Source organism: Pseudopedobacter beijingensis (assembly GCF_042678145.1).
GTDB lineage: Bacteria > Bacteroidota > Bacteroidia > Sphingobacteriales > Sphingobacteriaceae > Pseudopedobacter > Pseudopedobacter beijingensis.
In genome coordinates, this window is record NZ_JBHUDG010000017.1 from 1 (window position 1) to 57,671 (window position 57,671).

The 57,671-nt window shown below is 37.0% G+C and carries 42 protein-coding genes and 1 other RNA gene (1 of these 43 running past the window's edge); 26 read left to right on the plus strand and 17 right to left on the minus strand.

Annotation, left to right across the window (positions count from 1 at the left end):
- The first annotated feature begins 124 nt into the window (after window positions 1–124).
- The gene (locus ACFSAH_RS11135; RefSeq protein WP_379662814.1) at window positions 125–1,849 is read left to right on the plus strand and encodes an ATP-binding protein; all 1,725 of its coding nucleotides are present in this window, start codon (window positions 125–127) and stop codon (window positions 1,847–1,849) included.
- A 106-nt stretch (window positions 1,850–1,955) separates the two neighbouring features.
- On the opposite strand, the gene ACFSAH_RS11140 is transcribed toward ACFSAH_RS11135, so the two are convergent.
- The 6 genes from ACFSAH_RS11140 to ACFSAH_RS11165 form a co-directional block, all read right to left on the minus strand.
- Window positions 1,956–2,702 (minus strand): succinate dehydrogenase/fumarate reductase iron-sulfur subunit, encoded by a 747-nt coding sequence (locus ACFSAH_RS11140; protein ID WP_379662815.1) that lies wholly within the window; start codon window positions 2,700–2,702, stop codon window positions 1,956–1,958.
- A gap of 11 nt (window positions 2,703–2,713) precedes the next feature.
- The gene (locus tag ACFSAH_RS11145; RefSeq protein ID WP_379662903.1) at window positions 2,714–4,630 is read right to left on the minus strand and encodes a fumarate reductase/succinate dehydrogenase flavoprotein subunit; all 1,917 of its coding nucleotides are present in this window, start codon (window positions 4,628–4,630) and stop codon (window positions 2,714–2,716) included.
- 10 nt (window positions 4,631–4,640) lie between these two features.
- Complete coding sequence (locus ACFSAH_RS11150) at window positions 4,641–5,297, minus strand: succinate dehydrogenase cytochrome b subunit (RefSeq protein ID WP_379662816.1); 657 nt, start codon at window positions 5,295–5,297, stop codon at window positions 4,641–4,643.
- A gap of 13 nt (window positions 5,298–5,310) precedes the next feature.
- Window positions 5,311–6,741, minus strand: coding sequence for an anion permease (locus tag ACFSAH_RS11155; RefSeq protein ID WP_379662817.1), 1,431 nt, complete (start codon window positions 6,739–6,741; stop codon window positions 5,311–5,313).
- 32 nt (window positions 6,742–6,773) lie between these two features.
- Window positions 6,774–7,910 (minus strand): porin, encoded by a 1,137-nt coding sequence (locus ACFSAH_RS11160; RefSeq protein WP_379662818.1) that lies wholly within the window; start codon window positions 7,908–7,910, stop codon window positions 6,774–6,776.
- 80 nt (window positions 7,911–7,990) lie between these two features.
- Complete coding sequence (locus ACFSAH_RS11165; protein ID WP_379662819.1) at window positions 7,991–8,698, minus strand: sterol desaturase family protein; 708 nt, start codon at window positions 8,696–8,698, stop codon at window positions 7,991–7,993.
- Between the two features lie 180 nt (window positions 8,699–8,878).
- Here ACFSAH_RS11165 and ACFSAH_RS11170 point away from each other — a divergent pair, with 180 nt between their 5' ends.
- Window positions 8,879–10,930, plus strand: coding sequence for a dipeptidyl-peptidase 3 family protein (locus ACFSAH_RS11170; RefSeq protein ID WP_379662820.1), 2,052 nt, complete (start codon window positions 8,879–8,881; stop codon window positions 10,928–10,930).
- Between the two features lie 75 nt (window positions 10,931–11,005).
- Here the strand turns inward: ACFSAH_RS11170 and ACFSAH_RS11175 are convergent, their stop codons facing one another.
- Both ACFSAH_RS11175 and ACFSAH_RS11180 read right to left on the minus strand, forming a co-directional pair.
- On the minus strand, window positions 11,006–12,103 hold the full coding sequence (locus ACFSAH_RS11175) for a S1C family serine protease (RefSeq protein WP_379662821.1): 1,098 nt from the start codon (window positions 12,101–12,103) through the stop codon (window positions 11,006–11,008).
- Between the two features lie 7 nt (window positions 12,104–12,110).
- Window positions 12,111–12,680, minus strand: a complete 570-nt coding sequence (locus tag ACFSAH_RS11180) for an RNA polymerase sigma factor (protein WP_379662822.1) — start codon at window positions 12,678–12,680, stop codon at window positions 12,111–12,113.
- Between the two features lie 403 nt (window positions 12,681–13,083).
- Between ACFSAH_RS11180 and ACFSAH_RS11185 the strand changes: the two genes are divergently transcribed.
- A complete protein-coding gene (locus ACFSAH_RS11185; protein ID WP_379662823.1) occupies window positions 13,084–13,269 on the plus strand; it encodes a hypothetical protein in 186 nt (61 codons plus the stop codon).
- Window positions 13,270–13,636: 367 nt separating this feature from the next.
- Here the strand turns inward: ACFSAH_RS11185 and gyrB are convergent, their stop codons facing one another.
- Complete coding sequence (gene gyrB, locus ACFSAH_RS11190) at window positions 13,637–15,595, minus strand: DNA topoisomerase (ATP-hydrolyzing) subunit B (protein ID WP_379662824.1); 1,959 nt, start codon at window positions 15,593–15,595, stop codon at window positions 13,637–13,639.
- Window positions 15,596–16,035: 440 nt separating this feature from the next.
- On the opposite strand from gyrB, the gene ACFSAH_RS11195 reads away from it, so the two are divergent.
- Window positions 16,036–16,959 carry a DUF58 domain-containing protein gene (locus ACFSAH_RS11195; protein ID WP_379662825.1) on the plus strand — a complete coding sequence of 308 codons (924 nt, stop codon included), beginning with the start codon at window positions 16,036–16,038 and terminating at the stop codon, window positions 16,957–16,959.
- Between the two features lie 69 nt (window positions 16,960–17,028).
- Here the strand turns inward: ACFSAH_RS11195 and ACFSAH_RS11200 are convergent, their stop codons facing one another.
- The 7 genes from ACFSAH_RS11200 to ACFSAH_RS11230 all read right to left on the minus strand — a co-directional run bounded on the left by ACFSAH_RS11200 (window position 17,029) and on the right by ACFSAH_RS11230 (window position 22,624).
- Entirely contained in the window at window positions 17,029–17,868 is an 840-nt protein-coding gene (locus ACFSAH_RS11200; protein WP_379662826.1) for a mechanosensitive ion channel family protein, read from the minus strand.
- Window positions 17,861–19,051, minus strand: coding sequence for an aspartate aminotransferase family protein (locus ACFSAH_RS11205; RefSeq protein ID WP_379662827.1), 1,191 nt, complete (start codon window positions 19,049–19,051; stop codon window positions 17,861–17,863). The genes ACFSAH_RS11200 and ACFSAH_RS11205 overlap by 8 nt, the downstream gene beginning before the upstream one ends.
- Window positions 19,052–19,098: 47 nt before the next feature.
- Window positions 19,099–19,533 carry a hypothetical protein gene (locus tag ACFSAH_RS11210; RefSeq protein ID WP_379662828.1) on the minus strand — a complete coding sequence of 145 codons (435 nt, stop codon included), beginning with the start codon at window positions 19,531–19,533 and terminating at the stop codon, window positions 19,099–19,101.
- A gap of 13 nt (window positions 19,534–19,546) precedes the next feature.
- On the minus strand, window positions 19,547–20,146 hold the full coding sequence (locus tag ACFSAH_RS11215; protein ID WP_379662829.1) for a hypothetical protein: 600 nt from the start codon (window positions 20,144–20,146) through the stop codon (window positions 19,547–19,549).
- 31 nt (window positions 20,147–20,177) lie between these two features.
- A complete protein-coding gene (locus tag ACFSAH_RS11220) occupies window positions 20,178–20,726 on the minus strand; it encodes an RNA polymerase sigma factor (RefSeq protein ID WP_379662830.1) in 549 nt (182 codons plus the stop codon).
- A 70-nt stretch (window positions 20,727–20,796) separates the two neighbouring features.
- On the minus strand, window positions 20,797–21,750 hold the full coding sequence (locus ACFSAH_RS11225; RefSeq protein WP_379662831.1) for a transketolase family protein: 954 nt from the start codon (window positions 21,748–21,750) through the stop codon (window positions 20,797–20,799).
- A 28-nt stretch (window positions 21,751–21,778) separates the two neighbouring features.
- A complete protein-coding gene (locus ACFSAH_RS11230) occupies window positions 21,779–22,624 on the minus strand; it encodes a transketolase (RefSeq protein ID WP_379662832.1) in 846 nt (281 codons plus the stop codon).
- Window positions 22,625–22,830: 206 nt separating this feature from the next.
- Between ACFSAH_RS11230 and ACFSAH_RS11235 the strand changes: the two genes are divergently transcribed.
- The 8 genes from ACFSAH_RS11235 to ACFSAH_RS11270 all read left to right on the plus strand — a co-directional run bounded on the left by ACFSAH_RS11235 (window position 22,831) and on the right by ACFSAH_RS11270 (window position 32,737).
- The gene (locus tag ACFSAH_RS11235; RefSeq protein ID WP_379662833.1) at window positions 22,831–25,212 is read left to right on the plus strand and encodes a collagen-like domain-containing protein; all 2,382 of its coding nucleotides are present in this window, start codon (window positions 22,831–22,833) and stop codon (window positions 25,210–25,212) included.
- Window positions 25,213–26,397, plus strand: coding sequence for a gliding motility-associated C-terminal domain-containing protein (locus tag ACFSAH_RS11240; RefSeq protein ID WP_379662834.1), 1,185 nt, complete (start codon window positions 25,213–25,215; stop codon window positions 26,395–26,397).
- Complete coding sequence (locus ACFSAH_RS11245) at window positions 26,397–27,359, plus strand: PorP/SprF family type IX secretion system membrane protein (RefSeq protein ID WP_379662835.1); 963 nt, start codon at window positions 26,397–26,399, stop codon at window positions 27,357–27,359. The genes ACFSAH_RS11240 and ACFSAH_RS11245 overlap by 1 nt, the downstream gene beginning before the upstream one ends.
- 1 nt (window position 27,360) lies before the next feature.
- The gene (locus ACFSAH_RS11250) at window positions 27,361–29,358 is read left to right on the plus strand and encodes an OmpA family protein (RefSeq protein WP_379662836.1); all 1,998 of its coding nucleotides are present in this window, start codon (window positions 27,361–27,363) and stop codon (window positions 29,356–29,358) included.
- 90 nt (window positions 29,359–29,448) lie between these two features.
- Complete coding sequence (locus tag ACFSAH_RS11255) at window positions 29,449–30,672, plus strand: DEAD/DEAH box helicase (protein WP_379662837.1); 1,224 nt, start codon at window positions 29,449–29,451, stop codon at window positions 30,670–30,672.
- Window positions 30,673–30,755: 83 nt separating this feature from the next.
- Window positions 30,756–30,854, plus strand: an RNA gene (gene ffs, locus ACFSAH_RS11260) — signal recognition particle sRNA small type.
- A gap of 191 nt (window positions 30,855–31,045) precedes the next feature.
- On the plus strand, window positions 31,046–31,705 hold the full coding sequence (gene fsa / locus ACFSAH_RS11265; protein ID WP_379662838.1) for a fructose-6-phosphate aldolase: 660 nt from the start codon (window positions 31,046–31,048) through the stop codon (window positions 31,703–31,705).
- A 72-nt stretch (window positions 31,706–31,777) separates the two neighbouring features.
- Entirely contained in the window at window positions 31,778–32,737 is a 960-nt protein-coding gene (locus ACFSAH_RS11270; protein ID WP_379662839.1) for a YpdA family putative bacillithiol disulfide reductase, read from the plus strand.
- A gap of 856 nt (window positions 32,738–33,593) precedes the next feature.
- On the opposite strand, the gene ACFSAH_RS11275 is transcribed toward ACFSAH_RS11270, so the two are convergent.
- The gene (locus ACFSAH_RS11275; RefSeq protein ID WP_379662840.1) at window positions 33,594–34,088 is read right to left on the minus strand and encodes a D-glycero-alpha-D-manno-heptose-1,7-bisphosphate 7-phosphatase; all 495 of its coding nucleotides are present in this window, start codon (window positions 34,086–34,088) and stop codon (window positions 33,594–33,596) included.
- Window positions 34,089–34,359: 271 nt separating this feature from the next.
- Here ACFSAH_RS11275 and gltB point away from each other — a divergent pair, with 271 nt between their 5' ends.
- The 14 genes from gltB to ACFSAH_RS11345 form a co-directional block, all read left to right on the plus strand.
- Window positions 34,360–38,889, plus strand: a complete 4,530-nt coding sequence (gene gltB / locus ACFSAH_RS11280; protein ID WP_379662841.1) for a glutamate synthase large subunit — start codon at window positions 34,360–34,362, stop codon at window positions 38,887–38,889.
- A gap of 5 nt (window positions 38,890–38,894) precedes the next feature.
- Window positions 38,895–40,373 carry a glutamate synthase subunit beta gene (locus tag ACFSAH_RS11285; RefSeq protein WP_379662842.1) on the plus strand — a complete coding sequence of 493 codons (1,479 nt, stop codon included), beginning with the start codon at window positions 38,895–38,897 and terminating at the stop codon, window positions 40,371–40,373.
- 557 nt (window positions 40,374–40,930) lie between these two features.
- A complete protein-coding gene (locus ACFSAH_RS11290; RefSeq protein WP_379662843.1) occupies window positions 40,931–41,500 on the plus strand; it encodes an RNA polymerase sigma factor in 570 nt (189 codons plus the stop codon).
- A gap of 45 nt (window positions 41,501–41,545) precedes the next feature.
- The gene (locus ACFSAH_RS11295; RefSeq protein WP_379662844.1) at window positions 41,546–42,415 is read left to right on the plus strand and encodes an endonuclease/exonuclease/phosphatase family protein; all 870 of its coding nucleotides are present in this window, start codon (window positions 41,546–41,548) and stop codon (window positions 42,413–42,415) included.
- Between the two features lie 429 nt (window positions 42,416–42,844).
- Entirely contained in the window at window positions 42,845–43,723 is an 879-nt protein-coding gene (locus ACFSAH_RS11300; RefSeq protein WP_379662845.1) for an endonuclease/exonuclease/phosphatase family protein, read from the plus strand.
- A gap of 32 nt (window positions 43,724–43,755) precedes the next feature.
- Complete coding sequence (locus ACFSAH_RS11305; RefSeq protein ID WP_379662846.1) at window positions 43,756–43,917, plus strand: SGNH/GDSL hydrolase family protein; 162 nt, start codon at window positions 43,756–43,758, stop codon at window positions 43,915–43,917.
- A gap of 33 nt (window positions 43,918–43,950) precedes the next feature.
- Entirely contained in the window at window positions 43,951–46,089 is a 2,139-nt protein-coding gene (locus ACFSAH_RS11310; protein WP_379662847.1) for a right-handed parallel beta-helix repeat-containing protein, read from the plus strand.
- Window positions 46,090–46,092: 3 nt separating this feature from the next.
- Complete coding sequence (locus tag ACFSAH_RS11315; protein WP_379662848.1) at window positions 46,093–47,016, plus strand: glycerophosphodiester phosphodiesterase family protein; 924 nt, start codon at window positions 46,093–46,095, stop codon at window positions 47,014–47,016.
- 9 nt (window positions 47,017–47,025) lie between these two features.
- Window positions 47,026–48,375 carry a Gfo/Idh/MocA family protein gene (locus ACFSAH_RS11320; protein ID WP_379662849.1) on the plus strand — a complete coding sequence of 450 codons (1,350 nt, stop codon included), beginning with the start codon at window positions 47,026–47,028 and terminating at the stop codon, window positions 48,373–48,375.
- 297 nt (window positions 48,376–48,672) lie between these two features.
- Window positions 48,673–49,818 carry a FecR family protein gene (locus ACFSAH_RS11325; protein ID WP_379662850.1) on the plus strand — a complete coding sequence of 382 codons (1,146 nt, stop codon included), beginning with the start codon at window positions 48,673–48,675 and terminating at the stop codon, window positions 49,816–49,818.
- Window positions 49,819–49,991: 173 nt separating this feature from the next.
- Window positions 49,992–53,429: a SusC/RagA family TonB-linked outer membrane protein gene (locus ACFSAH_RS11330; RefSeq protein ID WP_379662851.1), complete on the plus strand. Its 3,438-nt coding sequence runs from the start codon at window positions 49,992–49,994 to the stop codon at window positions 53,427–53,429.
- A gap of 11 nt (window positions 53,430–53,440) precedes the next feature.
- Complete coding sequence (locus tag ACFSAH_RS11335; protein WP_379662852.1) at window positions 53,441–54,877, plus strand: SusD/RagB family nutrient-binding outer membrane lipoprotein; 1,437 nt, start codon at window positions 53,441–53,443, stop codon at window positions 54,875–54,877.
- Between the two features lie 38 nt (window positions 54,878–54,915).
- Window positions 54,916–56,094, plus strand: coding sequence for a DUF5689 domain-containing protein (locus tag ACFSAH_RS11340; protein ID WP_379662853.1), 1,179 nt, complete (start codon window positions 54,916–54,918; stop codon window positions 56,092–56,094).
- A 119-nt stretch (window positions 56,095–56,213) separates the two neighbouring features.
- Window positions 56,214–57,671 carry the 5' portion of a phospholipase D-like domain-containing protein gene (locus ACFSAH_RS11345; protein ID WP_379662854.1) on the plus strand. The gene runs 303 nt beyond the window's last position, so only the first 1,458 of its 1,761 coding nucleotides appear in the window; the start codon lies at window positions 56,214–56,216; its stop codon lies off the right edge, out of view.

Here is a 57,671-nt window from a genome sequence, read left to right on the forward strand (position 1 = left end):
AGGTATGAGACCTCTGCTCAAAACTGGATGTCAATGCATTGGATGGCTTTTTGTGCCTTGTTCCTCAGAAAAATTAAGAAAATCAATAAAGTTTAAACAAGTTCAATTTAAATTTCTGGATAAAGTGAAAATAAAAACAAAATTAACATTTGGTGTAGGACTGTTGTTTTTGATGATATTGCTATTGGCAATCGTTAGTGGGTGGTATGTTAATCAGCTCAAAAAAGATACGAATAATATATTGGTAGCCAATTATAATACATTGCAATATTCTCGAAATATGTTGTTGGCATTGGAAGATGTTGGAAAGAATGGAGGAGCAATAAATATGTTCCAGATAAATCTGAATAAACAGAAAGAAAATGTAACAGAACAGGGAGAAAAGCAAGCAACAGAACAAGTGATCAGGCATTTCTTTTTACTCAGAAAACAACCAGAAAATCTAAATCTGATTTCTGCCATCAGAAAAGATATCACAGAACTGATGCACTTGAATATGCAGGCTATAGAAAGAAAAAGTGATATTGCAGATAATACGGCACAAAGGGCTATTGTGGTTATCTCGGTTTCAGGTACACTTTGCTTCCTTATAGCTTTTATCTTGCTTGTAAATCTGCCGTCCAATATTGCTAATCCTATATCTGAATTAACAGAAAGCATTAAACAAATTGCCAATCAGAACTATAAAAAAAGAGTCAATTTCGAAGGGCATAATGAGTTTGGCGAATTGGCAAAATCTTTTAATAGTATGGCTAAAAAGCTGGAAGAATATTCAGAAAGTAAGCTAGATAGGATATTGAAGGAAAAAAAACGGATAGAAGCACTTATAGACAATATGCATGACCCTGTTATCGGTATAGATGAGAACAGACAAGTACTTTTTGTTAACGAAGAAGCACTAAATATAACAGCGCTGAAAAAAGAAGAGTTTGTAGGAAAGCAGATAGAAGAAGTTGCAGCCGTAAATGACTTGGTTCGTGATATTATTAATCCGTATAGTAAGAACAAGTCGACAGAACCCTTGAAAATATTTGCAGATAATAAAGAAAGCTATTTCGAAAAAGAAGTTGTGGATATTAATATAGTGCCAACCGGAGAAGTAGAAACTCAACTTATCGGACAAGTTATCATCCTGAAAAATATTACCCCTTTTAAAGAAATGGATTTGGCCAAAACAAATTTCATGGGAACCGTTTCTCATGAATTTAAAACACCAATAGCATCTATACAAATGGGGATTCAGTTATTAGAAAATACACAGATAGGACAATTGAATAATGAACAAAAAAATCTGTTATCAGGCATAAAAGAAGATACTAGTAGGTTACTGAAAATAACCGGAGAACTTCTTAATGTCACACAGGTAGAAAGTGGTTCCATACAAATAAATATGATTCCATCGGAAATAAAACCAATAGTAGATTATGCGGTAAATGCCAATAAAGCTATGGCAGACCAAAAGCAGATAGCATTAAATGTCTGTATAGATGAGCAATTATCTATGGTTATGGCTGATAGCGAAAAAACGGCGTGGGTATTAACAAATCTTGTTTCCAATGCAATTCGTTATTCACATGAAAATTCAATTATTGTTATAAAATCCGAACCTGTCGAAAATATGGTCCGGTTTTCGGTGAAAGATACAGGCAATGGAATAGAGCCGCAGTACCAAAGCAAGATTTTTGAACGTTATTTTCGTATTCCCGGTTCTAAAAAAGAAGGTACAGGTTTAGGGTTGAGTATTAGTAAAGATTTTATAGAAGCGCAAGGAGGAAAGCTATCTGTGCAGAGTGAATATGGAGAGGGCAGTGTTTTTTCTTTTTTATTACAAAGTTCTATAAATATTTGAAGTGAGCACAAATGAACTTACTTTTAAGTAATCAGTATTAAACAACAGCGAAATCTTAATTATCAGGTGAGTATTGTAAAGTGTTCCGCTGTTGTTTTATAAAAATCTATTTCTCTATTATTTTTCCTCGCATAAATTCAAAATTCATACGGGCAATATTCAATACAGATATTCCTTGCGGACATTCTACCTCACATGCTTCCGTATTGGTGCAATGCCCAAAATCCTCTTTATCCATAGCATTAACCATGTTTTTAATTCTATTAAGCCTTTCTTCTTTTCCCTGAGGAAGTTGTACCAGATGACTTATTTTAGCCGATGTAAACAAGGCCGCACTACCGTTTTTACAAGTTGCTACGCAGGCTCCGCACCCAATACAGGCGGCAGAATCAAAAGCCGATTCGGTAACCTCATGGGTAACGGGTAAAGCATGTGCATCGGGTGCCTGTCCGGTATTGACAGAAACATAACCACCAGAAGATATAATACGATCAAAGGCAGAGCGATCTACACTTAAGTCTTTACGTATAGGAAAAGCTTTGGATCTGAAAGGTTCTATAAACAAAGTATCACCATCATTAAAAGTTCTCATGTGTAGCTGGCAGGTTGTGGTATTCGCTAAAGGACCATGGGCAATACCATTAATCATTAAACCACATTGTCCGCAAATACCTTCTCGGCAATCATGATCAAAAGTAACCGGGTCATCTCCTTTAACAATGAGCTGTTCATTCAGAGTATCCAGCATTTCTAAAAAAGACATGTGCGGATTAACATCATCTAGTTTATATTCCTGCAATCGACCAGTTTCATGCTGGTTCTTTTGTCTCCATATTTTTAGTGTAAGTTTCATAGTAGGTGCTTTTATTTATAGCTTCTTACAATAGGTTTTACAAACTCAAAATTCAATTCTTCTTTATGTAAAACCGGATTTTCTGGCGATCCATTCCATTGCCATGCAGATATAAACTGGTATTCGGCATCGTTACGCATGGCCTCACCATCTTCTGTTTGGTATTCTTCACGAAAATGGGCCCCACAAGATTCATTTCTGGTTAAAGCGTCATGACACATCAATTCACCTATCTCGAGATAATCGGCAACCCGACCTGCTTTTTCAAGTTCTGTATTGATAGAATTGATATCAGATGGTATTTTTACATTCTTGTAGAAGTCTTCACGAAGAGCTTTAATTTCTGAAATGGCTTTTTCTAAACCCTCTTTGCTACGGCTTAAACCGCAATAATCATACAATATCTTACCTACAGTTTTGTGATAATGGTCTACAGTTTTTGTGCCATTGACGTCAATCAATTGTTTCAGTTTGGCTTTAACATTATTTTCTGCGGATTCAAAAGCTGGTTGGTTACTATCTATTTTACCTGTGTGTATTTCGTTAGAAAGATAATTAGCAATAGTATAAGGCGCAATAAAATAACCATCTACAGAAGCTTGCAGGAGAGAGTTAGCTCCTAATCTATTCGCTCCATGATCAGCAAAATTAGCTTCACCTAAAGCAAATAACCCCGAAATTGTTGTCATCAATTCATAGTCTACCCAAAGTCCTCCCATAGAAAAGTGGGCAGAAGGAGAGATCATCATGGGGACTTCGTACGCATTGTATCCGGTAATCTTAAGATACATATCAAACAGGTTTCCGTATTTTTCTTTAATCTTCTCTTTTCCCTGTTCTCTAATTGCTTTAGAGAAATCAAGATATACCGCATTTTTCAGCGGTCCAACTCCGTGGCCGGCATCAATGCGTTCTTTGGCTGCCCGGGATGAAATATCACGCGGAGCCAAGTTTCCAAAAGCAGGATATCTTCTTTCTAAATAATAATCTCTTTCTTCTTCGGGTATTTGATTAGCTTCCCGTTTTTCATCTTTATTTTTAGGAACCCAAATTCGACCATCATTACGTAACGATTCGGACATTAAGGTTAGTTTAGACTGATAATCTCCAGATTGTGGGAGAGAGGTGGGGTGTATTTGTATCCAGCTCGGGCTGGCCATAAAAGCCCCCTTTTTATGGGCTCTCCAAATGGCAGAACCATTACATCCCATAGCCAGGGTAGAGAGAAAATAAATTTTACCATAACCTCCGGTGGCTAAGACTACAGCATGGGCAGCATGACGCTCAATTTCACCTGTATCTAAGTTACGCGCTATAATTCCGCGGGCTTTCCCATCAACAACTACCAAATCCAGCATTTCATGTCGGGCATACAGTTTTACTGTTTTTTTCTCTACCTGACGCATTAACGCTTGGTAAGATCCTAAGAGTAATTGTTGTCCGGTTTGACCTCTGGAATAAAAGGTTCTGCTTACCTGTACCCCTCCAAAAGAACGATTGTTTAAATAACCGCCATATTCTCTTCCAAAAGGAACACCTTGTGCAACAGCCTGATCTATTAAATTTAAAGAACATTCTGCCATACGGTAAACATTGGCTTCGCGAGAACGGAAGTCGCCCCCTTTAAGCGTATCTACAAACATACGGTAAACACTGTCCCCATCATTTTTATAGTTTTTTGCTGCATTTACACCACCCTGTGCGGCTACAGAATGTGCTCTTCTTGGACTGTCCTGAAAACAGAATGATTTAATGTTGTATCCCATTTCGCCAAGAGATGCTGCAACAGATGCTCCGGCTAAACCAGTACCTACCACAATAATATCCAGTTTTTTACGGTTTGCAGGATTCACCAGTTTGGCTTTCTTTTTATAGTTTTCCCATTTATGTTCTAGCGGACCATCAGGGATGTTTGCATGTAGTTTCATCATCAGTAAATTATTTCATGGTGAAAAAAATGTATATAGGCATTAAAGCAAAACCTGTACATACAATTATTGAAAAAGCATATCCGATGTATTTTACCCATCTGACATATTTAGGATGATAAAGTCCAAAGGAGCGGAATGCACTGGAAATACCATGTAGCAGATGGTAGCACAGCGCTATCATAGCTATAACATAAATAACTACATACCAGCCTTCCTGAAAAGTGGTGACTACAATCTGGTAAAGATCTTTTTGCCCCTGTTCATCTAAAGGCATCTCTCCAAATTTATAAACGTACCAGAAATTCTTGAAGTGAATCACTAAAAATATCAGGATAATAGTACCCAATATACCCATGTTACGGCTATACCATTTACTCGCTCTTTTTCTTTTATCGTATTGGTAAGGGGTAGATGCCTTTTTATTTTTAGAAGTGATGATAATAGAATCTACCACATGTATAATAATACTCAGATACAAGATATAAGATACTAATTTTATGAGGGCATTGCCCGATAATAAGTGCGAATACCAGTTAAACTGGATACGGGCCTCTTCTGCCGGAAGAAACAATTGGAGATTCCCCAATAGGTGGATAGTTAAAAAGAAACACAGGAATAACCCGGTTAAACCCATGATCATCTTACGTGATAATGTTGTCAGCATATATAGTAGATTTTTAATAATAACCTATAACTTTCATCCATAAACCACCAATTCCCATGTAAATAATGAGAAGGACAATACCTATTTCCAATCCACGTAACCACCATGCTTTAAGATCAACATACCCGCTACCAAAAAAAACCGGAGCAGGACCGTGTCCATAATGGGTTAATACACCATAAATAGATCCCATAAAGCCCAGCATCATCGCCAATAACATGGGGGGAATGCCTAAAGAAACACCAACACCTAGTAAGGCGGCATACATGGCAGCAACATGTGCGGTAGCGCTGGCAAATATGTAATGGCTGAAAAAGTAAACAAGAACGATAACAGGAAATGCAATCGACCAATCCAGATCTCCAATTTTTACACGTATCAATTCGCTAAACCAACCTATAAAACCCAATTCGTTAAGCGAACTGGCCATCATAACCAATACGGCAAACCATACAATGGTATCCCACGCACCTTTTTCTGATTTTACGTCTTCCCAGGTAAGTACAGACGTTAAAAGTAAAAGTGATAGACCAATAAAGGCGGTTGTTGTAGCATCTATAGATAATGTATCTCCTAAAATCCACAAACCTAAAAGTACCACAAAAGCGAGCATCATCAGCCATTCGTTTTTTGTCATAGGTCCCATTTCTTTGAGCTTTTCTGAGGCTACTTTTGGTGCGTCACCTGTCTTTTTTAATTCAGGTGGATAAAGTTTATATAATACCAAAGGAACAATAATGAAAGCAGCCAATCCAGGTATTAGACCTGCTGCTGCCCATGACATCCACGTAATGTTGATACCTAAATTTGCTGCAAATTTCTGACACATAGGATTGCTCGCAGTTCCGGTTAAAAACATAGAGGAAGTAATCAAGTTCATATAATAACTATTGAGCGTAAGGAATGAACCTAATTTTCTATGGGTACTGGCATCGTCAGGAACAGAGCCAAAGTTCATAGACATAGATTTCATGATCGGATAAATAATACCGCCACCTCTGGCTGTATTACTTGGTATAGCAGGGGCTAAACATAAATCTGCTAAGCCCAATCCGTAAGCTAAGCCTAAAGAGCTCTTCCCAAATATTTTGATGAAAAGAAAAGCTATCCGGTTTCCTAATCCTGTTTTAATAAAACCCCGGGCAATAAAAAAGGAAATACCAATTAACCAGATAACTTTATCACCAAAGCCACTTAAAGCTTTAACAATAGACGCACTGGGGTTACCGGGAGCTAATACTTGTGTGATTGCGGTAAAGGCCACTGCCAGCATACACATGGTTCCCATGGGGGCAGCTTTGAGAATAATACCAAAAATGGTAGCCGCAAAAATAGCAAACAAATGCCAGGCATTTTCTTTAACACCTTCCGGTGCTGGAATCAGCCATAAAACAATGGCTATAAGCAGCGTTATTCCTGCATTCTTAATGTTTATTTCTTTCATAAGGTATAGAGGTTATTGGTGAAGTTTTTTATTTAAAATCTGGTTTGAACCTGTACAATCATCAAATTTCCGTTATAAGTGTTGGTATTGATGATTTGGGTTTTATAACGATCTATTTGCATTCCCAATTGAATACGGGCGCCATAATCCTTAAGAAACTCTAACCCAACCATTGGGGTGTAGGTTTGTCTTGCATTGGAAGCCTGATGAAAGTTAGGGTCAAGATATTCGTATCTGCATGATGCTTCTATAGAACTTAGGTTTTTATGCTTGATTTCATACCTGAAGTTGGGTAAAACATATATTCCGCGAATACGATAATCATCCAGATTCCCCGGATTATTTTGCGCCATGTAAAGTGTATGGTTAATGGCTTGTTTTCCTTCGACCTGAATGTCGAAAGACCATTTATGAGACAATGGTATTTTTCCTGTTGCATCTATTCCCCAGGCGTAAGCAGTGCCGGGTTCAACTTCTGCAAGACCTCCATTTAAGCCGAGGTTAACATTATATTTTTTGGATAGTACAGCCACTGTTCTTGCCATATAGTGTTTGCCGCTATTATTATCAGAAATCTGGTTTTTTCCATTTCCATTCACCACAGAAACTGCATATTGTACCGGAAGTTTTCCAATATTTGCCCGCCCACCCGCAGAAATACCTATTTGGAAACTTGTCCATCCGATTTTACCAAACTCACTGTATTGATTAGACCAGTCTAATGACTTGATAATGTCTACAGGATGTGTTTCTTCGATTCCAAACCAGGGTCTGAATTGACCAACGGTAAAAGCCAATTTAGGACTAAAGGTGTATTTTAAATAGGCATTTTCAAGCACTTTGGTTTTAGGGTCAGATTTAAAATCAGCCAGATTAATCAAAGCAACAACTTCTGTCCGTTCGCTGATAGCGGCCTGCATTTGCGCCCGCATGTATTTGATGGAAAAGGAATTGCTGGTTATTTTTCCCTGATCGTGATGTAATCCGGTCACATCTACACCATCATTTAAGCTGGTGGTAAAACGACTTTGAAATAGCCCTTTGAATCTGAAAGTGGGATATTTATCAAAGCTTTGTCCCCAGGTACTATCTGGGACCTGTGCATTGGAGTTAAAAAATATGCTCAGACAAAAAAATGTCAAAAAGCAGGTTAGTAAGGTTTTCTTCATAGATGGTTTGTTGAACTTTTGTTAAGTATAACGTAAACTACAAAGAAAAGTTTCTGGAAGGATAAAAAGTACTTAGAAAATCAACCTTTATTTTGGTATGTTCCGAATATTTTATCCCATATATTGGTATAGAAACCAAAATTACAATCAGGTTCCCGATGGTGTGTATGGTGAAAATTAGATGTACCCAAAAAACGGATTATTGGAGTGTTTTTAAGAAAATTCATTGAAAAAGGTTCGAAACCAAGATGTCCTATGACACCGAACAAGACATTTAAAGAAAGATAAATGATAATAGCATAAATGTTAAATGGACAAACCAGTATTAATATTAACCACAGCATCCCGAATCCTATTGTTTCTAATGGGTGTAGTACAAAAAGATCAATTGGTTTAGGATCTATAGCTTCGTGATGTAACAAATGGATTTGCTTATATAGAAAAGTACGGTGAATGAGTAAATGGAAAATATACATCAGAAAATCCATAGCCAAAAATAGAATTAAAAGATCTGTGATAATGGATAAAGAAAGGTCAAACTGTAAGATAATAAAGTTTTGCTTCCATAGAATATATCCTATAAGTGTAATAATGGTGTTGATAAAAACAGTAACCAAGCAAAACAAAATATCTTTTCTGGTTGGGTGTTTTACTGTATGATGGTAAGCTTTAATCACGATATGACCAAAAACCAGAGCAAGTAAACAAACTATCAGGTTTTCTAGTAAAAAAATAAAAAACAGTTCAGGGTAACTAAAAAAATCAAGTTTTCTTAAAAGGATATCCATTATTTGACCACATCAGATTTGCTAACAACAAATACTATTCAGTTTGGTGTACAAGTAAAAAATAAACAGCGCAATCCGTAACAAATTACTTCATAATTTTTATACTGTTTACAGAATACCTAAATTTAATTTTATAAGTCTACTGAATTTATTTCTAACAAAAACCAAAATTAGTAAATAATGAAATATAAGAATATTCTTGTCGCCTCTGCTTTGGCATTTGGAGTAACAGCTTGCAACCAACAAAAAAGTACTAACGAATCTGGTTCTGACGAAAATTTTAATGTAGAGGCAGAATCATTTGCCGATTTACAGGTTCTGCGCTATCAGGTGCCGGGATTTGATAACCTGACCTTACAGCAAAAGAAACTGGCATACTATCTCTCAGAAGCAGCATTGTGTGGAAGAGATATTACATACGACCAGCGTGGGAAATATAATTTAACCATTCGTAAAACCATCGAAAATATTTACGACTCTTATAGAGGAGATAAAACAACGAAAGAATGGGAGCAGTTTAGAGATTACTGTGGGAGATTTTGGTTTAGTAATGGAAATCATCATCATTATGGAAACGATAAATTTATACCAGAATGTTCTTTCGAGTACTTTTCAGAGTTGGTTAAAAACTCTGCAGAAGAAGGGTTTCCATTGCTGGGTGGCGAAACTCAGGATGCCTTTTTAACCAGAATTAAACCTTATATTTTTGATGCTAACTTTCAACCTAAACTGGTTGATCTACGAGAAGGGATAGATAATGTAATGGCTTCTTCCAATAATTTTTATGAAGGAGTTACACAAAAAGAAGTAGAAACATTTTATGCTCAATTTGATACCAAAGGTAATGCTCCATCATGGGGATTAAACTCCAAGTTGATTAAAGAAAACGGAAAGGTTTATGAGAAAACCTGGAAAATAGGAGGGATGTATGGTCCCGCATTAGAAAAAGTTGTTTATTGGTTGAAAAAAGCAACCGAGGTCGCTGAAAATAACCAGCAAAGAATAGCTCTTGAAAAACTGATTAAATATTACCAAACCGGTGATTTGAAAGATTTTGACGATTACAGCATTGCCTGGGTAGAAGATACATCTTCGCATATAGACGTTATCAATGGTTTTATAGAAGTTTATAACGATGCTATAGGTAAGAAGGGAACTTTTGAGAGTGTGGTTTCTATGAAAGATGAAGAAGCTACAAAACGTATTAAGTTAATTTCTGATCAGGCTCAGTGGTTTGAAGATAACTCTCCTTTGATTCCAGAACATAAGAAAAAAGATGTAAAAGGTATTACAGCAAGAGTAATAACGGTAATTCAGGAATCTGGAGACTCAAGTCCGTCAACACCTATTGGTATTAACCTGCCCAATGCAGATTGGATTAGAAAGGAGCATGGTTCCAAGTCTGTTTCTTTGAGCAATATTGTACATTCTTATAATTTAATGGCTGCCGGAAGCGGTATGTTAGATGAGTTTGCTTACGGCAATGATGTGAAGAAAAGGATTAAAGAATATGGTAATCTGTCTTCAGATCTGCATACAGATATGCATGAATGTATAGGACATGCTTCGGGGCAAATTAATCCGGGAGTAGAAACACCAGACAAAACACTTAAAACTTACGCTTCTACTTTGGAAGAAGCAAGAGCAGATTTGGTAGCTCTGTATTATATCTACGATCAGAAATTGGTAGATATAGGCGCTATGCCAAATCTTGAAGTGGGAAAAGCAGAGTATGATAGCTACATCATGAATGGCCTTATTTCGCAACTTACCAGAATTAAACCAGGACATAATCTGGAGGAAGCGCATATGCGCAACAGACAGCTGATTGCTATGTGGGCTTATGAGAAAGGAAAGAAAGATAATGTGATAGAGCTGTTTAAAGAGAACGGAAAAACCTATACTAAAATTAATGATTATACTAAGTTGAGAAGTTTATTTGGCGATCTTTTAAGAGAAATACAACGAATTAAATCTGAAGGAGATTATACCGGTGGTAAAAACCTGGTAGAAAACTATGGGGTTAAAGTTGATCAGCAGCTATTGACGGAAGTTTTAGAAAGGTTTAGTAAGCTGGATGTTAAACCTTATAAAGGTTTTATACAACCAAAATTAGTTCCGGTAATGAAAAATGATGAAATTGTTGATGTGAAAGTAGAATATCCTAAATCGTTTTTTGAACAGATGATGTATTACTCAAAAAACTATTCTTTTTTACCAGCAATCAATTAAAGTATAAATTGATGTAAAAAAGAACGCCGGAATATTTAATACTCCGGCGTTCTTTTTTGTATTGGTTTTATATCGTTAATTATAGACCTTAACCATAAAAATGTAATCTTGCATTTTCTTAATTTGCTGTGTTTTGTTTAAAGAAGCCACATTGTTCTTTTTATTCAGTACTATTTTGTTTTTTAGAGAATCCTGAGAGATACTTTCTACCGCTTTCAAAACATAATCAGATTTAATGGCAAATGCAGCTCCGTCTGTTTGGTTCTGTTTTCCGCTGATTACACCAATTACATTGCCTTTTGCATCAAATAATGGGCCTCCGGAGTTACCTGGGTTTACAGGAATAGAAACTTGATATTGAAGAGAATCACCACCAAAACCGGTTTGTGCACTTAAATAACCTTTGCCTAAAACAACCTCATCTCTTGGGTATCCAATAGTGTATACATCTTCACCTAAATCTGCAGATTTTTTAAATGTATAGGGTAAATTTCCTAAACTGGTAAAAGACGGATCGTTAATGTATAACACAGCAATATCGTAAGACGGATCTACATAAATTGTTTGCGTTTTAAAAGATTCGCCCTTATTATTCTGGATATAAACAGAGTCAGCACCTTGTACCACATGGTAGTTGGTAACAATGTAACCAGAAGAAGTTAAGGCAAAGCCAGTACCCCCAAATTGACTGGGAGCTACGCTCTTACTATTTGCGGCCTTAGAATTAACATTTCTAACCAACGCATTGTGTGATTTCCTGATGCTTTCCATATCCCTTTTTAAGGCACTATAAGAAGGATCGTTCTTATCTGTTTTAAATTGGCCAGTGGAAAATAAAGTCACTAATGTTGTAATAACTGCAACGGATGCGGCAATAGAAAGGCTTTTTTTGTATTTTTCCCAGAGTTCTACAATCTTAGGTTTGTGCTCAAGTACTTCCTCTCTGATGGTAGGAATATCCAGTTCTTCGTGAATACTGTTCAATGTAGATTTCAACGATTTTATTTCACCGTATCCCTTAACAGATTTCAAGAACTCTATATGCTCAACAACTTTTTGGTCTAAAGCTGGATTCTGCTGTCTTTCAAGCTTAAATTTAATGCGCTCATCCTCATTCATCTCTTTGTAGAGATAAGCTTCTATGCGTTTTATTAAATCAAGTTCACTGAACATGGCTTTGTTATTTTAAATTGAAAAACATTTTTTTGAGTCTTTGCAGGCATTTATACTTTTGTGTTTTTGCATTATCAGCATTGGTATAACCAAACTTTTCACAGATGTCTTGCATAGACATATTTCGGATATAAAAATCCTCAATAATTGTTTTGCAGGGTTCACCCAAAGTTTCCAATGCCTCATGCATTTTGTTAAACTGCTTATCTTTTTCCTCATGTTGTTCTAAATCATTTTCAACCGGGATAAAGTCTTCATAATCTTTAATATTTTCCGTCTGCCTTCCTCTATGGTTTAGCTTTTTTAGCCATAAACGCCTGCAAACAGAGTATATAAAAGTTTTGAGTTTGCTGCTTAACTCAAAGTCACCATTCTTAATTTTGGTATGCAGAATGATAATAGATTCCTGATAAACATCCTTAGCCTCTTCTTCCGTTCCATTATTATTCAATACCAACTTCAAAGCCATAGGATAATACTCTTTATACAGATAATTCAAAACAGTAGTAGAGTTGTTTAATATCCCTAAAATGATATCATTATCTGTTGGCTTGGAATGTGTCTGCTTACTACTCACTACTTAATACGCTAATTATTAAAATGTAACCCAATATCTATAAATAAAATTACTCTAAGCCAAGAGCCTTGGAATATGCAAAGTTGAAAAATTATTTGATAATAATAAGCCTATGTGCATTATCCTCACCATGTAGATGATATTTATTGAAAATTAAAGATGGTATTAAGTTGAAACTTAGATTCAAAATTGAATTTTACGCGTTTTATCCTTCTGTTTATCGGTTTTTATTTTTAGATAGGAGATCTTTTTTAAAATATTTATATAAAATATTGTATTGGTAATTAGGTTGTTATGATGTTTTTTGAGATAAAAAAATAAAAAATTAAAATTATGGGGTTACCTTTTTATCTTTGCGGTATTAATGATTAAAATCATAAAAATTAAAAAAGAAAATTAAGACATGAAAAATTTATTTAAATTCGGATTCTTCGCTTTAGCTATCTCTTTATCAGCAGTTGCTTGTAACTCAAACAAACCAGCTGAAGGAAACACTGATACAGTATCTGTTGAAGCAGTAGACACTACTATCGTTGTTGATACTAACGCTACTGACACTACAGTTGTTGATACAGTAGTTGCTCACTAAGAAAATCCAATATAAGGAAAAAAAGCAGGACACCTTTTAGGTGTCCTGCTTTTTTTATGCCTGTTTATAATGGAAAACTTTAATGGCTTGATTAAGCTACTATATATCCAGCTATTTATAAAAGAGAGAGTGATTACCTTGGCAAGTTTAGTATAGGCTTTAAAAGGGCTTAAATCTCTTTACTAAGACTCCTGAAAGAAAAACTCTTCGAACTCCGATTAGGATAACGAAAGTGTTTTTTTAAATAGCTTTATTTAAAGATATGTTTGTAGTGCATATTAAGGGAGGATGTGTTTACACATAAAAAATCCCCTAACATCTTTTGAGTTAGGGGATTTTTTGTGTAGTATAATTATAGATCTGAGTCTTACAAATCTATTTTTGCATATTTGGCATTTTTCTCAATAAACTCCCTTCTTGGAGCAACCTCGTCGCCCATTAACATAGAAAATACCCTGTCAGCTTCAGCTGCACTTTCAATAGTGGCTTTTTTCAATGTTCTTCTTTCCGGGTCTAATGTTGTTTCCCAAAGTTGCTCAGCGTTCATCTCTCCCAAACCTTTATAACGTTGTACGTGTACGCTATCTTCTTTTCCAGCACCTTTTAGTCTTTGGATAGCAGCATCACGTTGTGTGTCGTTCCAGCAGTATTCAAAATCTTTTCCTTTTTTAACCTGATAAAGAGGAGGAGCAGCAATAAATACATTTCCAGACTCAATTAACGGTTTCATATATCTAAAGAAGAAAGTCAGGATTAGCGTGGTAATGTGTGATCCATCCACGTCAGCATCCGTCATGATAATGATCTTATGATATCTTAGCTTGTTTAAGTTCAATGCTTTATCATCTTCTTCTGTACCTATACTAACGCCTAATGCTGTAAATATATTTTTGATCTCGTCGTTTTCGTAGATCTTATGCTCCATAGCTTTTTCCACGTTAAGGATTTTTCCTTTTAATGGTAAAATAGCCTGAAAGTCTCTGTTCCTTCCTTGTTTAGCAGTACCACCCGCAGAATCTCCCTCGACAAGGAATAATTCGCATACCATTGGGTCTTTGTTTGCACAGTCAGCAAGTTTACCTGGAAGTCCAGAGCCGCCCATTACGCTTTTACGCTGAACCATTTCTCTGGCTTTTCTTGCTGCTGCTCTGGCTGTAGCGGCAAGGACTACCTTATTTACGATTAATCTGGCTTCCTTAGGGTTTTCTTCCAGAAAATTACCTAAAGCCTCACCTACTGCAATATCTACAGCTCCGGTAACCTCTGTGTTTCCGAGCTTGGTTTTTGTTTGTCCTTCAAATTGAGGCTCTTGTACCTTTACAGAAATAACAGATGTTAAACCCTCTCTAAAGTCATCTCCGGTAATTTCAACTTTTACATTCTTTAATAAACCGGATTTTTCAGCATAAGATTTCAAAGTTCTGGTAAGACCTCTTCTAAAACCAGCTACGTGGCTACCACCTTCAATGGTGTTGATGTTGTTCACGTAAGAATGGATGTTCTCGTTGTAAGAGTTGTTATATGTAAAAGCAAGCTCTACCGGGATACCATTTTTTTCACCTTCTATATAAATAGCTTCCGGAATCAAAGGAGTTCTGGTAGAATCTAAAAAGGTAACAAACTCTTTTAAGCCACCCTCACTGTGATATTCTTCGCTTAAGAAAGAACCATCCTCTTTAACTTCTCTTTCATCAGTCAAAGTCAGGCGGATACCTTTATTAAGAAAGGCCAGTTCACGTAATCTGCCGGCCAGTGTATCAAACTTATACTCCGTTGTTTGCGTAAATATGGTAGGGTCAGGTAGAAAAGTTTGTATAGTACCTGTTTTATCACTCTCGCCAATTACTTTAACATCAAACAAAGGTTTTCCTCTTTCGTATTCCTGAGTGAAAATTTTACCTTCTCTATGTACCACGGTTTTTACGTGTACAGAGAGAGCGTTAACACAACTTACCCCTACACCGTGTAAACCTCCGGATACTTTGTAAGTATCTTTATCAAATTTACCACCCGCGTGGAGTACGGTCATTACAATTTCAAGAGCAGATTTGTTCTCTTTTTTGTTAATTCCCGTAGGGATACCACGACCGTTATCCTCTACCGTGATAGAATTATTGTTATGTATAGTTACGTGGATATCCGTACAATATCCTGCTAAAGCTTCATCAATTGAGTTGTCAACAACTTCATATACTAAGTGATGTAATCCTTTCACGCCTATATCTCCGATATACATCGCAGGACGTTTTCTTACCGCTTCTAATCCTTCTAATACCTGAATATTATCTGCTGAATAATTTGACTTGTTTTCTAGTTCTTCACTCATATTTATAAAGTAATAACTTCAAAAATAAGCTTTTAAGCCGATTTTTCCATCATGATGTGGATAAATATCCAGTGTTTTGTTGCTGTGTGTTCAATGTGTTGATTATTAGTGTGTTGATTGTTTGTTTTGGAGGGGAATATCGTTGAAAAATGAAGATTTGAAAAAATCTGATTTTTTATGGGATGTTTTTTCTATTTTAAAACCGTAAAGAGTGTTAAATTCTCTGAGAATTAATGTCTATCTGTATTCTTGGCGTCCTTTGTGATTGTGGCGGTTAGATCATTTGGAAATTCTTTAAAGAAGTGATTTTTGACAAATAAGAAATAGATGCTGAAAGATGGAGAAAAAGAGCTTGAGAGTAAGTGGATGCAAGGAAGTTTTTGAGGCTTACTAAATAATAACAAAATAACGGTCTCTGATCGTCTGTCTGTTTTTGAGAAATGAAAGGAAAAAATATTTTTTTAGATGGTTTAGAAGAAGGACTTAGTTTGGAGGTTCTGGCCCGACAGGTGGTAGAAGGATTTATTACAGGACTGCATAAAAGTCCCTTTCATGGTTTTTCGGTAGAATTTGCCGAGCATAAGCTATATAATCAGGGCGAATCTGTAAAACATGTTGACTGGAAGTTGTTTGCCCGAACAGATAAAATGTTCGTGAAAAAATTTGAGGAAGAAACCAATCTAAGGTGTCATTTGGTATTGGATAGTTCTTCATCTATGTTTTATCCGGAAGAGGGAATCAATAAATTCCAATACTCTTCATTGGCTATAGCTTCTATTATTAATTTATTACGAAAACAGAGAGATGCTTTTGGTCTGACTTTGTTTTCTGATGTTATTGAGTCTCATATTCCTGCTAAATCTACCCGTGTACATGAAAAAATTATTTATCATGAACTGGAACGATATCTGAATAAACCAGTGAGAGGGAAACTAACAAATATCACAGAGTGTTTACATACTATCGCAGAACGATTACCTAAACGCTCAATGGTTGTTGTGTTTTCTGACTTTTTTTCTACCAATCAAAAACAAGGAAATTTGGAAGAAGTGTTTTCAGCACTTCAACATCTGAGGTTTAACAAACACGAAGTTATCATCTTTAATGTGTTGGATAAGACACATGAGCTGGACTTCTCTTTTGAAAATAGACCTTATCACTTTATAGATAGCGAAACAGGGAAAGAACTTAAACTAAATCCATTCCATTATATAGATCAGTATAAATCTAAAATGGACAACTTTAAGAAAGAAATAGACACCCGTTGCGGGCAATTAAAAATAGATTTGGTAGATGCTTATTTAGAAGAAGGTTTTAATGCTACCTTAAATGCCTGGTTAATTAAGCGTAATAAAATGGGGTAGAAAGACCCTAACAAGTTTTATGCAGAATCTTGTTAGGGTTAGCCATAATTATTTAAAAATAAAACATTTCTAAGCTTCGTCTTTTTTATACAGATGTATGTTTGTATGTGTAGATGGTTTAGCAATACCTGCTTTATCAAATGCAAGTTTCATTTCCTCTTTTTTCTCACTTTCTACATTAGTAAAGTCAGCATTTTTAACCAATGCCCTTACATTAAACTGGATCCCGGCATTAGAAACAGAACTGATGATGATAAAAGGGTCTTTTTTGTCAATTACACGTTTATCAGAAAATATTACTTCTTCTATCGTTTTTCTCGCCAGATCGATGTCATCACCGTAATTGATATTAAAAGTCCATTGCACTTTTCGGGCAGGTTCAATAGAGTTGTTAACAATAACATCGTTATATAAAGCTCCGTTCGGAATAATTACCGTTTTAAGATCAAAAGTTTTAATTACGGTATGAAATATCTGGATTTCGCTCACAGTACCTGCATTTCCTTTAGATTCTATACTGTCTCCAACTTTAAAGGGTTTTAACAATAAAATAAGCACCCCACCTGCAAAATTTGCCAGACTTCCCTGTAAGGCCATACCAACAGCAAGACCTGCAGCTCCCAATAAGGCGAAAAATGAAGTCATTTCTACACCAAGAGTTGTTAAAACGGTCATAATAAGCAAGACCGTTAAAGCATTGTGAACAATGCTTTTTAAGAAAAATTGTAAGGAAATGTCTACTTTGTTTTTGGTAATAATAGCAGAAAAAGCTTTGTTAATAAGCTTTATGATTTGTTTACCAATAAACCATATCAGGGTTGCCTTAATAATAGCGATGCCAATTTCTGTTCCTTTGGTAACTAGAAACTGTTCAATAGTTTGTAAATAAGTTAAAGTTTCATTATTCATATATAGCGTCTAAAGCTTCTCTTATAGTTTCGCAGGCAAACTCAATTTCTGCCGTTGTTATCGTAAGTGGCGGAGCTATTCTCATCGCCGTTTCGCAATGTAAGAACCAGTCAATAATTAAGCCATTTTTAGTGCAGTAATCGCTTACTTTTTCTACTTTCTCAAAAGAGTCCAACTGTATGCTTAACATGAGTCCTAAGCCCCTTGTTTCTTTTATTCTGGGGTGTTTTAATAGGGTCCTGAATAATTCTTCCTTTTGTGGTACATCTGCATAAAGTTTTTCCTCCAATATGACTTTAAGGCTGGCCAGACCAGCGGCACAGCTAACAGGGTGACCACCAAAAGTAGTGATATGTCCAAGAATAGGGTTTTCGGCTAAAGTTCCCATAATCTCTTTAGAGGAGATGAAGGCTCCGATAGGCATTCCGCCGCCCATTCCTTTGGCCGTTAATAAAATGTCGGGTTGAATATCGTAATGTTCAAAACAAAATAGTTTGCCAGTTCTCCCAAATCCCGTTTGTATTTCGTCCAGTATTAAGAGTGTGCCTGTTTCGTTGCATTTGTCTCTTAATTTTTTAAAATAGGAGGGGTTAGCGACACGTACACCTGCCTCGCCCTGGATAGATTCTAATATTACAGCAGCAGTTTTTTCGTTAATTAACTCCAGATTTTGTTCGTTATTAAGTTCTATAAAACTAATTCCTGGAAGGAGAGGGCGGTAGGCTTGTTTGTAAAGCTCATTACCCATCACACTTAAAGCACCGTGTGTACTGCCATGGTAAGAGTTTTTAAATGCAATAATTTCATTACGACCAGTATATCGTTTAGCTAGTTTTAAAGCCCCTTCAGTAGCCTCTGCTCCTGAATTGGTGAAATAAACAGATGATAAATTATGAGGCAGCACTTTTGCCAATGTAGCGGCAAAATTTACTTGCGGAGATTGTACATATTCTCCATAGACAGTAACATGTAAATATTGGTCTAATTGCTGTTTAATGGCTTGAATTACAGCCGGGTGCCTATGACCAATATTACTGACGGCAAAACCAGACACAAGATCAAGATATTTTTTGCCTTCTGTGTCATAAAGGTAATTGCCCTCTGATTTTTCTATTTGTAATAAACGAGGCGTATGAGAGGTTTGCGCCGTGTTTAAGAGAAATAATTGTTTTTGACTTAGCATGTACAAATATACGTGTTAAATACTGCCAAGTTTGTAAAGAAATTAATCTAGTTTCTTTTTAATTGCTGCATCAGCTCCTGTCTAAATTCACGCTCTGCTGAGTACATATCATTGAGTTGCTCAGGAGAGAGAATAGCTTGAAACTTTTTTTTGTAATTCTGTTTAATGTCCAGAATTTTAGATTCAAAAGAAAAATCGGTATCAACCTGTTTTTCAGGATTGGCCTTATTCTGTTCACGTAATTTTTTTCTTTGGCTATAAATAGCTCTTAACTCACTCTGATATTCTTTGTATAAGGGAGTGAATTTTTCTTGAGTGTTGGATGGTAGAGCCAGTTTTTTTAATACGAATTGTAATTTAAGCTCATCTATCCTTATCCATTTTTGAGTATTATTATTGTTGTCAGTTCCTCTTTCCTGTGCAAAATTAGAAACAGGAGAGAAAGTAAATAATACAAATAATATGAATAGTAGTTTTTTCATGTCGCAAATGTTATTATAAATGGCTGATGTTTTGTTCTATCGTAGAAATATCATCAGTATGCTCAATAATGAATTGCATATCGTTAGAGTCCGAATAAGTGTTTAGGTAATCAATAATTTCCTGATCATTCAGTTTCGAGATATTCTCATTCACATTTTGGGTTCCATTAAAAGAAACACTGTTTTTATAAAATAAGCCCAAAGCTACAGAAGAAACCAATAATATGGCTGCGGCATATTTAATAAATGAAAGTTTAATGACTCTTGTTTTCTGAAGAGGTATTTCATTAATCTGTTTTTCAGAAATTTGAGCTGTAATTTTATCATGTAACGAATCAAAATATCCGTCAGGAACATTATACTCGGTTGTAGTAGTTTTAGATAGCTGATTATCTAAACGAACCTGAGCAAGAATATCCTTTTCCATATTCTCAAAATAAGCAGATGGAATATTAAAAGCACTATCTTCTTTATAAGATTCAAGCTTAATCTGACTAGATATTTTTTGGTGTAAACCATCAAAATAGTTATCTGGGACAAGAAAATTGTTTTTCTTCAAGTCTTTTAAGAAAGTGTTTTCCATATCTCCTGCGCTATTTACTTCTTCTTTCATGCTTATACAGATAGTTTTTTTTACAAAAGGTTTAATCTGATGTTAACAAAAAGTTCTCTATTTTTTTTACAGCCAGGTGGTAAGATGTTTTTAAAGCTCCTACACTGGTACCTAATATGTCTGAAATTTCCTGAAATTTAAGATCATCATAATATTTCATGTTAAATACCAGACGTTGTTTTTCTGGAAGGGTAAGGATAGCCTGTTGTAGTTTCTTTTGAATCTCCTCGCCGGTAAAGTAGTTGTCGTCATTCAGGCTATCACCCAGCTTTTCCGCCATCTCCTCATAGCTTACATTTAATTTGTCTTTCTTCTTGTTCAGGAAAGTAATACATTCGTTAGTTGCAATCCGGTATAACCAGGTGTATAATTGCGAATCTTGTCTGAAATTATCCAGGTTTTTCCAAACTTTAATAAAAACGTCCTGTACAAGGTCATCAGCATCATCATGGTTTATAACCATCCTCCTGATATGCCAATACACTTTCTGCTGGTATTTTTTTAGCAATAGCGAAAAAGCCTCCTGACGTTTGTTTTCGTCCTGAAACATATTTAACAACTCGCGATCGTCTATTTGCATAATAATATTCAGATTAAATAAAAAAGCCGAAGTTTTAAAGGCTCCGGCTTTTTTATAAAAGTAATAATTTTTATTTACGTTTCATTACTTTCTTAACGGCTTCTACAATATTAGAACTGTCTAATCCGTATTTTTTCATTAATTCAGCAGGTGTACCACTCTCTCCAAAGCTATCGTTAACAGCAACGTATTCGATAGGAGTAGGAAGTTCCTGTGCTAAGATTTGCGCAATGCTATCACCCAAACCACCTAATCTATTGTGTTCTTCACAAGAAACCACACATCCTGTTTTTCTTACAGATTTAAGGATAGCCTCTTTGTCAATAGGTTTGATAGTATGGATGTTGATGATTTCTGCATCAATACCTTCTTCTGCTAATTTTTCTCCAGCCAAGATAGCTTCCCATACCAGGTGGCCAGTAGCAAAAATACTTACATCAGCACCTTCGTTTACCATCCATGCTTTTCCGATTTCGAATTTCTGATCAGCAGGAGTAAAAACAGGGATTACCGGACGGCCAAATCTCAAATAAACAGGGCCTTCATGTTCTGCAATAGCAATAGTTGCAGCTTTTGTTTGGTTATAGTCGCAAGGGTTGATAACAGTCATACCCGGCAACATTTTCATCATACCAAGATCTTCAAGTATTTGGTGAGTAGCACCATCTTCACCTAAAGTTAAACCAGCATGCGAAGCACATATTTTTACGTTTTTGTCAGAGTAAGCAACTGACTGTCTGATTTGGTCGTAAACCCTTCCTGTAGAAAAGTTTGCAAAAGTTCCCGTGAAAGGGATTTTACCGCCAATGGTCATACCAGCAGCAATACCAATCATGTTTGCTTCAGCAATACCTACTTGTACAAATCTGTCTGGGAATTCTTTTTGGAAGTCGCCCATTTTTAGTGAGCCAATAAGGTCGGCACAAAGCCCTACAACATTTTTATTTTTTCTACCAGCTTCTAATAAACCAGCACCGAAACCAGAACGTGTGTCTTTTTTTTCAGTATATGTGTATTTTTTCATTTGTGATTGTCGTAAAAGAGAGTTTTGATTAGTAATCGCCCAAAGTTTCTTCTAGTTGAGCCAAACCAGCTGCCAATTGCTCATCATTTGGAGCAATACCATGCCATTTATGAGAACCTTCCATAAAGTCAACACCTTTACCCATTTCTGTTTTCATCATAATAGCAATAGGTTTTCCATTTCCGGTTCTTGATTTTGCAAGCTCTAATGTTTCAACAATCTCAGTCATGTTGTTTCCATCTGCATGCATTACTTCCCATCCAAAAGCTTCAAACTTAGCGCCTAAATCACCTAAACTTAATACCTGAGAGGTAGGTCCATCTATCTGTTGTCCATTGTAATCAACAGTAGCAATTAAATTGTCTACCTTATTATGAGGAGCAAACATAATTGCTTCCCAGTTTTGACCTTCTTGTAGTTCTCCATCTCCGTGTAGTGAGAAAACCACAGTATTATCATTGTTCAATTTTTTGCTTAATGCAGCACCAATAGCAACAGACATGCCCTGACCTAAAGATCCTGATGCAATTCTAACTCCAGGAAGGTGTTCATGTGTTGTAGGGTGACCTTGAAGTCTTGAGTTTAGTTTTCTGAATGTTTTCAGTTCCTCAACATCAAAATACCCAGCTCTTGCCAAAACACTGTAAAAAACAGGTGATATATGACCGTTAGACAAGAAGAATAAATCTTCTCCAATTCCATCCATTTTAAAATCAGGATTGTTTTTCATTACTCTGAAGTACAGAGCAACCAAGAAATCGGCACAGCCTAAAGAACCTCCTGGGTGGCCTGATTGGCAGTCGTACACCATTCTAATAATGTCTCTTCTCACCTGAGAAGCAATCTGTTCTAATTCTTTAATTTCTTTAGCCATTTTTTCGTTAAAACATAAAATCGCGGCAATGTAACTAAATTATTGCTAATTCGTAAAAAAAAACAAACGTCAGGAATGAACTTTTTGTTTAAATAGCATGAAGTTTAGATTAATAAGAACAAATTAAAATTCAATGATTGTGTTTTTGTTAATTTTTTATTTTTTGATGCTTATTGTATGGTTTGTATGTTGTATATATTTTAATTATGGGTAAAAAATTACTTAAAGAATCTTTTCTGAAAAACATATCTCTCTTAATTATTCTGTTTATTTCAACCTTGAATGTGTTGGCGCAAGAAGGCTCGGTCGGTATAGGTACGCGTCAACCCAATGCTAACGCCATATTGGACATCGTTTCTAAAGAAAAAGGTGTACTTGTTTCCAGATTAACAAATACTGAAAGAGCAGTATTAACCTTGAAGTTATCACAGGCAGATACCGGATTGTTGATTTACAATATTTCAGAAAATCAGTTTAATTATTGGGATGGGGTTTCGTGGTCTGTTTTAGGAATGGAAACAGGAACAAGTACATTTTGGTATACTGGTAAAACCCCCCCTTCATCATCTTATCCTATCGATGCCAAAAATCAGGACTTGTATTTAAATACAGTTACCGGAGATGTTTACAGGTATAATGGAACGCTTTGGGGAACACCAATAGGTAATTTAACCACAGGGATTGTAGGTCCGAAAGGAGAACAGGGTGTGCAAGGGCTTCAGGGAATCCCAGGGCCGGTAGGTCCTAAGGGTGATAAGGGAGAAGCAGGAGATGTAGGGCTTCAGGGTGAAGTAGGTCCGGTTGGTCCAAAAGGAGATAAAGGTGCTGATGGCGATAAAGGAATCCAAGGAGATATTGGTCCAAAAGGAGAAAGAGGAGATCAGGGAGCTTTATGGTTTACAGGAGAAGGGGCACCGGGAAATACGCTGTCAGGGTTAAGAACCGATGATTTATATTTAAATACTAAAACAGGTGAAGTTTATCGTTACCTGGTGAATGGATGGTCAGGTGTAATTGCCAATTTAACAACTGGTGTGGAAGGACCTAAAGGTGAAAAAGGAGATGCTGGTGCGGTTTGGTTTAATGGAGATGGAAATCCCAATACATCTCTGATAGGAGGAGTAAGAGTAGACGATCTTTTCCTGAATAATAAAACAGGACAGGTTTATAAATATACAGTTACCGGGTGGCAGGGACCAATAGCCAATTTAACAACAGGTATAGAAGGACCTATTGGGCCTGTGGGACCAAAAGGGGAAAAAGGTGACCAGGGAGTAAGTGGAGTAGCAGGACCTGTGGGGGCTAAAGGGGACAAGGGAGATCAGGGAGTTTCTGGCCCGCAAGGCCCCAGAGGAGATAAGGGGGATAGAGGAGAGCAAGGTATACAGGGGGTTCAGGGAGCTCAGGGATTGCAAGGCCAAAAGGGAGAAAAAGGAGATTCGGGGTTAAAGGGAGATAGAGGCGAAAAAGGAGATAAGGGAGAAAAAGGAGAAACAGGTCCACAGGGGGAGATAGGATTGACAGGAGCTAAGGGAGACAAAGGCGATAAGGGCGATCCGGGAGTGAAAGGAGACCAGGGTGTTCAGGGGAAAACAGGCGAGAAGGGCGATACTGGAGAAAGGGGGCTCCAGGGAGAAAAAGGCGAACAGGGATTGCTTGGCCCTGGAGGTCCAGCAGGGCCTCAGGGAATCCAGGGGGTACCAGGAGAGCAAGGAATTCAGGGGAAAGCTGGCGAAAAAGGTGAAAGAGGCGAAAAAGGCGATACGGGTCCCATTGGACCACAGGGTATAAAAGGTGATACAGGTTCGCAGGGACCAATTGGACCGGCCGGGGCTACAGGGTCTCAAGGTCCTGCCGGACCTCAGGGAGAAAAAGGAGAAGTTGGTCCAAAAGGAGAAAAAGGTGATATAGGGCCAGATGGTGTGAAAGGACTTAAAGGTGATCCGGGAAATTCCTGGTATGAAGGGTCTTCGGTGCCGGATGAATTATTAGGTAATACTGGTGATTTATATTTAGATAAATTGAGCGGCGATGTTTATAAAAAAACAGGCCAGTTCTTATGGGAAAAAACAGCTAACATTAAAGGGCCTGTTGATACTTCGACATCCTGGCAAATAAACGGTAATGCAGGAACAAAACCTGAAATATCAGGAACAGCAGGATCATTTTTGGGGACTAAAGATGCAAAAGACTTGATTTTTGCAACAAATAATGTAGAAGTTATTCGTATAACATCTTCAGGGAATGTGGGAGTAAGCCAAACTTCACCTCAGGCAAAACTACATGTTAATGGAGACGTATACCTAGGGTCTGCAGGAAGTATATTAAAAGGGATTGCTAAAGGTACCTTCACCTTTACAGGAGAGTCAATTGCGGCAGCGGCTGCATTTAAAAAAACAATTACGTTAGGCAGGGCCAATTTAGAATCGGTAATTACGGTTTCTCCAAATCAGGAATTACCAGATGGTGTTTCTGTTTCTTATGTCAGAGGGATTGGAACCAATCAGATAGAGGTGAAATTGTATAATGCAGGTCCAAATGCAGTAGTTTTACCTGATATTGTTTTTACCGCTGTAATTGTTAATTAAATGAAAAAACTTGCAGCTATACTATCAGTGTGGTTATGTGCCATGAATTTATGTGCCCAAATGATTGTTCAGAAAGGAAGTGGACTTACTATTCAGAACGGAGCAGATATTATCGTAGAATCGGATATTATTAATGAGGATAAAATACAGAATGATGGAGTTTTGAGATTTACCGGAGATTGGGAAAACAAAAATAAATACGGTGGCTTGATGGAAGGTTCGAAGGGAGAAGTAATACTCATAGGTAATTCTCAGAAATTAAAAGGAACATTTCCAATGTCTTTTTATACTTTAAAACTCACTGGTGCAGGTATTAAATCAGTGAATCAGGATATGCAAATCCTGAACCTGCTGGATTTAAATGATGGAGAATTGGAATTAGTAGCCACTAAGCTAACCTTATTAAACGGAGTTGAACATGCTTTAAAAAGAAACAGAGGAATTATAAGTGCCACAGAGGGAGGTTTTTTCTATCGAAATTTGGAGGAAAAAGGAACTTATTTGTATCCTATGGGAAGTAGTAAAACCGGGCAATTCCTTTACAGACCAATAGAAGTTGACCTGAATGGAGATCACGAAAATCTTTTCGGTGTTTCTTTCCTTGCAAAAGACCCTGGTAATAACTATTACTATCGGGAAAATAGAAAGGATAATGTTTCGGAAGTAAATTCTAAATTTTATCATGTTCTGGATAGGACAAAGGGAGACGCTCAGTTAAAAGTAAATTATTTTTATAGTAGCAATGACGGGTATTCTGCACTGGCTAAATGGACAGATAATCTTTGGGAAAATATTACGCTATATAAATCTTTAGATTTAACCTCTCAAGATTTAAACAGGCAGATGGTTTTTATTGCAGACAAGAGTTTTGGGAATGTCCCGGTTACTTTGGCGAATTTAAAAGAGGCCCATAATCTGGTTTTTTACAATAGCTACTCGCCTGATGGTGATGGTAAGAATGATACCTGGACAATAGGTAATATAGATAATTATCCGGAAAATGAAATTACCATATTTAACAGATGGGGTGGAGAAGTATTCAAAACAAAATCATTCTCTTCAATAAACCGGTGGGATGGTGCGTCCTTAAGTGAGGGAACATATTATTATCTGTTGAGGGTGAAAATAGAAAATGAGTATAAGGTGTTTAAAGGCTTTGTGTCTTTAGTTAAGAATCAGAGATAATGAAAAGGTATTTAATCCTTCTTAGTATATCTATAATATTGTGTGTGGAAACCAGAGGTCAGCAAGACCCTCAATTTTCACAGTATATGTTCAATAGTTTGGTCATCAATCCAGCCTATGCCGGATATAAAGAAAACCTTAATGTCAATGCATCTTATAGAAATCAGTGGGTAGGTGTAGAAGGAGCACCAAAAACACAAACTTTAATAGTAGACGCATCATTAGCAAAAGATCGTGTAGGTTTAGCATTAGGGATAATCAATGATAAATATGGACTAAGAGGAAAATCTTCAGGATATATAAATTATTCATATAAGCTGTTAATGGGAGAAAAAGGAATGCTGGCTTTAGGGTTAGCAGGCGGAATTGCTCAATTTACTTACGACTCAGACAGAGCTACCTATGAAAATGAACAGCAGACCGATTTTTTGAACGGGAAATACACTTATATGGAGCCAGAAGCAAGATTTGGAATACATTACAGTACAGATAGGTTCTTTTTAGGTTTATCTGCAACAAATCTGTTTTCAGAAGTTTTTTCTCCGGCAAACTCCATCAGACAAGTAGTAACCAATCGAAATAATCATTTCTTTCTTTCAACAGGGTATCTTTTTGATGTTAATGAATATCTTAAATGTAAGCCCACTATTCTCATTAAAGAAGATGTGAAAGGACCAACAGGTATAGACGGAAACCTGAATTTTTTAGTAGCAGATAAAGTCTGGATAGGCGGTTCGTATCGATATAATGCAAATTTATGGAAGAAAAACATAACAAATGCAGCCAACGGCAGCGCATTAGTAGCTATGGTCCAGTTTGTTGATGATACATGGAATATTGGTTATTCTTATGATTATTCTACCTCAGCATTAAAAAGTTTCAATTCTAGTCACGAAATTAGCGTCGGTTTTGTATTAAGTAAAAACAGGAGTATGAAAATCCTGAACCCAAGGTATTTCTAATATGAAGTTGAAAAAAATATTATTCGTAATCCTGTCGCTAAGTTTGTTGGCATACGTATTTATTCCGTCAAAATTAAGGTCAGACGATTTAGGAAAGGCCAATAAGTACTACGAAAAGTATGACTATTACTACGCCATAGAAATCTATGAACGACTGATGAAAAAAGGTGGAAACCTGGAAGTAGCAGAAAAATTGGCAAATAGCTATAGGTTTACAGGAAACACCATAGAAGCAGAAAAAAACTACGCTAAAGTACTCAGTTATCCCAACTTTAATACCATTAACTACCTGTATTACGCAGAAGTATTAAAGCAAAACGCCAAATACGAAGAAGCAAAACATTATTATTTAATGTATGGAGAAAGAGAACCTTCTCAGGCAGATAAAGCTTTAAGGTTAGCTAATTCCTGTGATATGGCACGTATGTGGGCCAATAGACCTGAGTTAAATATAGTTGTAACCAATGAAGAGAGTCTGAACAGCGATCAATCAGATTTTTCACCAGTAATTTATCAGGATGGATTGATCTTTGCATCTGACAGATTTTTTACCCAAACCAAAGCCAATCCTAAAAACAATAAAGTGTATGGTTGGACAGGAAATGGTTATATTAAAATTTATCAAGCTGTACACGATCCCAAAGCACCAAAAGACGTATTTAAACTGAGCGCCCTGCCCAATTATATAAATAAAGAATTTCACAACGGACCCGCATCAATAAGTTATGATGGAAAAACGTTGGTATTTACAAAAAGCGGAGTCAGGAAAATAGCAGGTAAAAAAAATAAAGAAACAACAAGTCATAATACCATCTATTTCTCAACATTCGAAAATAATAGCTGGACAGAACCACAACCTTTTGAATACAATAATATACTGGAATATTCTGTACAACATCCTGCACTTAATAAAGAGGGGAATGTAATGTACTTTGTTTCGGATATGCCCGGGGGGTATGGAGGAATGGATCTGTATTATTCAGAGAAAAAAGACGGTAAATGGACGCAGCCCATAAATTGCGGAAGTCGGGTTAATACTCCGGAAGATGAAGTTTTTCCTTACCTGAGAGGAGATGGAAAACTTTACTTCTCATCAAGAGGGCATTTGACAATGGGCGGTCTGGATATTTTTGAGGTAGAAGGTGAAAAATCTGCTTGGTCAGAACCCAGGAATTTAAAAACACCTATAAACTCCTCTAAAGACGATTTTGGCATCACTTTCTTTGGAGACAACCAATCAGGATATTTTTCATCCAATAGAAATGGAGGTAAGGGGTTAGACGATATTTACCATTTTGTACAAAAACCAGTTGACGAAGTGGTATTGCAAGTTGCCGGACAGGTATTTGATAAAGCCAAACAAATACCTATATCAGGTTTGAAAGTTTTTCTGTATAATAAAAATACAGGAAAAGAAGATGCAGCTGTTTCTGATGAAAACGGTGCATTTGTCTTTTACCTCGATCAGGAAAGCGATTATACATTAAGAGGAGATCTGGATAAGTTTTTCTCTCGCCAGGAGGGCGAAATATCAACCAAAGGCGTTAAAGAATCTACTATCTATAATGTCAAATTTGAAGTAGAACGAGCAGAAGAAGCTTATCTGGTACGACTGAATAATATTTATTACGATTTTGATAAATATGCCATCAGAAAAGATGCGGAGCCTGAGTTAATGAAAGTCGTAGAATTTATGAACAAAGTAGGAGATGTAAATGTACAGATGCAGGCCCATACCGATTCGCGCGGAAAAGCAGATTATAACATACAATTGTCTGTAAAAAGAGCAAATGCTGCCCGTGATTATCTGATGCAGCAAGGAGTGGATAAAGAAAGACTTTCTGCCAGAGGTTTTGGTAAAACTCAATTACTGAACCTATGTGCTGATGGAGTGAAATGCACCGAAGAAGAGCATCAGTTAAACCGTAGAACAGAGTTTAAAGTAATAAGGATAAATCCCGTAACAGCAAATCTGCCCTCACCATTAATAAAGTATTAAGTGTAATGTAGCCGGAATAAATGGTGATAGCAGTTTTAGAAGCTCCTTTTTTGTTTCAGATTTGACACATTAAAAAACTACCTTTGCAGCATGAAGTTCAATAAGTACAATATATCACCTGAAATTAAGAGAAGTTTAGAAGAATCCGGATTTCACAAACCAACAGATATTCAATATAAATCATTACCTCAGATATTGTCAGGGCAAGATATATTGGCTATTGCACAAACAGGAACCGGTAAAACAGCAGCCTTTGCCATTCCTTTAATTAGTAAAATACAATCATTAAAACCACGATTAGAAGAACAGGTAGTTAAAGCGGTAGTAATGGTGCCTACCCGTGAATTGGCTATACAAATAGAGCAGGTTTTCAGAGATATTGGTAAATACACTTCGGTAGTTCCGGTAGCGGTAATAGGAGGGGTAGAAATAGAACCCCAACTAAAAAAACTAAAAAAAGCAGATATCGTTATAGCCACTCCCGGACGTATCATGGATTTAGTCTATAAAGGAGACCTTTCTTTAAAAAAGATGGAATTTTTGGTGTTGGATGAAGCAGACCGTATGTTGGAGAAAGGTTTTTATAATGATATCGAGAAACTGATTACACTATTGCCCAGAAGAAGACAAACCATGTTTTTTTCTGCTACTATAAACGAAACAATCAAAGATTTAGCGTATGCATTGGTAAACAAACCAGTTCGTATACAATTATCCCCTAAAGATCCGGTATCTAAAAATGTAGAACATTCCGTAGCCTTTGTAGAAATGGACGATAAGCGTTTCTTTTTAGAAAGAGTAATCAGGGAAAATCCAGATAAAAAGATAATTGTATTTGTAAGAACAAAAGTGAGGGCAGAACGTGTAGCAAAAGCAATGGAGCGGGTAAATATCAGTACCGAAACGATACACGGAGACAAAGAACAAAAAAACAGATTTGAGATACTTAACAATTTCAGATCAGGAGAAAATAAAATTTTAATAGCTACAGACGTAAGTGCAAGAGGGTTAGATGTAAAAGGTGTAGATTACGTAGTTAATTATGATTTACCAGAACTACCCGAAAACTATGTGCACCGTATTGGCAGAACAGGAAGGGGAACCAGTAAAGGGCGGGCGGTTTCTTTTTGCAGCGAAGAGGAAAAAAATTATCTGGAGGCAATAGAAGGTTATATTGGCAAAGAAGTAAAAGAACTGAAACTAGGTAAAGGAGATTATCAGGAAACCATAGATTTTTCGGAAGCAAACCCATACGACTGGAAACAATTGATGGTTGATGCCGAGACACAGCCCGCTAAAAAAAAGAAAAAGTAAAAATTTTGTATTGATTTACAGGGGCTTGTTGTTAAAGAAGCGAATTAATTTAGAAAAGCGGTAAAAAATAGTACCTTTGTGCCGGGTTAGTCTTCTACGACCAGCTCCCTCTGAATTCCCCCAGGGTGGGAACGCAGCAAGGGTAGGAGGTTGTAGCGGTGCGATAGAAGGTGCTAGCCCATTTTTTTCTTTTATTCCTTTCTGAAAAAATAAATCCAAAATAGAATTTACAAAACTTTCTAAATTTCGTTTCAATTGTTAACTTTGTAACGAAAAAATTAGGAGGGGGATTTTGTGGCTCAGATATCCGGATTTAGAATCCCTTACCTTAAAATTTTAAAATTCAATCAAACAATTTAGACAATAACGTATTATGAAGTTTTTTATAGATACAGCAAATCTTGCTCAAATTAAAGAAGCACAAGATTTAGGTGTTTTAGATGGTGTAACTACTAACCCTAGCCTAATGGCTAAAGAAGGTATCACAGGTGAAGCGAATATTTTGAATCACTACAAAGCAATTTGTGATATCGTTGAAGATAATGTAAGTGCCGAAGTAATATCTACAGATTACGAAGGAATGATTAAAGAAGGAGAAGCTTTAGCAGCTTTGAACCCTAAGATCGTTGTTAAAATTCCTATGATTAAAGATGGTATCAAAGCAATAAAATACTTTAGCAGCAAAGGTATCAGAACAAACTGTACTTTAATTTTCTCTGCCGGACAAGCTTTGTTGGCAGCAAAAGCAGGAGCTACTTATGTTTCTCCGTTTTTAGGAAGATTAGATGATATCGGTGCAGATAGCTATGGATTAATCGAAGATATCAGAATCATATTTGATAACTACGGATACGAAACTCAAATTTTAGCAGCATCTATCAGAAATGCAGTTCATATTGTAGAGTGTGCTAAAATTGGTGCTGATGTAATGACAGGACCATTATCTTCCATCTTAGGATTGTTGAAACATCCATTAACAGACAATGGATTAGCTCAGTTCTTAGCAGATCATGCTAAAGCAGCAGGTAAATAAGATCTAAAATCATAAATTTGAAGCCATCCCTAATACAGGGATGGCTTTTTTTATGTCTAAACTTTGGAGACTATGAAAAACTATGATGTTGTAATTGTTGGAGCCGGACCTATAGGGTTAAATTGTGGAATAGAAGCTAAAAAGAAAGGTTTAAATTACCTGATTATTGAGAAAGGGTGTCTGGTGAATTCGTTGTACAACTATCCACAAAATATGACCTTCTTTTCCACATCAGAACGATTAGAAATTGGTGATATCCCTTTTATATCCAATAATTTAAAACCCACCAGATCAGAAGCATTAGAATATTACAGAAGAGTGGTTTTATACTTTGAGCTGAATGTGAGCCTTTTCGAGAAAGTTGTAAATATCACTGGTACCGATGGACAGTTTGAAATAGAAACCAGTAAAGGTCATATTCAATCTAAGAAAGTAATTATTTCAACAGGTTTCTATGATATCCCTAATTGGATGAATGTACCCGGAGAACAACTTGCCAAGGTTTTGCATTATTATAAAGACCCCAGCTATTTTGCCATGCAGAAAGTAGTGGTGGTAGGAGCAAGTAACTCATCAGTTGATGCAGCACTAGAATGTTATAGAAAAGGGGCCGAAGTAACTATGGTAGTGCGAAATACAGAAATTAGCCATAGGGTGAAATATTGGGTGAAACCGGATGTCGAAAACAGAATAGCAGAAGGAAGTATAAAAGCTTATTTCAATTCGGAAATTACAGAAATACAGGATAATAAAGTGTTGATTAAAAGCCCGGAAGGAGAAGTGGAAATTACAAATGATTTTGTGCTGGCCTTAACAGGTTATCAACCAGACTTTAATTTCTTAAAACATTTAGGCATAACTTTAAAAGGAGAAAATAGTTATCCGGAACATAATCCCGAAACGATGGAAACCAATAGAAAAGGGATTTATCTGGCAGGAGTAGTTTGCGGAGGCATGGACACCCATTTATGGTTTATAGAGAATTCCAGAGTACATGCAGAGATGATTATTGAGCATATTTCTGAAATTTAATTATTGTGGGTATTGTTATATAAAGCTTTTTTTAGAAATGTCTCTCGAAGAGGATATTGCGTCAATAAACTCCAATACATATCTTGCTTTCAGAAAAGATGTTGGCAAAGAGAAAAAATAGAAGTTATTCCAGCATAATTCTGGTTATTTCTATATTTTAAATCGGTTTATCCTAAGAGTCAGGTAGGAGATGTCCCCAGACAGATTCGACATAAACAGGAGTCAGTTTAAGTAATCGTTCGGGTGTTGTTCGAGTGGTGTTCGGGAAGTCTTCGGCAGCCGCCGAAGCTTAGTCGAACACCACTCGAAGCATATCCGTACAAGTATAGAACCATTTGCGAGCCAAGTATTAGCCAATCTCGAAGCAAGTATATAGCATAAACGGATTTTAGCGGACTTTCACGGACTTATGCGGAGTTTGATGGACTTTTTGTGTTTTATAGGAAGTAGGGAGATCATTGAAAATGATACCTTGCTTATGAAGTTTATGGTAAATTTAGTTATAAATGGGGTGATAATCAAACATTATGAAAAGGGGAGTGTGAGGAGGTGACGGACAGGGGGAGGAAAAGTGGTTTTTCTTTTCGGGTGTTTTTTTGAAAGAATGGTGATTGGAGGTGGGATAGGAAAGGAAAAATAAGGTTCTTCCTTTCCCTTGATTGGTCTCTTTTAAAATAACCTCCTGTGGGCTGCGGTTGAAGCTGGTGTAAGGGCTATTTACATTAAGCGCTTATGCAGATAGAGTTACACTCCTTATCGCATCCTTATCAGGTGGCATTTATATAAAATCTAAAATTATCGCCTTATTGTATAATTACTGAAATGAAAGTAATTAACAGGCTTTTAGATTGTTGTTTTAAACGATTTTATGTAAGATTTCGCCCAGAGGCTGGTCAATTTCAATTTTTATTCCAGTCATACCAGCAGCTTCGGCTGCTTCAACATCTGTAAACTTATCTCCAATGAAATAAGATTTTGAAGCATCCAGATTATGCTCATGGATACCTCTTAGCAGCATACCTGGTTTAGGTTTTCTGCAATCGCAATCACCGGTAAATTCAGGGTGGTGGGGACAGAAGTAAAATTCAGTAAAATTTACCCCATAAGGAGCGTAAGCTTGCCTTAATCTGTTATGCATCTCGTTTAGTGTATCTAGAGTGTACCAGCCTTTAGCTATACCACCTTGATTGGTTGCAACCAGTAACAGGTAACCACGATCCTGAAGTTCTTTTAAGGCCTCGAAATTATGACCTAATATCTCAAAGTCTTCAAGAGTACAAACATAATTTCCCAGTTCTTTATTCAGGACTCCGTCTCTATCTAAGAATACAGCTTTGTTTTTACTTTCCATGGCGCAAAAATAGGAAATAAACACATGGTGAGAAATAGATGTGATTTTTGCTTTTGTTTTTGTTAATTTATGTTTGCTTTTGATGTGTTATTTGTTTTTTTAATATGATTTTGATTTTTATTTGATAATATTTATTTGATTTTATTGTTAAATTGTTAATTTTTTATGTTTTTTGAGTGTGGTTTTTTGATAAAAATTCAAAAATTCTGAAAAAATCATTTTTTTAGAATTTAGTACTTAATTTTGAATTATAACAAAATTTAATTTTAAGATGGTTCGGAAATATCAAAGAAACTATGGTTTGTATGATTCTAAATTTGAGCATGATGCCTGTGGAACAGGTTTTATTACCAACATCAACGGTAAAAAAAATCATCAGATAATTAAGGATGCTTTAACCATTCTGGAGAACATGGAGCATCGTGGAGCTTGTGGTTGCGATCCCGATTCCGGCGATGGTGCAGGTATATTTACGCAGATTCCACATGGCTTGTTATTGGATGAATGTAATGATCTGGAAATAGAATTAAAAGAGCCGGGACATTATGGTGTTGGTATGATGTTTCTTCCGCATGATTCTTTTCAGGAAAAAGCCATTTATGATATCATTTATAAATGTTGTCATCAATTAAATTTTGAAATACTGGGTTTTAGAAAAGTTCCTGTAAATAACAAGGTCATAGGTGAAACGGCTAAAGCTGTAGAACCTTATGTAAGGCAGCTTTTTGTGTCAAAACCAGCTTATGTAAGGGATGGGGATGAGTTTGAAAGAAAGCTGTTTGTGCTTAGAAGATTAATTACTAAAACGGTACAGGAAGAATTGAAGGAAGTATCGGATGATTTTTATTTCACTTCTTTTTCTTCACGTATTATTGTTTACAAGGGGCAGCTAACTACCTTTCAGGTAAGGCAATATTATCAAGATCTTCAAAACGAGAAATATGAATCTGCTTTTGGAATGGTTCATTCTCGTTTTTCTACCAATACTTTTCCGTCATGGAAACTGGCTCAGCCCTTTAGGTTTATATCTCATAATGGAGAAATTAATACCCTGACAGGTAACCTTAACTGGTTTTATTCAAGAGTTCGTTCTTTGGTATCTCCAAACTTCACCAAAGAAGAAATGGAGATTCTTTTACCTGTAATAGAAGGTAATCAGTCAGATTCGGCCTGTTTAGATAATATTGTTGAAATACTGACTCATTCCGGCAGGTCTTTACCACACGTTATGATGATGCTGGTTCCAGAAGCCTGGGATGGAAACGAACAGATGGATCCAGTTAAAAAGGCTTTTTATGAGTACCATGCTACTTTGGTAGAACCCTGGGATGGCCCGGCAGCATTAACTTTTACAGATGGTGTAAAGCTGATAGGGTCTATTTTGGATAGAAATGGGTTACGTCCTTTACGTTACGTGGTTACGCAGGATAATCGTTGTATAGTGGCCTCTGAAGCAGGAGTTTTGGCTATAGACGAAAGTAGTGTGATTGCAAAGGGGCGCTTGCAGCCTGGCAAAATGTTTCTGATAGATATTGAGCAGGGTAGAATTATAAAGGACGAGGAAATTAAGCAGCAAATCGCTGCCAGACAACCTTATAAAGAATGGTTGGATAATTATATTATAAAATTAGAAGATCTGCCAGAACCGCGTGTTTCTTTTACCAAATTGGGGCGAGAGGCTGTGCATCGTTACCAAAAAGTTTTTGGTTACAGTCGGGAGGATGTTGATGTGATAATTAAGCCTATGGCTGTGGAGGGAAAAGAGCCTATAGGTTCAATGGGGAGTGATGTGCCTTTGGCTATTCTTTCAAATAAGGCACAACATTTATCCAGTTATTTTAAGCAGTTTTTTGCGCAGGTAACCAATCCACCGATAGATCCTATTCGTGAAAGGTTGGTTATGAGCCTTGCTACATTTATTGGAAATAACGGAAATATTCTGGATGAAGATAAATTGCATTGTCATTGCGTAAGTATCAAGCATCCTATCCTGAATGATAACGAACTGGAAAAACTAAGAAGTATTGATACTGGTAACTTTAATGCTAAAACATTACAGACTTATTTTACAGCGGATGGGAAAGAGGGGACTTTAGAGAAGGGACTGGAGAGGCTTTGTCGCTATGCTGAGGATGCTGTTAATGATAAGTTTGAGGTCATTATACTTTCAGATAGAGCTATCGATTCGGAACATGCGCCTATTCCGTCATTATTGGCTGTTTCGGCTGTTCACCACCATCTGATCAAAAAAGGTTTACGTGGTGCCATTGGTTTGGTTGTAGAGGCGGGCGATGTTTGGGAAGTTCATCATTTTGCCTGTTTGTTAGCTTTTGGTGCAACAGCTATTAACCCTTATCTGGCATTGGCTTCAATAGATGCTTTAAAACAGGATGGTAAAATAGAGGAGGATATTGCTCACGAAAAATTGATTCAAAATTATGTTAAATCGGTAGGTGACGGATTGTTGAAGATTTTTTCGAAAATGGGAATTTCAACCTTGCAATCTTATCACGGTTCTCAGATTTTTGAGATATTGGGTATCAGTAGCGAAGTTGTAAATCAATATTTTTCCGGAGGCATCAGTCGGATAGAAGGTCTTACACTGGACGATATAGCTAAAGAGGCACTTAGCAAACATATCAAAGGATTTAAAGCTTCTGATGAAGATGCATTGTTGCTAACAGAAGGTGGTATCTACCAATGGAAAAGAAAAGGTGAAGCACATCTTTTTAATCCTGAAACGGTGCATTTGTTGCAGCTGGCTACCCGAACAGATGATTATCAGGTCTATAAAAAATATGCTGCTCTGGTAAATACACAAACAGATAAGCTGTATACATTAAGGGGTTTGATGGATTTTGCCCAGCATAGAGAACCTATAGCATTGGATGAGGTAGAACCGGTAGAAAATATTCTGAAAAGATTTGCTACCGGCGCGATGTCATTCGGATCAATCTCTCACGAAGCACATAGTACTTTGGCAATTGCCATGAACAGGATTGGCGGAATGAGTAATACTGGTGAGGGGGGCGAAGATGAGATTCGTTACCAGCCATTGCCTAATGGAGATTCTATGCGGTCGGCCATTAAACAGATTGCGTCTGGCAGGTTTGGTGTTACTATTAATTATTTGACCAATGCGGATGAGATACAAATTAAAATGGCACAAGGGGCAAAACCGGGAGAGGGAGGACAATTACCCGGACATAAAGTGGATGCCTGGATTGCTAAAACAAGGCATTCGACTCCTGGTGTAGGGCTAATTTCGCCACCACCACACCATGATATTTATTCGATCGAAGATTTGGCTCAGCTTATTTTTGATATGAAAAATGCCAACAGGAATGCCCGCATTAACGTGAAACTGGTTTCTAAAGCAGGTGTGGGAACTATTGCTGCAGGTGTGGCTAAAGCACATGCCGATGTTATTTTGATAGCAGGTTATGATGGGGGGACAGGTGCATCACCTATCAGCTCTATAAAACATGCGGGTTTACCCTGGGAATTAGGATTGGCAGAGGCACATCAGACACTGGTGAAAAATAAGTTGAGAAGCCGTGTTGTTTTACAGGCGGATGGGCAGTTGAAAACGGGAAGGGATATTGCTGTTGCTACTTTATTGGGAGCAGAAGAATGGGGTGTGGCTACAGCTGCACTGGTTGCAGGCGGTTGTATTATGATGCGTAAATGTCATTTAAATACTTGTCCGGTTGGGGTGGCTACCCAGGATCCGGAATTAAGAAAGCTCTTTAGTGGAAAGCCTGAGCATATTGTAAACCTGTTCAGATTTATAGCGGAAGAACTGAGAGAAATTATGGCAGAATTAGGGTTCAAAACTATTAATGAAATGGTAGGAAGGGCTCAGTTTTTGAAACGCCGAGAAGATATTGGTCATTGGAAAGCACAAAAAGTAGATCTTTCTGGTATTCTTCATCCGGTATCTGTACCTAAAGATATGACGCTTTATCATAGCGAGAGTCAGGATCACGGAATAGATCAGATTCTGGATTGGAAATTAATTGCTGCTGCTGAAAAGGCCTTAAATGGGCGATTACCTGTGTTTGGTGTGTATGATGTGAAAAATACGGACAGGACGGTGGGTACGATGCTTTCTTATGAAATAGCTAAAAAATATGGATCGGCAGGGTTGCCGGATAATACGGTTAATTACAAGTTTGTGGGGTCTGCCGGACAAAGTTTCGGGGCATTTGCATCAAAAGGTATTGCTTTTGAGCTGGAAGGTGAAGCGAATGATTATGTAGGGAAAGGACTTTCTGGTGCCAGAATAGCGGTTTATCCTTCTAAAGAAAGCAGTTTTAAGGCTGAGGAAAATATTATTGTTGGAAATGTGATTTTATATGGAGCCACATCTGGAGCGTTGTATATCAGGGGAATGGCGGGAGAACGTTTTGCGGTCAGGAACTCTGGTGCAACAGCTGTTGTAGAGGGTATTGGAGATCATGGTTGTGAGTATATGACAGGGGGAAGAGTGCTGGTGTTGGGAAAAACAGGAAGGAACTTTGCTGCTGGTATGAGTGGAGGGATTGCCTGGGTTTTAGATGAAGAGGGGACTTTTGCTTCTCAATGCAATCATGAAATGATAGACCTGGATCCCTTAACAAAAACAGATGAGGAAGATATATTGAAGTTATTGAAAACGCATTTGACGTTAACAGACAGTGCGGTAGCACAAAAGGTGTTGGATAACTGGGGTGCTTATTCATCGAAATTTGTGAAAGTATTTCCTAAGGAATACAAAAGAGTGTTGGAACAAGTTCAATTAGAAAAAATAGCAAGCTAATCACCATGGGAAAAATAACAGGTTTTAAAGAGTTTGACAGAGAGTTACCTAAAAAGGCAACTGTTGAAGAGCGTGTAAATCATCATCATGAATTTATTGGGTTTTATGATGATGAAAAACTGCATCAGCAATCTTCCAGATGCATGAATTGTGGTATTCCGTTCTGTCATTCAGGTTGTCCTTTGGGTAATGTTATTCCTGAGTTTAACGATGCGGTGTATCAGGGTAAATGGGAGGAGGCTTATCGTATATTAAGTTCTACTAATAATTTTCCTGAATTTACGGGACGGATTTGCCCAGCGCCTTGCGAATCGGCATGTGTATTGGGAATTAACCGACCAGCAGTAGTGATAGAGGAGATAGAAAAGCATATTATAGAAATAGCCTTTTCTAAAGGTTATGTGAAACCTCATAAAACTTTTTTGAAAACAGGGAAAAAGGTGGCTGTTGTTGGGTCGGGACCTGCAGGTTTGGCTGCTGCCGAACAATTAAATAAAGCAGGGCATGAGGTTACGGTGTTTGAAAGAGATGATCATCCGGGTGGTTTGCTTCGGTATGGTATTCCTGATTTTAAATTGGACAAACAAATTGTTGAGCGCCGTATAGACCTGATGAAAGAAAGTGGTATCGAATTTAGATGTAATGTAGAGGTGGGTAAAGATATTGATACCCGGGAATTAGTGAAGGATTTTGATGCTGTTCTTTTAGCGGGTGGTGCTATGGTACCCAGAGAAATGCCTATTCCCGGAAGGGAATTGAAAGGGATTCATCATGCGATGGATTTTTTAAGACAGGCTAATAAAAGAGTAAGCGGTATTGAGTTTAGCGGGGAGGATATTCTGGCTTCTGATAAAGATGTTGTCGTAATTGGAGCCGGAGATACCGGGTCTGATTGTATAGGGACATCAAACAGGCAAAAGGCTAAATCTATTACCCAGTTTGATAGAAATATTATTCCTTCTTATGAAAGGCCTGTGTACCAACCCTGGCCAATGGTTCCAAAGCTGTTTAAACCTTCGTCTTCTCAGGAAGAAGGGGTAGAAAGGCTCTTTAATATTGTAGCTAAAGAGTTTATTGGTGATGATATGGGAAATGTAGTGGGGGTAAAAGTGGTGGATGTAGAATGGGAAGTGGAGGCAAATGGCAGACCTGTAAAATCAAAATTGGTAGAACATTCGGAGCGGATTTTACCAGCTCAGTTAGTCTTGCTGGCATTGGGATTCTCTAATCCTGTGCATGAAGGTATGTTAGTTGAATTGCAGGTTGGTTTAGATAGCAGAGGGAATGTTGCTGCTTCTGAAAGTGATTATAGAACCACTATAGATAAAGTATTTGCAGCGGGAGATATGAGAAGAGGGCAGTCTTTAGTGGTATGGGCTATATCTGAGGGAAGAGAGGCTGCCAGGGAAATTGACAAGTTTTTAATGGGATATTCACGTCTGGAAACAAAAGATGGGGTAGATCTTATGGAAGAGGTTTTTTAACGAGGCGGTTGTTTTTTGGGAATGATGAACTGGGGTAACTATGAATGATGAACTATGAACTTTTGAATGATTAACTATAATGATAGACAATTAATGATGAACTTGAGTAACTATGAATGATGAACTATGAATAGGGGCTATGGGCTATCGTCTATTGTCCATTGTCTATTAATTATTGATTATTTGTTAAATACTTCACAGGCTGTTTACCTTTGTATATACAACTGTTTTGGATCAATCAAATAAGTGTTTTGTAGGGGTGTTGGGATAGTGTCTATTATAAATATTTGATTATTAGTGTTAAAGAAACCAGAAAGATGAAGGGGTTGTTTTTTATTATTAATCCTTTTTATTATACTTGTGATGTAGTTTCTTTTTGTTATTAATAATTAATATAGATATAAGGCTGCACTAACCAAAACTTAATATAGGACTTATAAATTGCCGGAAATTTGCAGAACCTTAACATACTTATAAAAAATGTAAGGTTTACTTTTATGTGATAAAAGAGTTATCTTCATGTAAAAGCCGGTTGATGTTAAAAGTATTTGATTGCGATGTTGGACAATAATTCTGATGATATATCTTTAATGGGGGAGGTGAGCAAAGGATCTGTTGCTGCTTTTAACACCATTTATGCCAGATATTCTGAAGCAGTCTATTATACTATCTATAAAAAAATAAAAGACAAGACAGAGGTTGATGATGTTTTTCAGGAGTTTTTTGCTTCTGTTTGGCGTAAGCGAGCTACTATTGTTGTCAATACTTCATTTAAAGCATGGCTATTTACATCAGTGCGTAATCATGTGCTAAACCATTTATTACAGGTAGCTCGTAAGGAAAAAAATCAATTGGCTTATAACGAGGGATTCTCAGAGGCAGATCATGAGTTTGAGGGGAAAATGGATGTAACGGGATTACCTGAATTAATCAACGGAGAAATAGAGCGCCTACCTGAAAAAATGCGTTTGGTGTGGCAGTTACGTAAAGAAAAGGATATGTCTATTGCCGAGATTTCTGCACATTTAAATAGTTCTGAGCAAACGGTAAAAAATCAATTAACCTCAGCTAATAAAAGATTGCGCCTGTTTTTGTCTAAGTTACATACTTTCCTGTTTTTATTATAGTACTTCTTTATAGGTCGTTTGTCTCTTTGTAAAACACTTATAGATATGAGACGCAGACTATTTTTATTTAAATTTATCATTTTAGCCTTTTTCCAATTATCCCTAACATTTGTTGAGGCAGCCCCACCATTAAAAATTGCCAGTTACAATATCCAGTATGATAATATAAAAGATACGGTAAATACTTGGGCAAAAAGACTTCCGGGCGTAGTTAGCCTATTCAATAAATACCAGTTTGATGTTGTTGGAGCACAAGAGCCTTATTTGGCTCAATTAAATGACTTAATGCCTAAAATACCAGACTATGCTTATATAGGTGTCAATATATTAGGGGGTACAGATATTCTGAAAAGACATTATACTCCCATACTCTATAAAAAAGACAAATTTGATGTGCTGGATTGGGGAACCTTCTGGTTTTCTGAAACACCTGATACGCCTGGGAAAGGTTGGGATGCCCATTCTGCCAGAATTTGTACCTGGGCAAAGTTTAAGGAAAAGAGAAGTGATAAAGCATTCTTTTTCTTTAATATCCATTTTGATCATAAGGGAATTATAGCAAGACGTGAAAGCCCTAAGTTGCTGCTTGCAAAAATCAAGGAAATTGCTGTCAGCTATCCTGTTTTTACAATGGGAGATTTTAATACTAATCAGCATACAGAGAATTATAAAACAATGAATGAATCTGGTGTGGTTAAGGATAGCTATCACATAGCTAAGAAAATGTTAAATAGGGAAATACCCACTTTTAATGGTTACAGGGCCGAATTAAAAGGTTCTAACCGTATAGATCATATCTATGTTTCGTTAAATCCGGAAATTAAAATTAAGAGTTACCGTATTCTTACAGACTCTTACAAAGGGATTTATCCTTCGGACCACTTTCCTGTATTGATAGAGGCAGAATTGCCTTAATAAGGAAATTATAGATGTTTGTTAAATAATAAGGAAATTTAATTATCTAATTATAAAAAAAGAGTGCATTTTTGTAATGCCATCAGCAATGGCATTGCAGGCTAAGTCGCAAATGATTATTACGGGATATCTTTCTGATCACAGAGGTCCTAATACTGGAATACCCGAAGCTGTTTAGTTATACACATTTGGGAGGGGTTGATTATATGTAGTTTAAAGCAACTGAAGATATTGATTTCAGTGAAACTCCTTATACAGTTATAGTAAATACTAATGCATGGCCACCACAAACAGTAAAAAATCAATTAACCTCGGCTAATAAGCGTTTGCGTTTGTTTTTGTCTAAATCTACACATTTTTATTCTGCTTATAGTACTTTGAACAGTTGGTGTTGTCTCTTTATAAAAAGACTAACAACCTGTTTAAATAATGAGACGAATATCTATTTTAATTATTACTTGTTTTCTATCTGTTCCTAATCTTTTTGCAGGAGATCCTGTTTTAAAAATAGCCAGTTTTAACATCCAGTACGATAATGCAAGAGATAAAGTAAATACATGGGACAAGAGACTGCCAGGTGTTGTGTCTGTATTTAATAAATACCAGTTTGATATTGTAGGAGCACAAGAACCTTACTTGTCGCAGTTGAATGATTTAATGCCGCAGATACCGGATTATGCTTATCTGGGCATTAACATTTTGGGCGACACTACCACTGTGGTTTTAAGAAGGCACCATACTCCTATATTCTATAAAAAGGAAAAATTTGATGTATTGGATTGGGGTACATTTTGGTATTCTGAAACACCTGATGTACCTGGTAAAAAGGGGTGGGATGCTTACTCTCCCAGGATTTGTACCTGGGCAAAGTTCAGGGATAAACAAAGTCAGAGAGAGTTTTTTATATTTAATAACCATTTTGACCATTTGGGAGATATTGCCCGCAGAGAAAGTCCAAAATTGCTGTTAGCAAAGATCAAGGAGATTGCAGTAGGCTACCCCGTTTTAACTATGGGTGATTTTAATACTAATCAATATCATCAAAATTACAGGATTTTGAGTGAGTCTGGTGTGGTTAAAGATAGCTATCAGATTGCAAGAAATATCAGAAACAGGAATACGCCTACTTACAATGATTATAATCCGGATCAAAAAGGATCGAGTCGGATAGATCATGTTTATGTGTCAATAAAGCCGGAAGTGAAGGTTAAAAGCTATCGGATTATAACAGATGCCTATAAGGGAATATATCCTTCGGATCATTTTCCGGTTTTAATAGAAGCGGAAATCCCTGAAAGAATCAAATAACCAAAAGGCTGGCCGGTTTACCAAACAACGATGTGAAAGAGCTTTATTTTATTACTACTGATAATCTTTTGGGTGACGACCATGATGCCATTATGGATGGCACACACCCTCATGATTTAGGTTTTGATAAAAAATTGAAACCGGCTAAGATGGATCTTTTAGCTAAACATGAAATTTATAATGCGACCAAATAAATAAAAAACGATAAACAATTTAATTAACAGATTATGAAAAAAAGAGTACTTTTTTTGTTGTTATGCTTTGCGATAAGTTCGTTAAAGGCAGCTACATATTTTGTGAGTCCCAATGGCAATGGAACCCAGAGTGGAGCAGACTGGGACAATGCTAAAACTCTTGCCGATGCCATCACTATGGCAACTAGTGGAGATGTGATTTTTGTGCTGAAAGGAACCTATACGGCTGCGAGTGGCCAGCCTCTTATTAACCTTACTGGTGCTAAAAGTGGGATAAAGCTGTATGGTGGTTTTGCTGGTACAGAAACTTCTTTGGCTCAAAGGGTATTTGGTACTACAGCTGCTGATAGCACTATCTTGAAAGGTAATAATAATAGGGTAATTTATAACAATGGTACTGCAGCAGAACCTATCACTTCGCTTCTTTACGATGGTTTTACCATTATGAATGGTTTTGCAACTAGTAGTGGTGTTGGAGGTGGTATGTGTAATCTCTATGCATCCCTTACTGTTACCGACTGTATTTTTAAGGAAAATGCTACCAATAATGGTAGTGGTGGGGGAATGTACAATTCCAATAACACTGTTACTGTTACCAATTCTAAATTTTATAGTAATACTGCTGGAGCTAACGGTGGTGGCGGAATAATTGTCTCCGGAGGTTCATCTGCTACTATTACAAATTGTGTGTTTGATAGTAATAAGGCAACCCATGCTACCAGCGGTACTGGTGGAGGGGTATCTACCTATACAACTGCTTCTGTTCTAACTAATGTTACCATCACTAACTGTATGTTTTTCCGTAACACGGCTGGTAGTAGGGGAGGAGGTTTGTTTGATTCTCAGTATGTTACGACAAATGTTTCAGGGTGTGTATTTTCGGATAATACGGCTACTAATGGTGGTGGTATGTATAGTAATACTTTGGCTTCGGCTACTATTACTAACTGTACATTTTTTGGCAATATAGCGACTAATGGTGGTGGGATGTATAATAATGAGGCTAACCCTACTGTTATTAACTGTACGTTCTCTGGAAATGAGACAAAGAGCAGTGGTAGTGGTGCAGGCTTGTATAATTACAGTACAGCTACCGCCAAGTTTGTTAATTGTCTTTTTTCTGGCAACAAGGCAGTTAATGCCGGCGGGGGTGTATATAATGGACATGCTGCTGATAAAGTTTGTACACCTATTTTTATAAATTGTACTATTGCTGGAAATAATGGAGCTCTTAATGGTGGTGGTATGTGGAACACAGGTCCGGCCAACTCTAATACTAACCCTGTAATTACCAATTGTATTATTTATGGAAATAATAGTGGTATAGGTATATGGCCTTCTTCGGGAGCTACAGCCACCGTTACATATAGCAATGTACAGTATACAGAAGCTACTAACGAAGCAGATTACGCGAATGGTACAGGAAACCTTAATGTTGACCCTAAGTTTATCAATTCTCCTGCAAGCAGTACAGCACCATTTACTACAGGAGATTATACTTTGCAAAGTACCTCTCCCGTAATTAATAAAGGAGATAAGAGTGCTATCAGTGGCTATTCTAATGATTTAGCAGGTGGCGATCGTGTTTATAATGATATTGAAGTAGATATGGGAGCTTATGAATACCAGGGTGTTTTACCTGTGACATTGATCTCGTTCACTGGTAAATTGCACAACAATCAGGTAAGGCTTAATTGGGTAACTGCTTCAGAAAAAGATAATAGTCATTTTAATATTCTGCGTTCTGCGAATGGAAAAGAGTTTGTGAATATTGGTACAGTACAGGGAAGTGGAGATTCGTCTACGGGAAACACTTATAGTTTTATAGATACAAATCCACAGCAAGGGGTAAATTACTATAAACTAGAGCAGGTTGACTTTGATGGCCAAAAATCTAACTCGAGAATAGTTTTTGTAACTACAGAAATTGCTCAGTCCAGTTTGTCTGTTTATGGAGGGGATCATTTTATACAGGTGAATATTTTTAGCATTACAAAGGATCTGGCACAATTGATACTGACGGATATTTCTGGTAGAAAAGTAATGGTACAGCAACTAGACATCACACCGGGTGATAATGTAATTAAAATTCCTGTTGCATTAAAGTCAGGTATTTATATCGCATCTGTGAAGTTGGGAGCAGAAACATTAAACACAAAATTTTATAAATAGTAAATGAAACTTAAGAGGATTTTTAAGTTAGCGGGCTTATCGGTATTTATCCTATCGGTAAGCTGCGCTTTCAGGGTAGGTTTGTCTAATGGAAAAGGTAATTCTTCATCATTTGATGAGCAGGGACATAGAGGAGCCAGAGGGCTTATGCCGGAGAATACCATTCCGGCTATGTATAAAGCTATTGATTTGGGTATAACCACTTTGGAAATGGATCTACAGGTTTCTAAAGATAAAAAGGTAGTGGTTTCGCATGATTCTTATTTTGGCTATAAGTTTTGTTTAACGCCCGAGGGCAAAGAAATGACGGATAAAGAGGGCCGCTCCCGTTTAATTATAGACATGCCTTACGATAGTATTCGTAAATATGATGTAGGTATGAAACCTCATCCTGATTTTCCCCGTCAACAAAAAATGCCGGCCTATAAACCATTACTTTCAGAACTTATAGACTCGGCAGAAACTTATGCCCGTAAGAAAAAACATGTGAACCATTATAATATGGAGATTAAGACAAGTCCTGAGTATAAAGACAAAGGACATCCGCCGGTATCTGAGTTTGTAGCATTGGCAATGAAAGTGGTTTATGATAAAAAGATAGAGAAAAGAACTACGATACAATCATTTGATACCAGGTCTTTGAAATTGGTGAAAGTCGGGTATCCGGAAGTCAAAATATCTTATCTGGTATTTAAATCAAATACTAAGAATATTGATGAGCATATCAAAGATTTAGGTTTTAAACCGGATGTTTTTAGTCCCGAATACCATCTGGTAACGGAGGAGCTGGTAAAAGCTTGTCATGACAGGAATATTAAGGTTATCCCATGGACGGTAAATACTGTGGATGATATTAAAAAATTGAAAGCATTGCGGGTTGATGGAATTATTTCTGACTACCCGGATTTATTTAAGAGCACTAACTAATAGATTTTAATGAACAGGAGAAAATTTGTAAAGAGCAGTACGTTGGCAACCGCCGGATTAACTATCCTTCCCACAGGCTTAATGTTTGCAAAAAGCAAGGGTATTGTAAAATTAGCATATATAGGAGTGGGTTTAAGGGGGCGAGTACATATTCATGAAGGACTCAGAAGGGATGATGTAGAGATAGTTGCTATTTGCGACACCCAAGAAAGTTCATTGAAGATATGTCGTGATCAATTTGTAAAAGCAGGAAAGAAACTACCGAAAGAGTATACAGGAGGATTAGATGCCTACAAAAAATTACTGGAAAGAAAAGACATAGACGGTGTTGTTATTTCTACGCCCTGGGCTTTTCATCGCGATCAGGCTGTTGATGCCATGAGAGCAGGTAAATACGTGGCTTGTGAAGTACTGGCAGGATTAACGGTGCAAGATCATTGGGATATTGTAAATGTGTCTGAGGAAACAGGTATGCCTTATATGACTTTGGAAAATGTTTGCTACCGCAGAGATGTGATGGCCGTATTGAATATGGTTCGTCAGGGTCTTTTTGGAGAGCTGGTACATTTAGAAGGTGGTTATCAGCATGATTTGAGGGATGTTCTTTTTAATGATGGTAAGCATTTTTATGGGCATGGTGTAGAGTTTGGTCCAGAAAAATCTATAGGAGAAGCACAATGGCGTACTCAATATAATATAGATATGGACGGAGATCTTTATCCAACACATGGCTTGGGGCCTATTATGCAATATGCTAACATCAACAAAGGAAACAGGTTAACCAATATGGTTTCTTTTTCGTCCAAGGCAAGGGGTTTAGGTGATTATGTAGAAAAGCAATCTCCAGGGCATCAGAATGCAAAGATTAACTATAAGAATGGAGATATAGTAACTACCCAAATTAATTGTGCAAATGGTGAAACCATGTTAATTACCCATGATACACATTTGCCAAGGCCATATTCTATTGGTTTTAGGGTACAGGGAACAAATGGTCTATGGATGGATGTTGCCCAATCTATTCATATAGAAGGCAAGAGTAAACCTCATAAATGGGATCCGGTAAAAGAATGGACAGAAAAGTACGATCATCCGTTATGGAAACGTTATGCTGATGTTGCTAAAGGAGCAGGTCATGGTGGGATGGATTGGTTTGTATTTAACGCTTTTGTACAGGCAATAAAACAAAAGAGACAAACCCCTATAGATGTGTACGATTCTGTAACAATGAGCGTTTTACTCCCTTTATCTGCAAAATCTATAGCAGAAGGAAATACTTCGCAGGATATACCGGATTTTACCCGTGGTAAATGGAAAGAAAGGAAAAATGATTTTGCATTGGACGATTCGGGTTTTTAGAATCATATTGGAAGCCTATAAAATTGTAGCTTAGTGTAGTAATTGTTTATAATTAAACCATTAAGAACTTGTTTGAAATTTATCTAATAATTTTTTTATGACTATGACTTTGTTGTTTTTTGAGAGGTAGGAGCAAGTTATCTCTTCAAAAACATACCTTGTCTCGCTCAAAATAGCCTATTAAAAACTTTACCATATAAGTTTAAACAGGTTCTAAGAGAAAAAAGTAAAAAATAAGCAGAGGCAATAGTACTTTACTCAAATACTATTGTCTCTTTATAAAAAGGCCTGTAAAAAGTGAAACCCGAGTTAGAAAAACTGATAGAGAAGTACCTTAAAGGAAAGTGTACTGAAGAGGAGCGAAAGCTGGTTGAGACGTGGTATGATCAATTAAATGAAGACGATGGCATGTCTGTGTCTCAATGGAAGGCCAAATCCAAAGGGCTGAAAACAGGATTGTATAAGAAAATCAGTTTAGATAACGGTAAAATCAGAAACCTTGTATTCTTTAGGGGTGCAGCTGCCGCAATAGTGCTGTTGTTAGGAAGCATAGTTTATTTGACATTGAACCAGTACGGTATAGATACTAAACAAGAGCTATTTTCTTATGCAGGAAATGAACAGATTGAAATGGGAACTCTGAAAGAAACACGTTTGATTCTGGATGAAGAAAGAAGTATAGATTTAGCTGGAAATGCGGGAATAGATTATACAAAAGGAAAGCTTGAGATAAAAAACGGGAATGGTAGCGAGCTGATTCAGAAACTGGAAACCGGAAAGCATGCTTTTAGCACATTAGTGGTTCCTTACGGAAGAAGGGCAGAACTGGTATTGTCTGACGGGACTAAAGTATGGTTGAACTCGGGCTCCCGGTTGGTATACCCTAATGTATTTAAAGGAAACAAACGAGAGGTTTTATTACAGGGAGAAGCTTTTTTTGACGTAGCACATCAGGCAGAAAAACCTTTTCATGTATATGCTAAAGACGTGGATGTAAAAGTACTAGGTACATCGTTTAACGTAAGAGCGTATGCCGATGAAAAAGATATAAAAACCACGTTGGTACAAGGTAGTGTCTTGTTAGCTGATTTGGTTAACGAGAAAAATACAGTACGTCTTGTCCCTGGAAATATGGGAGTTTTTACAGAAGCAAAATCTTTTAAATTAGCCAATGTAGATACAGAAATGTTTACTTCATGGAAGTCCGGATATCTGTATTTGAAAAATGAAAATTTATCGGAATTATTAAAAACACTTACCCGGTATTATAATATATCTATTCAGCTAGATGATCCTAAAAAGGAGGAAAGATATTTTTCAGGACGGTTGAATCTTGAGCCAGAGCCGGAGCAGATTTTACAGGTCATAGCATTGACTACAGGCTGTCAGGCAGAAAAAACAGAAAGGGGGTGGATGTTAAAGCGGAGTACTGACCAACTATAGATCGGATTAACGATAATACAATAAAAATAAAAATGGAAGATGCGACCAACATCTTCCACAACGATAATACAATTTATTAACCTATTACAGTTAAAAAAGTACCTAAAGTTATGCAAAAAATAGGTGTGAACAAACACGTCCTGAAATGGAGGTTAAAATTCCTTTTACACTTGATGAAGCTAGTATCCATATTGCTATTTGCGAGTATAATAAGTGTACATGCAAAAACTTATTCGCAAACAAAGTTTACCATTAACATTCAAAATGGTAAAGTAAAAGATGTTTTTGAACAAATTCAGCGTAAAAGCGATTACAGAATTTTCTATGAGGAACTAGGAATAACCAAAATAGGCGACAAAGCAATTAACCTGAATATGGTGCAAAAAACCGTACAGGAAGTGCTGGATGTTGCATTAAAAAATACAAACTATACCTATAAAGTTATAGGAAAGCAGATTTCTATTTTTCCGGCTCCCAGGAATACGGTTGTTCAGGGACAACCATCTCCAGGATTGATTACCGGAAAAATCTATGATGAGAAGAATGAAATATTACCCTCTGCCAGTGTAAAAGTTGTAGAGCTGAATAAAACAACCATAGCCAATGCGAATGGTATGTATAATATTTCTGTAGCGCCTGGTGTTTACACTTTAGAAATCAGGTTTTTGTCTTACGAAACGCAGACTCTTAAAGATGTTAAGGTACAATCTGGCAAAACAACGGCATTGGATATCCGCTTAAGACCGGATGCCAAGCAGCTTAACCAGGTTATTGTTACGGCTTTAGGTATAGAGAAAGAAGAAAAAGCTTTGGGCTATGCCGTACAAAAAATAGAAGGGATAGAAGTTTCACAATCGCCAACCAGTAACTGGATTAACGCTCTGTCTGGTAAAGTGGCAGGTTTAAACCTTAATAAAGTAGGAGGGCCTGTTGGTACAAGTGATGTGGTTTTAAGAGGTGATAATGTGCTGGCTTTAGGAGGTAGTGGTGCGTTAATTGTAGTAGATGGTGTACCTATCAGCTCATCGCAAACAGGTACCGGAGACGGGCCTATAATAGGTTCAGATAATCCTGTAGATTTCGGGAGTTCGTTAAGTGATCTCAACCCGGAGGATATCGAAAATATTTCTGTATTAAAGGGACCGGGTGCTGCTGCTTTATATGGCTCAAGGGCATCTAACGGAGCTATCATTATCACTACAAAATCAGGAAAAAAATCACCGGGTCTGGGAATTTATGTGAATACTTATTTAACAGCCTATCAGGTGAACAATTATCCTGATTACCAATGGGAATATGGACAGGGAACAGTAGGACAAGATTGGTATTCTTATAATAACAGCGTTGATGGAAATAGTACTAAAGGCACAACCGGAGCGTGGGGACCTCGTTTTCTGGGACAGCCTTATTTCCAGTTTCATTCACCTTATGATACCGAGGCCTACTCGAACCCAATTACAGCGCCAAGAACAGAGCGTATGCCCTGGGTTCCGCAAAAAAATGCTTATAGCGGATTTTTTCAATCGGCAGTAACATCTTATACCTCAGTAGCTGTAGCGGGAGAAGGATTTAGGGCTTCGGCAGCCTATCATAAAAATGAATGGATAGTGCCTAATACCGGATTTGAGCGAATATTACTTTCGTTATCCGGTAACAGAAAACTTTCCTCCAGAGTAAATCTGAATGCGAAAGCAAATTATTCGAGAAAATATACTGATAATTTACCCAGTCAGGGATATAATAACCAAACGGTTATGTATTTCATGATTCAGCAAACACCAAACGTAAATATAGATTGGTACAAACAACGCTGGGTGCCCGGAGAAGAGAATGTACAGGAGTTTTCTCCATTCTGGAATGGATTGGACAATCCGTATGTGGTTGCTTATGATATGACCAATGCGAGTGACAGACATAATATGGTGGGAAATGTACAGGCTACCGTTCAAATCAACGATCATTTAGATTTTAGTGTGCGTTCTGGTGCGGATATGAGTTATGAATATCGCTCGCAACAACGTCCGCAGAGTACTTACCGTTGGAAAGATGGTATGTACAGACAACAAAACGTATTTAGAATAGAAGCCAACTCGGATTTCCTTCTGAAATATAAGGGCGCTATTCCCGGATTAAAGTATACTGCCAGTTTTGGTGGAAATCAGCGTTTTAATGATTATAAATACGATAATATGATGGCAGACCGATTGACTCTACCCGGTGTTTATAATATAGCCAATAGCAGAGATCCGGTGATAACAAGAAGTGATAAACAACGCTTTTTAGTGAATAGTTTGTACGGTTTTGTAAATCTGGACTTTAAAGGTAAGTATTATCTGGAAATAACCGGAAGAAACGATTGGTCGTCAACATTACCTTCTCATAATTCTTCTTTCTTTTATCCAAGTGTAAATACCAGTGTATTGCTGAATGAAGTTTTTGCCATGCCTAACTGGATTTCTTTTGCAAAAGTTAGAGGTTCATTCGCATCTACGGGAGTAGATTCTAAAGATCCTTATGCTTTCCTGATGAATTACTATCAGACAGATTTTCCGGGATCTTTGACAACACCCGGAACATTACCTAATGCGAATCTGAAACCTCAGTTTACTGATGCTTATGAAACGGGTTTTGATTTAAGAATGTTTAAAGGACGTTTGGGACTGGATGTAGCTTTATATAAAGGAAGTACCCGGAACCAGATTATTAACCTTCCGGTAGACCCTTCTGGTGGTTTTACCAGTGCGATGACTAATGTTGGAAAGGTAGAGAATAAGGGGATAGAAGTACAGTTTAAAGGAACTCCTGTTCAAAAGAAAAATGGTTTTAAATGGGATGTGAATATTAACTGGGCAGCCAACAGAAATAAAGTGGTAGATGTGGCATCTGCTTTAGGAACAGAAAAAAGGTTGAATCTATATGGAATTACCTGGGCTAACCTTTATCTGGTAGCGGAAGAAGGAAAAGCACTGGGGCAATTATATGGATTAGGGTTTAAACGTAATCCGGACGGAGAAATGATTTTTAACAATGGTTTGCCTGTATTTACAGACACTATACAAAACTTTGGCAATACCAATCCTAATTATACAGCGAGTATTAAAAATAGCTTTAGTTGGAGAGGGTTAACAGGGTCTTTCCTTTGGGATGCCAGAGTGGGAGGTAAAATGATGTCGTACTCACATGCTATGTTATCCGGAGGTGGAAAATTAACCAACACTTTACCAGGCAGGGAAACGGGTATTGTAGGACCGGGTGTTATAGAGAATGCTGATGGAAGTTATTCGCCAAATAATGTAAGAATACCGGCGGCACTTTATTACGCTCAGTATTACCATTTTACCTTGATGGAGTCTAATGTGTTCTCTTCCTCTTACCTGAAGTTGAGGGAGGTGAGCTTAAGCTATAAATTACCTAAAAGATTTATTAAATGGCATGCTATAAAAAATGCAAGTTTAGCCATTACAGGAAGAGATCTTTTAGTGTTTTCCAAATTTCCATTGTTTGATCCGGAAACGGCAACCCTTAACAGTGCACAGGTTTTACCTGGTATTGAGATTGGGCAATTTCCATCCACACGATCTTTTGGTTTCAGTTTAAATCTAGAATTCTAAAGCTGATTATTATGAAAAGAAATAAAGTTATAATATACTCTCTACTGGCTTTTATAGGTGTGCTGTCAAGTTGTACTACCGGTTTGGATGATTTAAGAAAAAAGCCGGAAGGGATAGATAATCCCGGAGCCTCCTCATTTTTGAACAACTCCTTATATCAGGCGGTGACGCATATACAGCGACAGGCACATACCATTAATACACAATTGGCTCAGGTAGCTGTATTCAGGGAATTACAGGGAAATAACCAGATTCACCGTTATCAGATTAGTGCCGGTACTTCCAATGCGATGTGGGCAACACCTTATCGTCAGTTGTTAAATTTTAAAGAAATGAGAAGATTGGCTGAAGAGAAAAAGGATGCCAATTATACAGCCATAGCTCTAACGTTGGAGTCATGGTTAATTTCGAATATAACGGATGTTTATGGAGATGTTCCTTATTCGGATGCTTTGAAGGGAATGGAAGGGAATACCACTCCAAAATTTGATACTCAACAACAGATTTATGACACTATTTTTGTTAATCTGGAAAGAGCTAACTCTTTATATGATTTAACTAAACCCCTGACTGGGGACGATTTGTTATACAATGCTAATGTAGCTGCAAATTTAACCAAGTGGAAAAGGTTTACCAATGCACTAACCTTACGTTTACTGATGCGAGTACAGGGAAAGGGAGCGGAATATCAGGATAAATTAAGGGACTTTTTAGCTAATCCAACCAAATATCCTTTGATGCGTAATAACGATGATGGAGCAACATTCTTTTATACCAATGTTACACCCTTTGTAAATGCATTTTATGATGTAAGAGATTTATCGTTTAACGGAAGTATTAAGTTCTCACATTCTTTTATCGGAAAATTAGCATCAACAAATGATCCCAGGTTACCATTATGGGCAACAACAGTTGGAAGTGGTTATGTTGGAATGCCTATAGGTTACCCGGCAGCTGATCCTGCTTATAGAACCGGAAGTTACTCTACTTATATTCTTGATTTAAAACGCTCAAAATACTTTGGAGATATCATGCAATATTCAGAGCAACAATTTTTGCTATCAGAAGCCGTGGTAAGGGGACTGATGGTGGGCAATGGTAAAACTTATTATGATGATGCGGTAACTTCTGCGTTGGCTTATTGGGGCATTACAACTAATACTTCGTTTTTATTGAATCCTGAGGTGAGTTATAACGGAACAGTGGAGCGTATTATGGACCAAAAATATGTAGCGCTTTTTGGTAATGGATTCCAGCAATGGCATGAAATCAGGAGGACGGGTTATCCGGCTTTAGTATTGGGAGAAGACATGCATAATGATGGAAAGCATCCGGCCAGGCTTCCATACCCGGCAAGTGTACTACTGTATAATAAGACAAATTATGATGCAGTTGTTAATCGTATGGGGGGAGATAACCTAAATGTAAAGGTATGGTGGATGAATTAACAAAGAAAACAGCTCGTTTATCTGAAAAGATTATGAATATGAAGACACAAAAGAGTATTTATATAATGTTAGCCGGATTGTTGTTTTTCATCGGCTGTGAGAAAGATGTGTATCATTCTGATCCACTTTCTCTTAAAAACATCAAAACATTGTACAAAGATGAAGATCTGGTTTTACCGGAAAGCAGAATTGGTGGTGTTGTTATTACCGATATTGAAAATGGAAATCACGTTCCGGGATACATTATTGTGCAAAGTGGCGAACATGGAATGGCACTGGAACTGAGCAATGCCAATGATTTTAAACTTGGAGATTCTGTAGTGGCTAATGTTAGCGGTAAATTGCTTACCCGTTACAACGGACTGCTACAAGTTAGAGGTGTAGAGCCTGCAAACGTTAGAAAAGTTACCACAGGTAAGAATGTGAGGCCTAGAGCAGTGGGAGTGGCTAATTTGTATAATAACCGGGATAAATATGAAAATACCCTGGTGAAGGTTTTAGGAGATATAACTCCGCAACCTAATGCAGGAGAAACTTTTTCAGGTAATAAAAAAATGGAAGAGTTAAGTTTCGAAGTTTCTTTATTTACTTCTACCCAGTCTTCTTTTGCAGGAGAGCTTTTGCCTAATAACGCTTCTTTTCAAGGGGTGGCACTAGGAGTACAAAATAATGGTGTTGAAATAAGGATGAGAAGTATAGAAGATGTAGAAAATGCAAGTGGCAGGGTTTACCCAGGTTTTCCGGAGAGCTTTGAGAAGACGGTAGGTTATACCGCTGGTGATTTTTTTGTGGATCTCCCTTCAGGAAAATGGAAGTTTAACAATGCAGGTCTAAGAAATGAATATACAGATAGGGTAGTAAGTGGTACCCATGCTATAAGGTTTAACCTGAATAATACAACTTCTTGTTATGCCCAAATGGAAAATGATGTGCCTGATGGAGCTTCTAAAGTAACCGTTTATTACGGGCAATGGGGCGGTGATCCCGGATCTACCTGGCGTTTAGAATATTCGACAGATCAGGGAGCTACCTGGAAACAAATGGGAGAGCATGTAACAGATGCGAGTCCGGTGCCTAAGCTAAAAACCTATATGATGGATATTCGTGTACCGGTTCGTTTCAGAATTAATAAACTCGGGTTAGGAACCAGTACCGCAACCATTAGCAACGGAAGGTTAAATATTGATGATTTTGCTATCTATCAGCCTTATCAATAAGAAGGAGATATTCAGAAGCAAGCTTCAAATTTGGTAAAATAACCATAGATGCACAGGTATTTTCTAAGCTTAATTTCTGTGAGGTCTAAGGATAATAAACAAAGACAAAAATAATAAAGATGAAAAAGAATATATATTTCATGTTCTTATTGTTCGGAGCAATAAGTTTCATGGTTTCATCATGTAAAAAAATACATCATTCCATAGATGAAGACCTGAATTATAATGACACCCCTCCTGTTTTGGTAGATACAACATTAATTCCTGTAGATATTACACTGCCGGAGGTGCGTTTTACCCAAAAGGAATTTTATAGTTCTTATTTAGAATCAAACATGATTTTAAGCGGATTAATATCACTAATTGATGCAACAGATCAGGGGGCTAGCATTCATATGTCTATCTATCAAATTAATCAGGATGATGTTTTAGAAGCCTTGAAAAGAGCGGATTCAAGAGGTGTAAATCTTAGAATACTGATTGATATGAGCCGTCTGGAAAGTCAACGTATTAATCCTAAAGCATTGAATTTTTTAAGAAGCTCAAACTTAAAGAACGCTGAGATTTTGGACACAAACAATGATGTTGTTGATGGTGCTATTAATGAAAATAGATTTGTACTGTTTAGTGAGATTGAAACCGTTTCAGGTAAGCAGCAGTATGTCGTATTTCAGACTTCGCAGAGTTTTACAGATGCTGATTCCAGATATGCACAGGATGCAGTAATCTTGTCGGACCAGTCACTGTATGAAGCTTATATCACTTATTGGAACGAGCTTAAAGTTAGAGCTACCGGAGGAATGACATCTTATAATTACTTTTCTGAAATCCTAAATTCAGGAAACATAGAAGCTCATTTTTTACCCTACAGAAATAACGGTGCTGGAATTAATGGAGACCTTATTCTTGATTTCTTAAACAGGGTAAGTAATTCTGCAACGGCAGAAATAAGAATAGGTATGGCTTATTGGGATAATACCCGGATAGCCATTTTGGACAAGTTAATTTCATTGGCAGAACAAGGAGCAAAGGTAGAGTTGGTCGTGAAAAGCAATCTTTCTGCACCTTTATCAAGATTTGAAGAATTGGAATCTAAAGGAGGGTTTATCCGGATGATTAATGTTAATGATAATACGAGACAGTTGACCAATATGGAGAGTCGTTTTACATTGATTAATGGAACTTTTGATGGAAATCCACAATCAAAAATTGTTATCACAGGAACGCATTCTTTTACCGGTAATTCTTTAAAGAACAGTAACGGAGCTATAGTCTTGTTGAAAGATGAAAGTATTTATGATAGATATCTTTCTTATTTTGATGATTTAAAAGCCTTACCAGAGTTTCGTTCAGGTGGACCTATATATCCTGGATTCCCAGAAACCTTTGAACCTGTAAATTCAGGTGATAGCAATACATTCTATGCAGATAAATTATTAACGCTTTCTACCGGGAACTGGAAAATTAATCAGAGTGGTTTAAGAAATGAAAGTGTGGATAAGGTAGTGAGTGGGACGCATGCATGGCGTAGTAATTTTAATGTAAATTACTCGATATACCTGGCTATGGATTTTGAT

What these genes read in the sequence shown, in the direction of transcription:
- ACFSAH_RS11235 (WP_379662833.1), top strand. Translation starts at nt 22,831, where the DNA reads ATGGGTAAAAAATTACTTAAAGAATCTTTTCTGAAAAACATATCTCTC.
- ACFSAH_RS11210 (WP_379662828.1), bottom strand. Translation starts at nt 19,533, where the DNA reads ATGAAAAAACTACTATTCATATTATTTGTATTATTTACTTTCTCTCCT.
- ACFSAH_RS11160 (WP_379662818.1), bottom strand. Translation starts at nt 7,910, where the DNA reads ATGAAGAAAACCTTACTAACCTGCTTTTTGACATTTTTTTGTCTGAGC.
- ACFSAH_RS11250 (WP_379662836.1), top strand. Translation starts at nt 27,361, where the DNA reads ATGAAGTTGAAAAAAATATTATTCGTAATCCTGTCGCTAAGTTTGTTG.
- ACFSAH_RS11175 (WP_379662821.1), bottom strand. Translation starts at nt 12,103, where the DNA reads ATGTTCAGTGAACTTGATTTAATAAAACGCATAGAAGCTTATCTCTAC.
- ACFSAH_RS11245 (WP_379662835.1), top strand. Translation starts at nt 26,397, where the DNA reads ATGAAAAGGTATTTAATCCTTCTTAGTATATCTATAATATTGTGTGTG.
- ACFSAH_RS11220 (WP_379662830.1), bottom strand. Translation starts at nt 20,726, where the DNA reads ATGCAAATAGACGATCGCGAGTTGTTAAATATGTTTCAGGACGAAAAC.
- ACFSAH_RS11295 (WP_379662844.1), top strand. Translation starts at nt 41,546, where the DNA reads ATGAGACGCAGACTATTTTTATTTAAATTTATCATTTTAGCCTTTTTC.
- ACFSAH_RS11285 (WP_379662842.1), top strand. Translation starts at nt 38,895, where the DNA reads ATGGGAAAAATAACAGGTTTTAAAGAGTTTGACAGAGAGTTACCTAAA.
- ACFSAH_RS11300 (WP_379662845.1), top strand. Translation starts at nt 42,845, where the DNA reads ATGAGACGAATATCTATTTTAATTATTACTTGTTTTCTATCTGTTCCT.
- ACFSAH_RS11340 (WP_379662853.1), top strand. Translation starts at nt 54,916, where the DNA reads ATGAAGACACAAAAGAGTATTTATATAATGTTAGCCGGATTGTTGTTT.
- ACFSAH_RS11195 (WP_379662825.1), top strand. Translation starts at nt 16,036, where the DNA reads ATGAAAGGAAAAAATATTTTTTTAGATGGTTTAGAAGAAGGACTTAGT.
- ACFSAH_RS11155 (WP_379662817.1), bottom strand. Translation starts at nt 6,741, where the DNA reads ATGAAAGAAATAAACATTAAGAATGCAGGAATAACGCTGCTTATAGCC.
- ACFSAH_RS11240 (WP_379662834.1), top strand. Translation starts at nt 25,213, where the DNA reads ATGAAAAAACTTGCAGCTATACTATCAGTGTGGTTATGTGCCATGAAT.
- ACFSAH_RS11205 (WP_379662827.1), bottom strand. Translation starts at nt 19,051, where the DNA reads ATGCTAAGTCAAAAACAATTATTTCTCTTAAACACGGCGCAAACCTCT.
- ACFSAH_RS11330 (WP_379662851.1), top strand. Translation starts at nt 49,992, where the DNA reads ATGAAGCTAGTATCCATATTGCTATTTGCGAGTATAATAAGTGTACAT.
- ACFSAH_RS11310 (WP_379662847.1), top strand. Translation starts at nt 43,951, where the DNA reads ATGAAAAAAAGAGTACTTTTTTTGTTGTTATGCTTTGCGATAAGTTCG.
- gyrB (WP_379662824.1), bottom strand. Translation starts at nt 15,595, where the DNA reads ATGAGTGAAGAACTAGAAAACAAGTCAAATTATTCAGCAGATAATATT.
- ACFSAH_RS11185 (WP_379662823.1), top strand. Translation starts at nt 13,084, where the DNA reads ATGAAAAATTTATTTAAATTCGGATTCTTCGCTTTAGCTATCTCTTTA.
- ACFSAH_RS11290 (WP_379662843.1), top strand. Translation starts at nt 40,931, where the DNA reads ATGTTGGACAATAATTCTGATGATATATCTTTAATGGGGGAGGTGAGC.
- ACFSAH_RS11275 (WP_379662840.1), bottom strand. Translation starts at nt 34,088, where the DNA reads ATGGAAAGTAAAAACAAAGCTGTATTCTTAGATAGAGACGGAGTCCTG.
- ACFSAH_RS11255 (WP_379662837.1), top strand. Translation starts at nt 29,449, where the DNA reads ATGAAGTTCAATAAGTACAATATATCACCTGAAATTAAGAGAAGTTTA.
- ACFSAH_RS11335 (WP_379662852.1), top strand. Translation starts at nt 53,441, where the DNA reads ATGAAAAGAAATAAAGTTATAATATACTCTCTACTGGCTTTTATAGGT.
- fsa (WP_379662838.1), top strand. Translation starts at nt 31,046, where the DNA reads ATGAAGTTTTTTATAGATACAGCAAATCTTGCTCAAATTAAAGAAGCA.
- ACFSAH_RS11165 (WP_379662819.1), bottom strand. Translation starts at nt 8,698, where the DNA reads ATGGATATCCTTTTAAGAAAACTTGATTTTTTTAGTTACCCTGAACTG.
- ACFSAH_RS11200 (WP_379662826.1), bottom strand. Translation starts at nt 17,868, where the DNA reads ATGAATAATGAAACTTTAACTTATTTACAAACTATTGAACAGTTTCTA.
- ACFSAH_RS11230 (WP_379662832.1), bottom strand. Translation starts at nt 22,624, where the DNA reads ATGGCTAAAGAAATTAAAGAATTAGAACAGATTGCTTCTCAGGTGAGA.
- ACFSAH_RS11145 (WP_379662903.1), bottom strand. Translation starts at nt 4,630, where the DNA reads ATGAAACTACATGCAAACATCCCTGATGGTCCGCTAGAACATAAATGG.
- ACFSAH_RS11270 (WP_379662839.1), top strand. Translation starts at nt 31,778, where the DNA reads ATGAAAAACTATGATGTTGTAATTGTTGGAGCCGGACCTATAGGGTTA.
- ACFSAH_RS11315 (WP_379662848.1), top strand. Translation starts at nt 46,093, where the DNA reads ATGAAACTTAAGAGGATTTTTAAGTTAGCGGGCTTATCGGTATTTATC.
- ACFSAH_RS11140 (WP_379662815.1), bottom strand. Translation starts at nt 2,702, where the DNA reads ATGAAACTTACACTAAAAATATGGAGACAAAAGAACCAGCATGAAACT.
- ACFSAH_RS11150 (WP_379662816.1), bottom strand. Translation starts at nt 5,297, where the DNA reads ATGCTGACAACATTATCACGTAAGATGATCATGGGTTTAACCGGGTTA.
- ACFSAH_RS11215 (WP_379662829.1), bottom strand. Translation starts at nt 20,146, where the DNA reads ATGAAAGAAGAAGTAAATAGCGCAGGAGATATGGAAAACACTTTCTTA.
- ACFSAH_RS11320 (WP_379662849.1), top strand. Translation starts at nt 47,026, where the DNA reads ATGAACAGGAGAAAATTTGTAAAGAGCAGTACGTTGGCAACCGCCGGA.
- gltB (WP_379662841.1), top strand. Translation starts at nt 34,360, where the DNA reads ATGGTTCGGAAATATCAAAGAAACTATGGTTTGTATGATTCTAAATTT.
- ACFSAH_RS11170 (WP_379662820.1), top strand. Translation starts at nt 8,879, where the DNA reads ATGAAATATAAGAATATTCTTGTCGCCTCTGCTTTGGCATTTGGAGTA.
- ACFSAH_RS11225 (WP_379662831.1), bottom strand. Translation starts at nt 21,750, where the DNA reads ATGAAAAAATACACATATACTGAAAAAAAAGACACACGTTCTGGTTTC.